Consider the following 57671-nt stretch of genomic DNA (forward strand, 5'->3'; position numbering starts at 1 on the left):
GCGTCGGCGATGGCGTCGCACCCGTCCAGCGCGGCCTGCCTGCGCGCCGCCCAGCCCGCGGAGTCGCCCTGCAGCAGCGCGATCGCCGCCTGCCAGGCGACGGCGCGGGCGCGGGCATCAGCGCCACCACCAGCATCACCAGCGCCACCGACACCAGCACCATCAGCGCCACCGACACCAGCGCGACCAGCACCACCGACACCAGCGCGACCAGCACCAGCAGCACCACTGGCGTCGGCAGCATCGGCAGCGTCGGCGGCCAGTGCCGCGGTCAGCGACCGGCGGGCCTCGCCCAGCCTGCCGCGCAGGAACCAGTACCAGGTCAGCGCGTTCACCAGGCGCAGCGCGCGGTCCGCCGCGCCGCCGGAGAGCGCGCGGGCGAGGGTGGCGTGCAGGTTGGCGGACTCGGCGTCCAGCCGCCGCAGCCACTGCTGCTGGGCGTCGCCGCGCAGGAGCGGCTCGGCGCGGGCGGCGAGGTCGGTGTAGTGCTCGCCGTGCCGGGCGAGCACGTCCTCAAGTTCACCGGTCTCGCGCAGGCGGTCGTGGCAGTAGGCCGCGACGGATTCCAGCAGCCGGAAGCGCGGGCCGTCCGCGTGGTCGGCCATCACCACCAGCGACCGGTCGACCAGGCGGGCGAGCAGGTCCACCAGGTCGTCGGCGGGGACGTCAGCGCCCGCGCAGGTGGCCTCGGCGGCCTCCAGGGAGCACCCGCCGCTGTGCACGGCCAGCCTGCGCAGCACGGCCTGCTCGGGCCCGCCGAGCAGCTGCCAGCTCCAGTCGATCACCGCGGCCAGCGTCTGCTGCCGGGCGGGCGCGCCCCGGTGGCCCGCGGTCAGCAGCCGGAACCGGTCGTCGAGCCGGTTCACCAGTCCGTGCACGCCGAGCGCCCGCACGCGGGTGGCGGCGAGTTCCAGTGCCAGGGGTATCCCGTCGAGCCGGGCGCACAGCTGGACCACGGCGTCGCGGTTGCCGGGGTTGAGGGTGAAGTGGCGGGCCGCCGCGGTGGCCCTGGCGACGAACAGCTGGACCGCGCCGTAGCGCAGCGGGTCGGTGCTGTCCGTGGGGTCGGGCACGTCCAGCGGGGCCACGTGCCACACCACCTCGCCCGGGATGTCCAGCGGCTCGCGGCTGGTGGCCAGGACCCGCAGGCCCGGCGCGGCGCGCAGCAGCTTCTCGGCCAGCGCCGCGACCGGCTCGACCAGGTGCTCGCAGTTGTCCAGCACCAGCACGGCCTGCCGGGTGGACAGCACGGCCGCCAGCTTGTCGGGCGCGGGGGCCGGGTCGCCGCCGCGGACCTCCAGCACGGCCAGCACCTCGTCGGCGACGTCGTGCCCCGCGTCCCGGCCGATCGCGGCGAGCTCGACCAGCCACACGCCGTCGGGCGCCTCGGGCACCAGCCGCGCCGCGGTCTCCAGGGCCAGGCGGGTCTTCCCCACCCCGCCGGGGCCGGTGAGCGTCACCAGGCGGGCGGTGTTCATCAGCGACCGCAGCTCGGCCACCGCCCCATCGCGGCCGATCAGCTCGCTGAGCGCGGCGGGCAGGTTGGTGCGCGGCCGCTCGGCGACGGCCGCGGTTCGCCGCCCGGGGTCCAAGGCGGCGCCCTGTTCGAGGATGGCCTGCTGCAGGGCCACCAGCTCGGGGCCGGGTTCCAGGCCCATCTCCTCGGCCAGCCGGGCGCGCAGGTCGGCGTAGCTGTCCAGCGCCTCGCTCTGCCTGCCCGCCCGGTACAGCGTCCGGATGTGGATGGCCCGCAGCCGCTCGCGCAGCGGGTACTGAGCGACCAGGTCGCCGAGCTCACCCGCGAGCAGGCTGTGCTCGCCGAGGTCCAGCCGGGCCTCGGCGTGCAGTTCGTGGACGGCCAGGCGCTGTTCGTCCAGCCTGGTGATCGCGGTCCTGGCGAACTCGTCGTCGGCGAAGTCGGCGAGGGCGGGCCCGCGCCACAGCGCCAGCGCGTCGGCCAGCAGTCCGGTCCTGGCGCGCGGGTCGGCGGCCTGCTCGGCGCGGGCGGCGAGCGCGGCGAAGCGCCAGGCGTCGACCGCCTCGGCGTCGACCCGCAGCAGGTAGCCCGCGGGGGAGGACACCACCAGGTCGCGGCCGCCCGGCTCGGCGTCCTCCAGCGCCTTGCGCAGTTGCGACACCCGCACCTGGAGCGCGCCCGCGGGGTTGGCCGGGAGGTCGGCGCCCCAGAGGTCCTCGACCAGGCGGTCGGTGGAGACCGGGCGGCCCTCGTGCACGACGAGGTCGGCCAGCAGGGCCCTGACCTTCAGACCAGGCACCGTGACGGTCTTGCCCGCACTGGTCCGGACCGTCAGCGGTCCCAGCACGCCGAATCGCATGTGGACCAACGTAGTCGACCGCGGCCTCCCCGGGTCGGCGTGATCTCCGTTCCGACATTCGAGTGATCATCTCGCCGAGAGGGTTATCCAGTGCCAGGAGTGGCAGCTCTTACGCATGGACCGAACACGGAAACTGTCAGCGTCCTTGTTCGCTATGAGCCTGCTCGCCGTCCCGTTCATCGGGTTGGGCACCGCTTCGGCGGAACCCGGGGAGACCGAGCTGGTCTTGGCCGTCTACCAGGGCGGAACCGTGGAGACGGCCCGGTTGGGCTGCTCACCGGCCGAGGGCGAGCACGACCGCGCGAACCAGGCGTGCGCCCAGATCGCCGCCGCCGATGGCGACTTCGCCCGGCTGTCCGGCGAGTCCGACCAGCAGGTGTGCACCTTCATCTACGACCCGGTCACCGTGGCCGCTTTCGGCACGTGGCGAGGCGAACCGGTGCGGTACACCCAGGAATTCCCCAACCGCTGCGTGATGGAGAGCGAAACGGGAGCCGTCTTCGAATTCTGACCTGTCCGCCCTGAAGTCCGATATGTGAAACCCCATCCCTGAACCCAATCCACCGAGTCCCGACGGTGAACGTCCCGTCGGGACTCGGTGCACCATCAGGGTTTCAGACGGTTCGCGGCGGCTTGGCGCGCATCCACTCAAGGCCGTCGGCACTTTTCAGCGCAGGGACTTTCAGCGCGGGGACTTTCAGCGCGGGGACTTTCAACGCAGGGACGGTGAGGGTGCGCGCCAGAGGGTGCCCTCACCGGGCCCGCTGAGCAGGTACACATCCCCGCCCGCGCTCGTGATCGCGGTGGGCGCTCCCTCGGGCCCGGTCACCTCGCGCGCCGTCCACGCGCCCTCGCGCCACAGCAGCAGCCGGACGCGGCCTTCCTCGGCGACGGCGACGGCGACGGCCAGGCCGCCGTCGACGCGCAGCGGCGCGGCCACCCGCTGCCGGTCGTCGACCGGGACGGGCGGCACCCCGCCGACGGGGGTCCACTGCCCGCCCGCGAGCTGCCAGACGGCGAGCGTGCCGTCCACCTGGCCGGTGACCGCGCAGGTGGAATCCCAGCAGCTCACCCCGTCGGCGGTGGCGTCCGTCCCGCTGTGGGGGAGGACCGTCTTGGTCCAGTCGGCCGCACCCGCCGCCGACCGCCAGACGACCGGGGCCTGGCCGCTGGGCCCGTCCCCGGACTGCACCTGCCACCCAGCGATGAGCACGCCCCCGCCGAACGCCGCCGCCGTCATCGGGAAGCCGATCTGCTCCCGGCTGCTCTCCAGCGCCGTCCCCGCCGAGGACCGCCGGGTCGCCAGGTTGGCGGCGTCCATCGTCCACACCGCCACGTCCAGCGCGGCGCGGGCGCTCTCCCAGGCGCCGACCACGACCGGGCCCGCCGGGGTCAGCACCCCGCCGATCAGGTCGCCCGCGCCGTAGCCGCCGAAGACGCTGAACCCCTGCCGGTGCTCGGACACGCCCGTCCCGGAGCCGGTCCACACGCTCCACCGGACGTTGCCGTGCGCGCCACCGCGTTCCCCGCCCACGGCGAGGACGCGCTCGCCGTCCCCGGCCACCGAGGTCCACCTGGCGATCCGCCCGTACGGGGTGGCGGGCGTCAGCGGGATCTCCGCGAGCCCGCCGTCCGCGGCGAGCCGGATCAGCCCGGGGAGCACGGCCCGGTCCGCCCAGCGCACCCCGACCAGCAGCCCGCCGCCGTCGCCGCCCACCGCGGTCGGTGTCGCGCCCGGTGGCAGGTCGACCCTGGTGAACGCCAGCGCGTCGTCCCGCGCGCTCCCACATGCCGAGGCGAGCACCATCAGTGCCGCCGCTGCCAGTGCCCGACCCCGCCGCATGGCGCCCAGTATCCACCAGCCCGCCGGGTCGATCACGGGTATTACCTGGTCAGTCCTGGTGCGAGCGAATGGGGGGTGGTGCTGGGACGACTGGTGGAGTACAAAACACCCACTCACGTTTGTCACCCGTTGGCAGAAAGCAGGTCGATGAAGATCGCACCCCAACACGCCCGCCGTGAGAGCGGTTACACGCGTCGGAGAAGGATTTACGGACTCGGTCTCGCGGTCGTGGCCGCCGCCGCGGTGGCCACGCCGGTCGCGGCTGACCAGGACGCGCCCGGCGAGGTGGACCTCGGAGCGAACGTCACGGTCTTCGACCCGGGCATGCCGGTCGCCGAGATCCAGGCGACCCTCGACGCGGCCCACGCCGCCCGGGTCGACGACGAGATGGGCACCGCGCGCCACTCCTACCTGTTCAAGCCGGGGCGCTACGGCACCGCCGAGGAGCCGCTGCAGATCAAGGTCGGCTACTACACCGAGATCGCGGGCCTGGGTGCCTCGCCCACCGACGTCGTCATCAACGGCAAGGTCGAGGTCTACAACCGCTGCCTGACCGAGGGCGGCACCGCCAACTGCCTGGCCCTGGTGAACTTCTGGCGCACCCTGGCCAACCTGACGATCAACATCGACGCCAAGGGCCAGGACGGCTGCCGGGGCGCGGCGAACTTCTGGGCCGTGTCCCAGGCCGTCTCGATGCGGCGCCTCAACGTCACCGGCGGCACCGTGTCGCTGATGGACTACTGCACCGCCGGTCCGCAGTACGCCAGCGGCGGGTTCATCGCCGACTCCCGCCTGCCCTCGGTGACCAACGGGTCGCAGCAGCAGTGGCTCACCCGCGACAGCGAAGTGTCGAGCTGGTCCAACGCGGTGTGGAACCAGGTCTTCTCCGGCGTGGTCGGCGCCCCGGACGACGCGACCTTCCCGGACCCGCCCTACACCACCCTGGCGCGCACCCCGCTGAGCCGGGAGAAGCCGTACCTGTTCCTCGACGGCGACCGCTACGCCGTGCGCGTGCCGTCCGCGGCGCGCAACACCAGCGGCGTCACCTGGGCCGACGGCATGACCCCCGGCCGCACCGTCGCGCTGTCGGACTTCTTCGTCGCCACCCCGGCCAGCTCGGTGCGCGAGATCAACACCCAGCTCGCCAGGGGCCGGAACCTGCTGCTCACCCCCGGCGTGTACGACATCGCGCGCAGCATCGAGGTCAAGCGCGCGGGAACCGTGGTCCTGGGCCTCGGGCACGCCACCCTGACCGCGGTCGACGGCGCCGTCCCGCTCGACGTCGCCGACGTGCCCGGCGTGGTCATCGCGGGCGTCAGCATCGACGCCGGTCTCGAGCTGTCGCCGGTCCTGCTGCGGGTCGGCAAGCCCAACGGCAAGCGCCCCAGCGACCCGCGCGACCCGACCACGCTCTCGGACGTCTACTTCCGCGTCGGCGGGCCGCACGTCGGCAAGGCCGACACCGCGCTGGAAGTCAACAGCGACAACGTGCTCATCGACCACACCTGGGTGTGGCGCGGCGACCACGGCGTCGAGGGCTTCACCGACACCGAGCGCTGGAACACCAACACCGGGCGCAACGGCGTCGTCGTCAACGGCGACAACGTGACCGCGACCGGCCTGTTCGTCGAGCACTTCCAGGAGTACAACACCATCTGGAACGGCGAGAACGGCACCACGGTCCTCTACCAGAACGAGCTGCCCTACGACCCGCCGACGCAGGCCGACTGGATGAACGGCGACGTCGAGGGCTGGGCGGGCTACAAGGTCGGCGACCACGTGCGGACCCACACCCTGCACGGCGGCGGCGTCTACGTGTTCAACCAGAACAACCCGGACATCCACACCGAGAACGGGTTCGAGGTGCCCGAGCGCCCGGGGATCAGGCTGCGCCACATCATGACCGTCAACCTCAGCGCCGGGACGATCGACCACGTCGTCAACGGCGTCGGCGGCGCGTCCGACTCCACCAACGTCGGCGCCCCGGTCTACATCACCGAATACCCGGTTCCCCAATAGAACCAGCCCAGTAAGACCAGCCCAGTAGAACCAGTCCAGCGCACCACCAGCGGTGCCCGTGCTCGTCCGGATGGTGCCCGACGCCCGTCGGGCACCATCCCGCTTTTCCCAGCGTTCCCACCTTCCAGCCGCTCGGCCCTTGGCCGCACCCCTGGGGCGTCGTAGGGTTCGGGGCCGGTGTGGCGGCGGAACGGGCGAGGTGAGGGCGGCGGGCCGGTGGATTGTCGGGCGCGCGGAGCTGGCCGCGGCCGTGCGGACGCACTTGGCCGAGGGCGGCGGTGTGGTGCTGACCGGTCCCGGCGGGATCGGCAAGACCACCGTGCTGGACCTGCTCGCCGCCAGGCACCCGGGGCCGCTGCTGCGGGCCGCGGGCGCCGAGGCCGACCGGTGGATCGAGGGCGGCGTGCTCGCCGACCTGTTCGACCAGGTGCCGCCGGAGGTGCTGGCCTGCCTGCCGGACGCGCAGCGCGCGACCGTCGCCCGCCGCGGCGGTGACCCCGCCGACCTCAGGGCGGCGTGGCGGGCGGTGCTGATCGCGATGGAGCCGCTGGTGCTCCTGGACGACGTCCAGTGGATCGACGCGCTGTCGGCGGAGGCGCACGCCCACGCGGTGCGGGCCCTCGGCGCCACGGTCGCGGTGGTGGTCGCGGGCCGCCTCGACGAGCCGGGCAAGGCCGCGCTGCTGGTGCCGCACCCGCCGCTGCGGCTGTCGGTGCCCCCGCTGCGGGCCGCCGACGTCGCCGAACTGCTCGCGGGCCACGGGTTCTCCGCCCGGGACGCGCAGGCGCTGCACGCCGACGCGGCGGGCAACCCCGCGCTGGTGCTCACCCTCGCCGTCGAGGGTCCCAGCGCGACCGCAGTGCCCGCCCACGTGCACGAGGGCCTGGCCACCCTCTCGGCGCGGGCCAGGGAAACCCTGCTGCTGTGCGCGCTCGCCAGCGGGCCCACGACGCGGCTGCTGCTGCGCGCCGGACGCGGCGACGCCGCCAGGGACCTGGCCGAGGCGGTCTCGGCCGGGCTGGTGGTCATCGACGCCGAGACCGTCCGGTTCACCCCGCCCGCCGCCGCCACCGTCGTCGCCGACCTCGCCGACGCCGACCACCGGGCGCTGGCCCACCGCGTGCTCGCCGACGCCGTGGACTTCCCCGACCAGCGCGAGCGGCACCTCGCCCTGGCCTCGGCCAACCCGCACGCGCGCGTCGCGCGCACCCTCGTCACCGCCGCGGAGGGCGCCTCGCGCCGCGGTGCCAAGGACCTGGCCGCCGAGCTGTTCCTGCTCGCCGCCGAGCGCACCCCGGCCGCCCACGCCGCGAGCAGGCAGCGGTGGCTGGTCTCGGCCGCCGAGGCGGGCGCGGGCGCGGGGCTGGCCGAGCTGACCCGCCGCGCCGCGGCGGGCGTGCTGGTCGCCGACTCCCGCCCGCTGGACCGGGTGCGGGTGCGGATGGCGCTGGCGCACCTGGAGGGCCAGCGGCTCAGCGACATCCCCGAGACCTTCGCCGCCGCCGCCGTGGACGCCGGTGACGACGCCGCGGCGCTGGCCGTGCTGCACCTCTGGCGCGCGTGGGCGGCGATGATCTCCGCGCACCCGAAGACCGCGGCCGAGGAGGCCGAGCGCGCCGTCGAGCACGCGCTGGGCGTGGACGACGCCGCGACCGCCGCCCTCGGCTACGCGGTCATCGCGCTGATGTACCGGCTCACCGGCCGCGCCGACCACACCGAGCCGCTCAAGGCCGCGCTCGCCCTGCCCCCGGCGCACCTCGACGGCAGGCTGCACCTGTCCCCGCGGTTCGTCCTCGCCCGCTTCGCGGTGCTCGACGACCGGCTGGCGCAGGCGCACGCCGAACTGCTCGGCCTGCTCGCGCTCGTCGAGCGCGGCACGGCGGAGGAACACCTGAGCGTGCTGCGCTCGCTGGTCGAGGTGACCGTCCGCATGGGCCGCTGCCGCGACGCACTGGACTACGCCGCCCGCGCGGCGCGGGTGACCGGGCACGCCCGGCTGAGCCCGGGGCCGGGCTGGTACGCGTGCGCCCTGGCCGAACTCGCGGGCGGCAGCGTCGAGCGGGCCCGGGAGTACGCCGAGCGCGGGGTGGCCGCCTCGGAACAGGAACAGGACAACGTGTTCCTGCGCAGGCACCTGCACGCCCTCGGCCAGGCGCAGCTGCGCGCGGGCAACCCCGCCGACGCCGTCGCCACGCTGCGCCGCATCCCCGAACTGGAGGGCCCGCGCGACATCGACGACCCGTCGAACCTGCGCTGGCACGCCGACCTCGGCCTCGCGCTCGTCGCCGCCGACGCCCGCGACGACGCCCGCGCCCTGATCGACGACACCCGGTCGAGGCTGGCGAACCGCCCGCACGGCCCCGGTGTCACCGCCCAGCTCGACCGCGCGGAGGCCGCGTGGCACTCCGTCCGCGGCGACCACACGGCCGCGCTGGAGATGCTGGACCAGGCGACCGCGGTGTTCACCGGGCTGGACCAGCCGATCGAGACCGGGACGACGCACCTGATCCGCGCCCTCGCCGAGCGGCGCGCCCGCAAGCTCGCCGCCGCGCGGCAGTCCGTCGACGAGGCCGCCCGGCTGTTCACCGCGGCGGGCGCCCGGCCGTGGCTCGGCCACGCCGACCACCTGCGCGCCCGCGTCGACGGCCACGAGCGTGCCGCGCCCACCGCCCTGACCGCCACCGAGCAGCGCATCGCCCGCCTGGCCGCCGACGGCGCGACCAACCGCGAGATCGCCGACGGGCTCTACCTCAGCGTCAAGACCGTGGAGGCCACGCTCACCCGGGTGTACCGCAAGCTCGGCGTCCGCTCGCGCACCCAGCTCGCCAGGACGCTGCGGTCTCGGTAGCGCCTCGCCCCAGAGCCTTTGCCATGTCTCGACATGCCCACGACGCGCCTGGCTTCGTTGCCGGAACGCCCACGTATGCCCGATACGAGGACGTCCCGGCGCCTTGCCGGCCACGCCGATACACGGCAAAGGCTGAGTCGAGGCACTGGCGCAAGGGTTTCCCCCGATGCGGGCGGCGGGCGCCTGCCGCTAGCGTTCGGTCATCGTCGGCTGTCCCCAGCAATGGCGGGCAGCCCGGTGATCGCGTCGGACACCCCGACCGGAACGGGCCGCGTCGCACAGCCCGCCCTTACGCCCGAGGAGGACGCGGTCCGTTCCGCGCGTGCCGGGCCGGACGAGGAAGGCCAGCCATGACCGGCCGAGCGGAACCGTCTGACTCCGTGCGCGCGTACTTCGGCTGGCGTCTTCGGCACTGGCGCCTCACCCGCGGCTTCACCCAGGCCGCGCTCGGCCGCGAGCTGGGCTACGACCACACCTTCCTCAGCAAGATCGAGAGCGGGGACCGCCGCCCGCCGCCCGACCTCGCCGAGCGGGCCGACCGGCTGCTCGGGGCCGATGGCGAACTGGCGGCCCTGTGGCCGCTGCTGGAGCGGGAACGGGAGCGGCGGCAGACCGAGCCGCCCCCCACGGTGGCCGCGAGCCTGCCGTCGCGGCCGCTGACCGCCACCGCCCCGGAGACGATGCACCGCCTTTTCGTGTCCTACCTCCGGGTCGCCACCGAGCTGGGCGGCCGCGATCTCGTCGTCCCGCTGGAACACCACACGCGCACGATCGTGCAGTGGCAGGCGGGCGCCACCGGGGCCGCGGCCACCGAGCTGCTGTCGCTGGCCGCGACCTTCGCCGAACTGGCGGGCTGGGCGCGCTTCGACAGCGCCGACTACGCCACGGCCCTGTTCTGGTACAACTCCGGCCACCACTGGGCCACCCTCGCCCGCGATCCCGCCCTGGCCAGCAGGCTGCTCGCCCGCCAGAGCGCGGTGCACTGGTCGGTCGGCAACGCCGCGGGCGCGATCGGCCTCGCCGACGCCGCCCGGCGCGTCGACGGCGTGGGACCGGGCATGCGGGCGTGGGCGTGCCTCGCCGAGGCCCGCGGCCACGCCCTGGCCGCCGACCGGGGGCTCTGCGAGCAGCGCCTCGCCGAGGCCGAGGACCTGCTGCGCCAGGCGGACGCCGACGACGAGCCGTGGGTGGTCGGGGTGACCGACTCGGTGCTCAGGCTGACGGCGGGCACCTGCTACCGGGACCTGGCGCTGCGCGGCAGGCCGGGGCTGGCGGGGCGCGCGGTGGACCAGGTCTCGCGGTCGCTGGGCGCGGTGCCCGCGGACTCCGCGCACGACCGGGCGCTCGTCACGGCCCGCCTGGCCAGCGCCCTCGCCTGCGCCGCCCAGCCCGACGCCGCCGCGACGCTGCTGGCCGAGCTGCTGGAGATCGCGCACGGCTCCGGCCGCGTCCGCGCCGAGCTGCGCGCCGTCCACGACCACCTCACCGCCCGCTGGCCGAGCGTCCCGGCGGTGCGGGACCTGGGCGACCGGGCGCGCGGCGCGCTCACCGGCTGACGTGGGTGGACGCCCGCCCCTTGTCCGGGTCTGGGGGGCGGGCGTCCACCGGGTTCATTTCCGTCGCACCACGAGTTGGACTACGCGGGGACCCGCGCCGACCGGGCGTCGGACCCGGCCTGCGTGGTGGCGCTGCCGTTGTCGATGAGGGTCCTGATCTCGTTGTAGATCAGGTTCATCCGCGCGCCGCGGTTGCCGGGGCAGCCGCCGAGGTGGTGCAGGGCGATGACCTTGTGGTTCGCCGAGAGCACCGGGGAGCCGGAGTTGCCGCCGGAGGTGTCGCAGCTGTAGCTCATGTTGTAGGTGTCGGCGTTGGCGCTGCGGACCGTGCAGAGCCCTCCGCCCTGGGTGTCCTCGTAGATCGACAGCCGCTTGGGCCTGCCGTCGCCGTGGCCGGGGATGTAGATGCGCTCGCCGGTCACCGGCGCCCGGGTCTCCAGGTACAGCGTGCCGAACTGCTGGATGGCGGTGAAGTTGTTCACCGAGAACAGCGTGTAGTCCAGCGCGCCCGACCCGCCCGTGCTGGTCCGGTACATCGTCGCGCCGCTGACCTTGGTGCCGGGACCGGGGTTGTTGCCGCCGCAGGTGGCGCACTCGTAGCGGAACTGCACCTCGGAGCTCGCGACCGCGGACTGCGTCGCGATGCAGTGGTTGTTGGTCAGCACCCGGTTGGTGTTGCCGACGCGCCACGCCGTGCAGGAGCCGCCGCCGCCGATGAGCAGCTTGGCCACGGCGCCGGAGCGCTGGTACTCCGTGGGGTGGCTGGACTGGTAGCACACCGTGTCCCGGCGGGCGTCCGTTCCGCACACGCTCTGCAGGCTCGGGTTGTGCGCCAGCACCTCGGACTCGCTGAAACCGCGCCAGAACTTGTCGACGCGGTACCCGTGGCCGGAGGCCCTGCCGGTCTTGTGCAGGGTCACGATCGCGGTGTCGCCGTCGATGGACATCGCGGCGAACCCCCGGCCGCCGTGGCGGGTGAAGTCGCTGTCGCCGGGACGGGCGCCGCCCGCGGTCGGGTTGCCGTGGTAGGTGTGCACCTCCCGCCCGGTCGGGTCGGCCACGGTGACGTAGTCGCCGGGCGCGAGCCGCAGCTCGGCGAAGTGCACCTTGATGTATGTGGCGCCGGGATGCCGGAACTCTTGGCGGCGCGCGTCGGTGTACCCGACGGCCGCGCCGCTCGTCAACTCCTCGCCGACCTGGGTCGCGGCGGGTTGCGCGCTGATCGAGCTCTCCGGTCCGGACACCGCCTCCGCAGGGACGAGCATCGCGCTGCCTGCCGCGAGGGCAAGGGTCAGCGCCATGATCGGGAGTCGGGCCACGTTACCTCCTTGTGGTGAGTACGCAGGGTCTTCTCCCCAACCGGTGTACGCGGGTGTCCGGGGGCCGGACAAGGTGCGCGACCTTGACTGTCAACCTGTCAAGACCCGCGTGACCACGGGTCGAGGTCCCGTGGCCGCCCTGGCGGACCTTTGTGGACGCTCGCGCCCGTGGCGCAGCCGCTCGGCGTGTCTGCCGGGACCTGGCCGCGCCCGGTGCGAGACTGCGCGGCGATGCACACGCCCTCGGACTTGGCTGATCTGCTGGAATGCGAGCACCGCAGCGTGCTCGCGCAGGCGCACGCGGCGGGGCTGGCGGGGGCGCCGCGGCCGGGGGCCGGGCCGGACCGCCTGGCGGTCAAGCACGGCCGGGAGCACGAGCAGGCCACCCTCAAGCGGCTGCGGAACGAGCGGCACGCGGTCATCGAGATCGCCACCCACGACCCGGCCCTCGCCGCCGCCGAGACCGCCGAGGCACTGCGGTCCAGCGCGCCGGTGGTCTACCAGGCGGTGTTCCACGACGACGGGTTCACCGGCCGCGCCGACTTCCTCATGCGCGACGCCGAGGGCCGCTACGAGGTCTACGACACCAAGCTCGCCCGCCGCGCGCGGCCGGGCGCGGTGATCCAGCTGGCCGCCTACGCCGACGCGCTGCGCCAGGCGGGCTGGCCCGCCGGGCCGAACATGCACCTCCTCCTCGGCGACGGCAGCCGCACCACCCTGCGCATCGATGACTTCCTGCCGCTGCTGCGGCGGCTGCGCGAGCGCCTCGTCGGCAGGCCCGCCCGCCTGCCCGAGCGGCTGTGGGGCGAGGAGCGCCCGGCCTGCGCGGGGTGCTCCTTCGCCGAGCACTGCGCCGCGGGCCGCGACGCCGACCGGGACCTGGCGCTGGTCGCCGGGATGCGCGCCGACCAGCGCCGCAAGCTCCTCGACGCGGGCCTGGCCACGATCGACGCCCTCGCGGAGGCCACCCCGGCCGAGCGCCCCGCGACCCTGTCGCCCGCCGCGTTCACCACCCTGCGCGCGCAGGCCGCCATCCAGGTGCGCCAGGACGCCACCGGTGAGGTCGCCTACGAGATCGTCGACCCGGACGCGCTGGCCGACCTCCCCGCGCCCAGCCGGGGCGACGTCTTCTTCGACATGGAGGGCGACCCCTACGCCCAGGGCGGCGCGGGCCTGGAGTACCTGTTCGGCGCCGTCGCCGACGGCCGGTTCACCCCGTTCTGGGCGCACAACCGCGCCGAGGAGAAGCGGGCCTTCGAGCGGTTCGTCGACTTCGCCGCCGCCCGGCTGGCGGAACACCCCGGCGCGCACGTCTACCACTACGCGCCCTACGAGCTGAGCGCCATCAAGCGCCTCGCCGCGCTGCACGGCACCCGGGAGGAGGCCGTGGACGACCTGCTGCGCCGCGGCGCCCTCGTCGACCTCTACGCCGTGGTGCGCAAGGCGCTGCGGGTGTCCCAGCGCTCCTACTCCATCAAGGCCCTCGAACCGCTCTACATGCCCAGCGCCCGCGAAGGCGAGGTGAAGACGGCCGCGTCGAGCATCGAGGCCTACGAGGAGTACCTGACCCTCGCGGGCGTCGGCGAGACCGAGCGCGCCGAGGAGGTGCTGCGCGGCATCGCCGACTACAACGAGTACGACTGCGTCTCCACCCGGCACCTGTTCGAGTTCCTGCACCGGGTGCGCGCCGAGGCCGGGATCGAGCCGTCCCCGGTCCCCGAGCAGTCCGAGGTGGACGCCCTGCTGCGCGACACCGAGGAGCAGGAGAAGGCCCAGCGGCGCGCCGAGCGGGCCGAGCGGCTGGCCGCCCTGATCGACCCGCTCATCGCCGACCTGCCGGACGACCCGATGGACTTCACCCCGGACGAGCGCGCCCGCGCGCTGCTGGCCGCCTCCGTCGGCTACTACCGCCGCGAGACCAACCCGGCCTGGTGGGAGTACTTCCGCCAGCTGGCGGCGCCCCTGAGCGACTTGGAGGTCGACACCACCTGCGCGGTGCCGGTGCGCGTCGAGGCGGGGGAGTGGGTCGCGCCGAAGCGGCGCAACGGCCTGGCCAAGCGCCCGCTGACGATGCGCTGCGACCTCGACCGGCCGCACCCGTTCACCGTCGGCGACCAGGTCCGGCTGCGCTACGGGTCGGCGAGCCGCGACGCCCGGGTGACCGAGGCCGCCGCCGACCACCTCGTGGTGGAGGAGAGCAGCAAACCGGAGGACACCACCGGCGAGCACCCGCAGGCGGTCCTGCCCGGCGAGCCGATCCGGCCGTCCCCCAAGGACGACGCCGTGGTCGACCTGGCCCAGCAGGCCGTCGACGCGCTGCCCGCGCTGCCCGCCCTGCCGGGCGTCGACCTGCTGCGCCGCGTCCCGCCCCGGCTGCGCGGCGGCGCGGCACTGCCGGAGCCGGGCCCTGACCTGGTGCGCACGGTGATCGAGACCGTCGACGCCCTCGACGGCTCCGCGCTGGCGGTCCAGGGCCCGCCCGGCGCCGGGAAGACCTACCTGGCGGGCAGGCTGATCGCCCACCTGGTCAAGACCGGCCGCACGGTCGGGGTGACCTCCAACAGCCACAAGGCCGTGGAGAACGTGCTCTCCGCCGCCCTGGCCACCGCCCCTGACCTGCCGTGCGCGAAGCGCCCGCGCAAGGCCCCCGACCCGGACGCGCCCTGGGCCCAGCCCAAGGACAACTCCGCGCTGGCCGCCTGGCGCCGCGAGCACGACACCGGGCACCTCGTCGGCGGCACCGCGTGGACCTTCGCCAACAAGGCCATGCGCGCCGAGCCCTTCGACGTGCTGATCGTCGACGAGGCGGGCCAGTTCGCCCTCGCCGACGCGCTGGCCGTCTCCACCTGCGCCCGCAACCTCGTCCTGCTCGGCGACCCGCAGCAGCTTCCGCAGGTCGTGCAGGGCACCCACCCGGCCGGGGCGGCGGCCTCCGCCCTGGGCCACCTGCTCGGCGACGCCGACATCGTGCCGCGGGAGCTGGGCTTCTTCCTCGACCAGACCCGGCGGATGCACCCCGACGTGTGCGCCCCGGTCTCCCGCCTGTCCTACGCGGGCAGGCTGCACGCCCACCCGAGCACGGCGGCCCGCTCCCTCGACGGCATCCCGGCCGGCCTGCACCTCGCCGAGGTCGACCACACCGGCAACACCACGCGCTCGGCGGAGGAAGCCGCCGCGGTCGCCGCGATCGTCTCCACCCTGCACGGCCGGGCCTGGCGCGACGGCGACGAGACCCGCCCGCTCCGCGACGGGGACATCCTGGTGGTCGCCCCCTACAACCTCCAGGCCCGCGTGGTCACCCGCGCCCTGGAGAACGCGGGCTTCCCCGGCGTCCGGGTGGGCACCGTGGACCGCTTCCAGGGCCAGGAGGCCCCGGTCGTGATCGCGACCATGACCTCGTCCTCGGCGCTGGACCTGCCCCGCGGCCTGGACTTCCTGCTCTCCCGCAACCGCCTCAACGTCGCCCTCTCCCGCGCCCAGGCCGTCGCCGTCCTGGTCTGCTCCCCCCGCCTCGTCGAAGCCGACATCCGCACCGTCGACCAGATGCGCCTGGTGTCGGGCATGATCGGCCTGATGAACGGCGCCACCTCCTGGCAGCCCCGATCACCGGCGTAGCGGGGAAAACGCCGCTTCCGAACAGGCGATGCGCCCAACGGCCCCAGGAGCCTTCAGGCCGCAGGCGGCACACCCGATTACAGTGGGGCGATGGCCACCAGCTGGGTCGCGGACATCTGGTTCGACCCGTCCTGTCCGTACACCTGGATCACCTCCCGTTGGCTGGTGGAGGTGACAACCGTGCGGCCGGTGGAGATCCGGTGGCACGTGATGAGCCTGTCGGTGCTCAACGAGGGCCGTGACGACGATCCGGAGGGTGATCCGGAGGGCTACCTGTGGATTCCCGTGCGGATCTGCGCCGCGGTCGACCAACAGCACGGCAACGACGCGCTCGCCCGGTTCTACGCCGCGCTGTGGTCGGCGGCCCGCAGCCCCGATGACTGGCTGGGCAACTTCGAGACCGCCCTGGCCGAGGCCGGGCTGCCCGGGGAACTGGTTTCCGCGGGCACGGCGACCGACCACGACGACGCGGTCCGCGCCTCCCACGCCGAGGGGGTCGGCCTGGTCAGCGAGGACACCGGGTCGCCGGTGGTCGCCGTGTCCGGGCCCGGCATGGACCGCGTCGCCGTCTTCGGGCCGGTCATCTCCCGCATACCGACGGGAGAGGAAGCCGGGCGGCTCTGGGACGGCCTGCTGCTCATGACCTCGGTCCCGGGCTTCCACTCCATCAAGGGCGCGACGCTGGGCAAGCCGCGGTACGACCGCGCCGACTAGTTCGCCTCGCCGGTCAGCGCGAAGGACCCCAGCCTGCGTATGGCGGTGACCGTGCCCACCACGGCGAAGGCGGACGCCATGATCACCGCCGTGGGCACCGACAGCGTGGACGCGACCAGCGGGGTGTCGCCGATCGCGTCGGCGATGGCGGTGGCGTGCTGGCGGATGCTGAAGACGCGGGCGCCGTCGACGAAGGAGACCAGCAGGTTCTCCCACAGCACGATGTAGATGAGGCCGACCGCGACCGGGCGCTTGGTCATCACGCTCAGGGCGAGGAACAGGGCGCAGTAGGCCAGGGCGGCGAGGGCGGCGCCGACGACCAGGCCGACGGCCAGCGAGCCGGAGCCCGCGATCAGGGCCGCGACGGCCAGCGGCGCCGCGGTGGCGGCGGTGGTGACCAGCCAGGCGACCACCAGCTTGGACAGGATGATCTCCGAGCGCGGCAGCGGCTTGGTGAGCAGGTGGGTGATGGTGCCGTCATCGATCTCCAGGCCGAGGACGCTGCTGCCGACGATGAGCGCGGTCAGCGGCAGGATGACGGCGAGGCCGAGGTTGGAGAAGACCAGCGGGCCCCAGTCCCCCGGGGTGGCGTACTCGTCCTCGCTGGTGACGCTGAGCAGGGTGAGCCCGATCAGGATGATCGGCATGGGGAGCAGCAGCAGGACGCGCCTGCGGCCGAGCAGGGCCCTCGCCGTGAGGCGGATGATCGTCGGGTTCATGTGGTCACCAGGTAGGAGAAGACCTTCTCGAGGGACTCGTCGGAAGGCAGGATCGTGGTCAGCCGGATGCCGCGCTCCTTGGCGAGCTTGGCCAGGGCGCGGGTGAAGGTGCCGTAGTCGCTGGTGTGCACCTGCAGACCGGCCTCGGCGATGCTGACGCCGGAGACCGACGGCTGGCCCATCAGCGCGGTCGCGAGCAGCCGGTCGTCGGAGGAGGCGATGGTGAACACGTGCGGGCGGTTGGTCATCAGCCGCCGGATGTGGCGGTAGTCGCCGGAGGCGGCCAGCCGGCCCGCCACGATCACCTGCACGGTGCCCGAGAGCTGTTCGACCTCCTCCAGGATGTGCGAGCTGAACACGATGGTCCGGCCCTCGCCCGCCATGCGGTCGAGCAGCTCCATCATGTGCATCCGCTGGCGGGGGTCCATGCCGTTGAACGGCTCGTCCAGCAGCAGCACGCCAGGGTCGTGCACCAGGGCGGCGGCGACCCGGCTGCGCTGGCGCATCCCCTTGGAGTAGGTGGAGATCCGCCGGTCCTGCGCGTCGCGCAGCTCGACGACGTCCAGCGCGGCGCGGGCGGCGGCGACCGGGTCGGGCAGCTTGTGCAGCTTCGCGCTCGCCAGGACGAACTCCCACGCGGTGAGGAACCCCGGCACGCTCTCCCGCTCGGTGACCAGGCCGAGCTCGCGGTACATCGCGGGGTTGCGCCACGCGGTTGCGCCACCGATCAGCACCTCACCCTGCGACGGCGCCATCAGCCCCGCCATCAGGTGCAGCACGGTCGTCTTCCCCGCGCCGTTCGGGCCGAGGAGCCCGGTCAGGCCGGGACCGATCGACAGGGTCACGTCGTTGACCGCGACCACGTTGCCGTACCAGCGGGAGACCCCCGCGAGCTCGACGGTGCTCATGACTTCATCCCCCTGTACCGCCACACCGCGGCCGCGGTGCCGAGTGCGATCAACGCGAGCGTGACCAGGCCGTAGACCGGCCCGAAGTAGCCGATCGGGCCGAGGCTGATGTCGGAGTCGAACAGCCACTGGTCGACGCCGTTGAGCAGGCTCGACGGGTCGATCAGCCCGGCCAGCTGGCCGAACGTCCCGGAGTCCAGCACCCGCAGGATGCCCGAGACCGGGGCCGTGAGCAGGAAGACACCGATGATCATGCCGGTGGCGAACACCCGGCGCCCGGACAGCGAGGCGATCGGCAGGCCCAGCGCGGCCAGCAGCGCGGCGTGGACGACCGCGGCGAGCAGGCCCACGAGCAGCCCGCCCAGCTCCTGCAGGATTCCGGGGATGCCGTCGTCGGTGCCGAAGGCCGAGCCGATGAACATGATCAGCATGGGGATCGCGAACAGCAGGAACGTCGCGGTGGCCAGCGCGGCGACCTTGGTCAGCGCGTAGCTCGAGCGGCGTATCGGGCGCGAGAGGTACAGCTGCACCAGGTTCGTGCGCAGGTCGACCGACACCAGCTCGGGCGCCACCACGGCGACGAACACCGTCGCGGCGAAGGTGAACGTGGAGGCGATGCCGACGTAGTCGAGCACCGGCACGGGCAGCTGGCTGTTGATGATCACCAGGATGAGCGAGGCGATGCTCGCCATGCCGAGCAGCCCGATCGGCAGCACCTTCGCCCACGGGCTGCGGCCGATGCCGTACGCGCCGCGGACACTGTGGACGTACAGCGAGCGCGCCGAGTAGCCCGGACCGAGCCGCGGCCCGGTGTAGCGCTGATAGCCGATGTCGTGGATGACGCCGGAGTCAGACATGGGTCACCTCCGCGGTGGGGCGGTCGCGGAACAGGTCGGCGACCTGGTGCCGCTGGCGTTCGAGCCGGTGCAGGCAGAGGTCGAGGTCGGCGACGGCGTCCCGGATGAGGTCGTAGACCGTGCCGTCGTTCTCGCCGAGGCGCACGGTCAGCACGCGGTTGTCCCGGCGCACGTCGAGGCCCGCCGAGGTGAGGGCGGCGCCGAGCCGCTCGGCGCCCTCATCGATCTCGACGACCAGCAGGTCGTTGTGCTCGGTCATCGACGACAGCGTCGCCGAGCGCAGCAGCGTGCCCGCGTCGATGGCGACCAGCGAGGTGCAGATCCGCTCGATCTCGCCGAGCAGGTGCGAGCAGACCACCACCGAGATGCCGAACTCGGTGCCGATGCGGTGCACCAGGTCGAGCATCGCCCGCCTGCCCGCCGGGTCGAGGCCGTTGGTCGGCTCGTCGAGCAGCAGCAGCTCGGGGTCGTGGACCAGCGCCTGCGCGAGCTTGACGCGCTGCTTCATGCCGGTGGAGTAGCCCCCGATCCGGCGGTACCGCTCCTCGTAGAGACCGACGTGCCGCAGCGTCTCCGACGCGCGCTCGCGCGCGGCGGCGGCGGGCAGCCCGCTGACCCGCGCCATGTGGGTGACGAATTCCGCGGCGATCATGTCCGGCGGCAGGCAGTCGTGCTCGGGCATGTACCCGACCTTGGCGCGGACCTGCTCCCCGTCGGCGATCGGGTCGAGGCCGAGCACGCGGATCTGCCCGCTGGTGGGCGTGAGCAGCCCCAGCGCGAGCTTGATCAGCGTGGTCTTCCCCGCGCCGTTGACCCCGACCAGGCCAACGACACCCGCCTCGATGTCCAACGTCAAGTCCGCCAGGGCGGTCACCTTGCCGTCGTAGCGCATTCCCAGCGCGGTGGTCTCGATGAGTGGCACACAGAGAACCTAGGGGCACCGCCCGCCCGCCCACATCCGGCGTGGACCCTGAGTCCGTCGCCAACCGCACCCTTAGGGGCAACGGCCCCGCCTGCGCGCTCAGCGGGGATGATCAATGGGCTGACCGGGGTCCGCTTCCGCTGAGTGGCCGGCAAGACCGCCATCCACCACTGCCGCTGCCCGGGATACGTTTGTAAGGTGGTCGGCATGACTGGGGCGGCGCTGTGGCCGCGGCGGTGTGTCGCGGCCGGGATGGCCGCGCTGCTGTCGCTGCTCGGCGTGCTCGCCGTCCTCGGTGGCGCAGCGAGCGGCTCGGCCGTCGACGAGTTCGTCGACGGCGCGCGGTCGGTCGACGCCGTCGCGCCCAGCCGCGTCGTCCTCGTGCGCCATGTCGTCGCGCCCGCCCAGGACGACCGGGTCCCGGTCCTGCCGTCGGTGCTCGATTCCGGGCCGCCCCGGCGGGCCGACCTGCCGCTCGTCGCCCTGCCCGCCGCGCCCGCGCTGCTCAACGGCGGGATCGTGCTCGCCGCGGGCGTCGACGCGCGCGGGCCGCCCGAGGTTTCCGCTCCGTAGGTCGTTCCTGTGCCCGCGTTCTCGCGCGGGTCGACATCCCTGGAGAGGAAACTCGTGGCGCGCACCCCTGCGCGGCGCGGACTGCTCGGGCGGGCAATCGTCTCGCTCATCGTCCTTGCCGCCGCCGTTTACCTGATCATCACCACCGCCCCCCGGCTCGGTCTCGACCTGCGCGGCGGCACCCAGATCACCCTGGAGACCCGCGACTCCCCGACGACCGTGGCCGACGCCAAGGCCACCGACCGGGCCCTGGAAGTGCTGCGCCGGCGGGTGGACGCCCTCGGCGTCGCCGAGCCGCTGCTGGCGCGCTCCGGGGAGAACCGCATCCTCATCGAGCTGCCCGGACTGCAGGACCCGCGCGAGGCCGTCGAGGTCATCGGCCGCACCGCGCAGCTGATGTTCCACCCGCTCACCCCGGACGGGAAGGCCACCCCCGACGAGCAGGGCGCCACCATCGGCCTCGGGCCCGCCGCGTTCAGCGGCGAGGGCGTCGAGGGCGCCACCTTCAGCAACGACCCGAGTGGCGCAGGCTACCAGGTCAACATCAACTTCAACGCCACCGCGGCGCGGCAGTGGGAGGAGCTGACCGGGCAGGCGGCCTGCTCGCCGCCGGGCGACCCGGGACGGCGGGTCGCGATCGTCCTGGACGACACCGTGATCTCCTCGCCGCAGGTCGACCCGTCCGTGCGCTGCGACGTCGGGATGATCGGCAACGACACCCGCATCACCGGCTCTTTCGGTCTTGAGGAGGCCCGCGAGCTGTCCGTGCTGATCAGCGGCGGTGCGTTGCCGGTGCCGGTGGAGATCATCGAGCAGCGGACCGTCGGCCCGACGCTGGGCGCCGAGGCCATCGACGCCAGCGCGCGGGCCGCGGTGATCGGCCTGGCGCTCACGGCGCTGTTCCTGATCGTCGTCTACCGCGTCGCCGGGTTCCTCGCCGTCATCGCCCTGCTGGGCTACGCCGCCGTGGCCTACGGCGGCCTCATCGCCATCGGGGCGACGCTGACCCTGCCGGGACTGGCCGGGTTCGTCCTCGCCATCGGCATGGCCGTCGACGCCACGGTGCTGGTGTTCGAGCGCGCCAGGGAGGAACGCGGCGCGCCGCCGGGCCGGGCCGTCGAGCGCGGGTACGCGGGCGCGTGGACGGCGATCATCGACTCCAACGTCACCACCCTGATCGCCGCGGGGCTGCTGTTCGGCCTGGCGTCCGGGCCCGTGCGCGGCTTCGGCGTCACCCTCACCATCGGCGTGCTGGCCGCGCTGTTCACCTCGCTGGTGCTGGCCAGGGTCCTGCTGATGGCCGGTCTGCGCGAGCGCCTCGGCGGGCTGACCGGGCTGGCCCACCAGGGCCGGGTGCGGCGCTGGGTCGACCAGCGCGACGCCGGGTTCCTGCGCGGGCCGCTGCGCTGGCTGGGCGCCTCGACCGTGCTCGTCGGGCTGGCGCTGGTCGGCCTGCTCGCCATCGGGCCGTCGCTGGGGATCGAGTTCACCGGCGGGCGGGTCCTGGAATACACCACCTCCGGGCAGGTGGACGTCGACCGGGTGCGGGCCGCGGTGGCCGAGGCCGGGTTCCCGCGCGCGGTCGTGCAGGAGTCCGGCGACGCGGCGGTGTCGGTGCGCACCGAGCCGATCGATCAGGCCGGGGCCGACCGGGTGCGCGACGCCGTCGCCTCGGCATCCGGCGGGGCCGAGCAGGTGCGCGACGAGCAGATCGGGCCCAGCCTCGGCGACGAGCTGCGCACCAAGGCGCTCATCGCGCTCGGCCTGGCCGTGCTCGCCCAGCTGACCTACCTCGCCATCCGGTTCGACTGGCGCCTGGGCCTGGCCACCGTGATCGCGCTGGTCCAGGACGTGCTGGTCGTGGTGGGCGCGTTCGCCTGGCTCGGGAAGCCGTTCGACGGGGTGTTCCTGGCCGCGCTGCTGACCGTGATCGGGTACTCGGTCAACGACTCCGTCGTCGTGTTCGACCGGGTGCGCGAGCTGCGCGGGCAGAACCGCGGGACCCCGTTCGCCGACGTCGTCGGCCGCGCGGTCCTGCAGACCCTGCCGCGCACGGTCAACACCGGCATCGGGGTGCTGTTCGTCCTCGGCGCGCTGCTGTTCCTCGGCGACGGCTCGCTGGCCGACTTCGCCCTGGCCCTGCTGCTGGGCCTGATCGCGGGGACGCTGTCGACGGTGGTGACCGCCGGACCGGCCGCCATCGTGCTCGACCGGCGGTTCCCACGCCGGTCCGCCCCGAGCAAGGGCGAGCGGCCCCGCGCGGGCGACCGCACGGACGGGGCGGTGGTGTAGGCCGCTGATCGCGGTCGGCGCTCTCCCGGTGCCTGGCGTTCACCGGGAGAGCCAAAGTCCGCCATCGCCAACCGTGTAGGGGCCCTATCCGCCCCGGCGCGGGCGCGCGCTCGGTAGATTGCGGGGGATGGCCGAACTCGTTGACAGGATTGGCGCCTACCAGATCGTCGGTCGGCTCGGTGGCGGCGCGATGGGCACGGTGCACCTCGCGCGGTCGCCGGGCGGGCGGCTGGTGGCGGTCAAGGTCGTGCGCCCGGACCTCGCCGAGGACGCCCGCTTCCGCGAGCGGTTCCGCCGCGAGATCGCCATGGCCCGCGCGGTCGGCGGCTTCTGGACCGCGGCGGTCGTCGACGCCGACCCCGACGCGGAGCGACCGTGGCTGGCCACCGAGTACGTGCCCGGCCCCGACCTGCACGAGGCGGTCCGCTCCACCGGCGCGCTGCCGCAGGACGCCGTGCGCGGCCTGGCCGCCGGTCTCGCCGAGGCGCTGGCCGCCATCCACGCCGCCGGCCTGGTGCACCGGGACCTGAAACCGTCCAACGTGCTGCTGGCCGCCGACGGTCCCCGGGTGATCGACTTCGGGATCTCCAAGGCGCTGGAGGGCGACGGGCTGACCGCGACCGGCATGGTGGTCGGCACGCCCGGCTACCTCTCGCCGGAGCAGATCGAGGGCCGCGAGGTCGGGCCCGCGTCGGACGTGTTCGCCTTCGGCGCGGTCGTCGTCTTCGCCGCGTCCGGGCGCAACCCCTTCGGCGAGGGCGACACGGCCGCGCTGCTGTACCGCGCCGTGCACACCCGGCCCGACCTGCGCGACGTGCCCCACGACCTGCGGGACCTGGTGTCCCGGTGCCTGGAGCGCAAGGCCGCCCTGCGGCCGAGCGCGCCGGAGCTGGTGGCCGCGCTGGGCGGGCGCGCGGCGGGGGAGTGGCTGCCGCCCGCGGTGCGCACCCTGATCGACCAGCGGCACACCGAGATCGTCACCGCCCGCCCGCCGACCCGGGTCCTGCCGCAGGACATCCCCTACGCCGGCCCGAGCGACCGGGTCCGCTGGTGGCTGGAGCGCGGCGAGCACCCCGAACCCCGGGGCGGCGGGCAGTCCCGCCGCCGCGGCCGCAAGGCCACGGACGCCGCCGGGCAGGCGGCTCAAGGACAAGCGGTTCAGGAACAGGGGCAGCCCGCCCCCGACACCCAGGCGCCCCCTGCCCCCGGCTTCCCCGCGCCTCTCGCGGACCATCCGCAGGCTCACGCCCCCGCGCCCGGCCACGCCCCACCCGCCGCGCCCCTGCCTGGCCAAGCCGCGTCCGCCGGACCGCTGCCCGGCAAGGACGCGCGCTCCGCCGTCCCGGCCGCGCCCTCGACGTCGGCGTCCGGCCCGATGGCTCCGCCTGTCGGTTCGCCTGCCAGTTCGCCTGGCATTTCATCAGTGGCCGTGCGGGCTGGGCTGTCGCGCTGGTGGGCCAAGGCGCTGGGCTGGGTCCAGCAGGCGCCCGCGGCCGCACCCGCGCCCAAGCCCGCCGAGCAGCTGGCCGAGCGGGTGAACCGGCTGGTCGAGCAGGCCAGGGAGGCCATGAGCGAGGGCGAACGCCCCAAGAACGCTCCCGAGCGCCGGGCCAAGACCACCCCGCGGACCAAGGGCAAGGCCGCTCCGGCCACCAAGGGCAAGGCCAAGGCCGCTCCGAACACCAGGGGCAAGGCCGAGGTCACCCCGAAACCCCAGGGCGGCGGCAACCAGGCCGTGTTCGCCACCGCCCGCGGCCCGTACGTGGTCGCGGCCGGGGTGGGCGCCGGGGGAGCGGTGCTGCTGCTCGCGGCCGCCGCCGAGGCGGGCAAGACCGGCCAGCCCGCCATCGCGCTGATCGTGTTCGTCCTCGCGGTGCTCCTGGCGCTGGTCGCGCTGCGGCGCGCCGGGCAGGCGGTCGTCCGGCGGCGGGCCGCCGAGGTCACCGCGGGCGGGTTGTCCTGGCGGCGCGGGGCGACGGTGACGACGCTGAAGTGGTCACGGGTCGCGCGGGTGCGGGTCGTGGAGGACAAGAGCCGGGCGTGGCTGGTGGTGTGGCCGCGCGACCCCGCCGCGCTCCCGGGCAAGCCCGACCACCACGGCGGCTACAAGGTCTTCCCCATCGGCCACGACCGGCGCGCCGCCACCCGGGACCGGGAGGTCCGCGAGCTGCGCGCCGCCCTGACCTGGTACGGCCGCTCCGCCTACGACCCGAGCCCCTAGCACCAGCCCTCAGGTCAGGTCGGCGAAGCGCTCGACCTGGGCGGTGGTGCCCGCGACGATCAGGACGTCGTCGTGGGCGAGGACGGTGTCGGCGGCGGCGTAGGTGAAGCCCTGGCCGGGGCGTTTGATCGCCACGACGGTGACGCCGTGCTTGGTGCGCAGGTGGCTCTGGCCCAGGGCGACGCCGACGGCCCTGGCGGGGGCGAGGGTCTTGACCATGGCGTAGTCGTCGTCGAACTCGATGAAGTCGAGCATCCGCCCGGTGACGAGGTGGGCGACGCGCTCACCCATGTCGTGCTCGGGCAGCACGACATGGTGGGCGCCGATGCGGCGCAGGATGCGGCCGTGCTGGCGGCTGGTGGCCTTGGCCCAGATCGCCGGGATCTCGAAGTCGGTCAGCAGCGTGGTGGTGAGGATGCTGGCCTCGAGGTCGGAGCCGATGGCGACGACGGCGCGCGGGTAGTCGGGCACGCCGAGCTGGCGCAGGGCGTCCTCGTCGGTCGTGTCGGCGACCGCGCTGTGGCTCAGGACGTCGGCGAAGCGCTGCACGGTGGCCGGGTTCTCGTCGATGCCGAGGACCTCGGTGCCGTGGGCGGCCAGCTCGGTGGCCAGCGAGCCGCCGAAGCGGCCCAGCCCGATGACGATCGCGCGGGAAGTGGTCCTAGCCAACGATGGGTCGCTCCTCAGGTAGTTCGTAGCGGCGGGCGCGCTCACGCAGCGCCAGCGCCGAGGCCAGGGTGATCGGGCCGAGGCGGCCCAGGAACATCAGCGCGACGAGCACCAGCTGCCCGGCGGCGGGCAGCTCGGCGGTGATACCGGTGGACAGCCCGACGGTGCCGAACGCCGAGACCACCTCGAACAGCACCGCGTCCAGGGGGAACCCGGTGAGCAGCAGCAGGGTGAGGGTGGCGGTCATGACCGCGCCGACGCTCAGCAGCGCCACGGTCAGCGCCTGGCGCTGGACCTGGGCGGAGAGCCGCCTGCCCAGCACGTGCACGGTGGGCTCGCCGCGGATCTCGGCGACGATGACGAAGGCCAGCAGCGCGAAGGTGGTGACCTTGATGCCGCCCGCGGTGCCCGCGCTGCCGCCGCCGATGAACATCAGCACGTCGGTCAGCAGCAGCGCGGCGGGCGACATCTCGCCGACGTCGAGGGAGTTGAACCCCGCGGTGCGCGGGGTGATCCCGTGGAACCCGCCGACGAGCAGCTTGCCCGCCACGCCCAGCCCGCCGAGGGTGGCCGGGTTGCCCCACTCGACGGCGATGACCCCGACGACGCCGACAGCGGTGAGCGCGCCGTAGGCGAGCAGGGTGATCTTGGCGTGCAGCGACCAGCGGCGCTGCCGCCCGCGCACCCGCCGGGCCAGCTCGAAGACCACCGGGAACCCCAGCCCGCCGATGACCAGCGCGGCGGTCACCGGGGCGATGACCCAGGCGTCGGTGGCGAACGGGGTGAGGCTGTCGGCGTAGAGGGCGAAGCCCGCGTTGTTGAACGCCGAGACCGCGTGGAAGACGCCCTCGTACAGCGCCCGCCCCCACCCCATGCCGTACCCGGTGGCGAACCGGACGGCCAGCACCGCGGCGGTCACCGACTCGACCGCCAGGCTGACCAGGATGATGCCCCGCACGACCGCGCGGACCTCGCCGAGCCCGAGGGACTTGGTCTCCGCCTGCGCGCTGAGCTGCAGGCGCAGCCCCAGCCTGCGCGCGACGAGCAGCCCGAGCAGCGAGGCCAGGGTCATGATCCCGAGCCCGCCGACCTGGATGAGCCCCAGGATGACCAGCTCCCCGAACAGCGACCAGTGCGCGGCGGTGTCCACCACGGCGAGCCCGGTCACGCACACCGCCGACGTCGCGGTGAACAGCGCCTCGATGAAGCCGGTGCCCGCCCCGAGCTCGTGCGCCGCGGGCAGCGCCAGCAGCCCGGTGCCGACAACGGTGGCCGCGCCGAACCCGGCGACCACCAGGCGTGCCGGGTGGCGCAGAGACCGCGCCAGCCAGCCGCGCACGGTCATGACGTGCCCATCGAGTGAGTTCCTGTTCCCTTGCCCGCGTCTGCCCTGCGAGGTCTATCCGACGGGCCGCCGCGGCGACATCCCTCTTGACGCGATGCTGACGGTGTCGAAAATTACCAGCGCTCCGGGGATCTGGCGCCCGGACGTCGCTGTGGGCAGTATGAGGATTACCGACGGCGATCAGGGGGAGATGCCAGTGGCCGCGTACCGCCTTCGGGTCAACGGGGAGGACAGCGACGTCGATGTCCCGGGGGACACGCCGCTGCTGTGGGCCCTGCGCGACGATCTGGGCTTCACCGGGACCAAGTACGGCTGCGGCGTGGGGGCGTGCGGCGCCTGCGTATCCATTGTGGATGGTGAAGCGGCGCGGCCCTGCGTGCGGACGGTCGCGGAGTCGGTGGGCGCGGAGATCACGACCATCGAGGGGCTGTCGGCCGACGGCAGCCACCCGGTGCAGCGGGCCTGGGTCGACCTCGACGTCGCCCAGTGCGGCTACTGCCAGCCGGGGCAGATCATGTCCGCGGTGGCCCTGCTGGCCGCCGACCCCGATCCCGACGACGCGGCGATCGATGCCGCCCTGCGCGACAACGTGTGCCGCTGCGGCACTTACACCCGCGTCCGCGCCGCCGTGCGCCGCGCGGCCCGGCTGGCCAGGGACGGTGGCGCGTGATCGGACGGCGCGGGTTCCTCGTCAGCGCCGGGCTCGGCGCGCTCGTCGTCGGCGTGCCGCTGCCGGTCTCCGCCGAGACGCCCGAGACTCCCGAGACGGGGGAGTGGGAGCCGAATGTCCTGCTGCGACTGGATTCCGGCGGCGGCATCACCCTGACCATCCCGCGCCCGGACACCGGCCAGGGCGTGCGGACGGTGACCGCGATGCTCGTGGCCGAGGAACTCGCGGTCAAGGTGGACGACCTGCGGTTCGCCCAGGCGCCCGGCGACACCCCGCGCTACGGCTCGCAGATGGTGGCCGGGTCGCGGTCGGTCCGGGACATGACCGAACCCGTGCGGACCGCCGCGGCCACCGCGCGCTGCCTGCTCGTGGCGGCCGCCGCGCGGCGGTGGGGTGTGCCCGCCGGTGACTGCCGGGCCCGCGACGGCGCCGTGCACCACCCGCGCCACGGCAGGCTGCGCTACGCCGACCTGGTCGACGCCGCCGCCGCGCTCGACCCCGGGACCGTGCCCGTCACCCTGGTCCCGCAGCGGGACTGGCGCGTCCTGGGGCGCTCCGGCGGACGCGTCGACGCCCGCGACATCGTCACCGGCCGCGCCCGCTACGGCATCGACGTCCGCGTCCCCGACCGCCACGTCGCCGCGGTGCTGCGCCCGCCGTGGATCGGGGCGCGACTGGGCACAGTGGACGAGAGCGCGGCCCGCGCGGTGGCGGGCGTGGTCGCCGTGGTTCGGCTCGACCCGGCGACTGGCGTGCAGGGCGGGGTCGCCGTCGTCGCGCGCGGCACCGCGGCCGCCCTGCGCGGCCGGGCCGCGCTCCGGGCCACCTGGACCGGCGGCACCCCGGACGCCGACAGCCGGGTCTGGCTGGACGACCTCGCCGCCGCCGTGCCCGGCCCGGTCGCGCACACCGCGACCTACCGGCTGCCGATGCTCGCGCACGCGCCGATGGAGCCGATGAACGCCACCGCGCACGTGCGCCCCGACGGCGCCACCCTCTGGCTGCCCACCCAGGACCCCGGCGGCCACCGCGACCAGGTCGCCGCCGCGCTGGGCCTGGACCCCGGCGCCGTGCGGGTCGAGCCGACCCTGGCAGGCGGCGCGTTCGGCAGGCGTTTCGAGAGCGACTTCGTCCTGGAGGCGGTGGCATGTTCGCGCGCCGTCGGCGTGCCGGTGCAGGTGGTGTGGACCCGCGACGACGACATCCGCCACGACTCCTACCGCCCGCTGTCGGTCCACCGGCTCTCCGCCGTGGTCGACGGCCACGGCCTGCCGACGTGGCGCGCGCACGACCTGGCGACCTGGCCGCTGAACGTCCTGCCGTTCTTCCCGCCGAACCTGGTCAAGCTCATCGGCGACCACTACCCGTACGACGTCGCCGGGGACGTGCGCGTCGGGCTGCTGCCCGCGCCGCTGCGCAGCGGCTTCTGGCGGTCGGTGTACGCCGGGCAGTTCGGGTACGCCGAGGAGTGCTTCCTCGGCGCCCTGGCCGCGCGGGCGGGCGCCGACCAGGTCGACTACCGCCTGCGCCTGCTGCCCGCGGAGTCCAGGCTGCGACCCGTGCTGGCGGCGGCGTCGGCCCGCCTGCGGCCACGCCGTGGCCGGTCCCGCGCCGCGGCGTGCGCCCTGGACTACGGCTCCGCGTGCGCGATCGTGGTCGAGGCGGACCGCTCGGGCACGCCCACCCGCGTGGTGGCCGCCGTCGACGTGGGGACCACGCTGCACCCCTCCGGGCTGCGCGCCCAGGTGGAGGGCTGCGTCCTCGACGCCGTCTCGACGGTGTTCGGCGCGCAGATCACCGTCCGCTCGGGCGCGGTGGTCGAGTCGTCGTTCCGGGACTACGCGTGGCCCCGCATCGACCAGGCGCCGGACATCGAGGTCATCGCGGTGGACTCCGGCGCCCGGATCGGCGGGCTGGGCGAGTTGGCGTACCCGCCCGCCGCGGCGGCGATGGCCACCGCCTGGTCCATGGCCCGCGGTGAGCCGGTCACCGGAATGCCGGTGGGCACGACCGTCGGTTAGCGCATAACCCCTGTTCCGGCCGGGCGCCACCACGCCCGGCGTCCTCACGGCTGTCCCTTAAACCAACTTCAAGGGCTGCAATATTCACTTTCCACTATCAAGATAACGGAGGTTGCGTAAGCAAGGTGGGTGGCAGCTGCGTACGACGTACGGCAGCAATCCGGTCCACCGGTCATCCGTCACAATCCACCCCTCCAACAGTTTCAAGATCAAAAACGCCAGGAAGGGAGAGGTCCTCGGTTGTATCCGACGGTCAGTCACCAGGTCGTCGCGGACCGTGCTCGCCGGGTGGCCGTGCTTGCCCGAAAATGCTGCCACGAAGCCAGATCCGCCCCTGCCTGCGTCCTTCTGGGACAGTGGTGGGCATCCGGACCGGCGTCCGGTACCGGCCAGGTGACGGGTCCACCCCCGTGCCCCTCGCCGGGCAGGTCGCCTAGGCTGACCGCGAGGCGTTATCGGACCCACCGCGTCGGGCACACCCCGCACCTGCGCGCGAGCACGAGTGGGCGGGGCTCGGCCGGGGGGTCGCACACACATGAAGACGACATTGCGCAGAACCACCACTGAGGTCCGCGGCATGGGCGCGCGGATCAAGTCCAGGCTGATGCGCTGGTACCTCACCCGTGCCGCCCGCAAGGGCCTGGACCTGTCCCGGCTGCTGCCCGAGAGCGCCCTCGTCCCGCTGCGCCGCGACGGCCTCGAACCCGCCGCGGAGGCCGAGGCGCTGCGCGCGCAGGCCCCGGTCACGAAGCTGGAGATCCCGTTCCCGGTGAACGTGTGGCTGGTCACCGGCTATGAGAACGCCAAGCAGGTCCTCTCGGACACGGGCGCCTTCAGCAACGACTTCACCCATCTCGCGGGCCACCTCGGCGACGTCGACCTCACCAACCCCGGCGGCCTGGGCTTCGCCGACCCGCCGGGGCACACCCGGCTGCGCAAGCTGCTGACCCCCGAGTTCACGATGCGCAGGCTCGCCCGGCTGACCCCGCGCATCGACGAGATCGTCACCGAGTGCCTGGACAACATGTCCCGGGTCGACGGCCCGGTGGACCTGGTCACCGAGTTCGCCCTGCCCATCCCGTCGCTGACCATCTGCGAGCTGCTCGGCGTCCCCTACGCCGACCGGGCCGACTTCCAGCACCTCAGCGTGGCGCGCTTCGACCTGTTCAGCGGCGCCACCGCCTCCCTCGGCGCGATCTCGGAGTCCCTGGAGTACCTGACCGATGTCGTCCGCAAGCAGCGCCGCGATCCCGGCGACGGCCTGCTGGGCGCCCTCATCCGCGAGCACGGCGACGACGTCTCCGACACGGAGCTGGCGGGGCTGGCCGACGGCGTGCTCACCGGTGGTTTCGAGACCACGGCCAGCATGCTCGCCCTGGGCGCGATCGTCCTGCTGCGCGACCCGGAGTCCTTCGCCATGGTCCGCGACGACGACGCCGCGGTCTCCCCGTTCGTCGATGAGCTGCTGCGCTACCTGACCGTCGTGCAGGTCGCCTTCCCGCGCTTCGCCCGGCAGGACGTCGAGGTCGCCGACGTCGCCATCAGCGCTGGTGACGTCGTCGTGGTGAGCCTCAACGCCGCCGACCGCGACCCCGTCCTCGTGCCCGGCGGCCCCGGTTTCGACCGCACCCGCAAGCCCACGTCGCACGTGGCCTTCGGCCACGGCGCCCACCGCTGCATCGGCGCCGAGCTGGCCCGCATGGAGCTGCGCGCCGCCTATCCCGCCCTGGTCCGCCGGTTCCCGCGGCTGCGCATGGCGAGCGACATCTCCACCCTGCCGTTCCGCCAGCAGTCCATCGTCTACGGAGTGGAGTCCCTGCCGGTGCTGACCCGCTGACCGGAGCAGTGCGCACGGGCGTTCGGCAGCAAACGGCCAACCCGCGCATACCGGCTCTGGCCTGGCGGTATGGTTCGGCCTTGATCGAGCGCACCCCGGGAGAACACATGGCCATTGACGACATGCTGCGACGGTTCACCTCCGTCGCGGCCTACAACACGGCCTACCCGGCGTGCCCTTTGCCCGTGGACGTGCCGCTGCGCAATTCCCAGCGCGCTTACCACGCGGCCATGGTGGGGGTGACCGACGACGTCACCGGCACGAACGCGTCGCTGACCATCGAGTTCCTGCCCGGCGGGGCGCCCGCGCCGGGGGAGTCCGACCGGGTCGGCACGGTCGTGGCCACGCACTGGGGCCGGGGGCCGCTGATGGTGCTGGCCGAGGACGTCTCGTTACGGGCGGCGTGGAAAGCGGTGACCGCGCAGTTCCCGACCCAGTTGTCCCAGGTCTGTTCCCTGGTGATGCCGCTGCCCCGCTCGGTTCCCGCCGACTGATCCGGTAACATCCACCCGATCGTGAGCGCTTTCCGGCGCTGCGTGACGCCCCGGTGCGGGGGAGTGGTCGTGTCCAAGTGGGACAGGCTGTGGCCAGGAGCGGCTCGGACAGGCCCCGGCCACCCGGAGAGATTGGGTAGCCCGGTGGGGGTATCGACAGCGGTGCGGTCCGGTGTTGGGGCCGTGCGGAAGTGGTGGGCGACGGCGTCCATGGTCGTGCGGGGTGTGGTGCTGGCGGTGCTGGCGCTGGCCTCCGGCGGGGTGCTGTGGTCGGTCCTGAGCGGCTACCACCTCATTGACCTGCAGGTCTACCGCTTCGGTGTTGAGGCGTGGATGTCCGGTGCCGACCCGTACGGGCCGATGCCGCAGACCTCGCTGGGTGTCGGGCTGCCGTATCTGTACCCGCCGCCGTCGCTGCTGGTGTTCGTGCCGCTGACGGCGGTGCCGCTGTTCGTGTCGAAGGTGATCACCACGGCGCTGTCGGTGCTGGCGATCGCGGTCACCGCCTTCGTCGTGATCGGGCGCTGCTGGCCGCGGGCGACCACGGCGGAGCGGGTGCTGGTCACCGCGTTGATCCTGCCGGTGACGCTGCTGCTGGAGCCGGTGAGCGAGACGCTGACGTTCGGCCAGATCAACCTGTGGCTGATGGCGCTGGTGACCGTGGACTGCCTGGCCCGCAAGCCGCGCTGGCCGCGGGGGATGCTGGTGGGTCTGGCGTTCGCGCTGAAGCTCACGCCGGTGGTGTTCATCCTGTTCTTCCTCCTGCGCCGGGATTTCCGGGCCGCGCTGGTGACGGTGCTCAGCGCGGCGGGGTGGGTGGTGGTGGGGTTCCTGGTCGCCTGGAAGCCGTCGATGGACTACTGGCTTTCCGGCGCCGGTCCCACCTCGGGGGTGAGTGGGACGCCGTTCGGCACGAACCAGACGATCCTGGCCGCCCTGCGGCGGATCGATGAGATCCCGGAGTCGGTGCAGACGGGGCTGTGGGTGGGCCTGGTCGGGGTGGCGGTCGCGGTGGCGGTGCTGTTGATCGTCCGGGTGGACGCGCCGACGGCGTTGGTGGTCAACGGCGCGTTGGCTGTGCTGATCGCGCCGACGGCGTGGTCGCACCACTGGGTGTTCATCGTGCCCGCGCTGATCGTGATTGCCGTGCACGCGGTGCGCCACCGGCTGTGGGTGGCGCTGGGTGTGGTGGTCTTGACGGTGTTCCTCATCGGCCCGCACCTGCACCTGACGCGGGGCAGCAACACCGAGTACACCTGGACTTGGTACCAGCACGTGATCGGTGATTCGTACGTGCTGCTGGCCTTGCTCGCGCTGGGGATCACGCTGTGGCAGGGCCGGGCGCGCACGCCCAGTCGGGACAGCGGGAAGGTCACCTCGGTCGAGGTGACCTGACGGGCGCGCGGCTGCTCATCCGCAGCAGCCGCACGTACGGCGACCAGCGGGCAGGCGTGTGTGCCACGCCCAGTGCCGCGCAGGCGCGGTCGAGCGCGTCCTCGACGAGCGCGTCGTGCAGGGGGCGGAACAGCAGGGGCCACGTGAGCCGGGCTGTGCCGGTGGTGCGCATGACGAGGCTGTGCCGCAGTTCGGGGCCGTGCGCGGTGAACTCGTGGTAGCCGTGGAAGCCGCGTGGCGCGGTGAACCGGAAGCGGACGCGGGTGCTGGGCTCGTATTCCTCGATGACGTAGCCGACCGGGCCGTGTCCGCCGCGCGCGCCGACGGCCAGGGGGCGGTCGAAGCGCATCCTCGGCCAGGTCGTGTGGGGCCAGAGCTGGTCGTCGGGGCCTGCCAGGGTGTCGATCAGTGCTCCCGCGCCGTCGGCCACGGTCCTGTGGTGCTCGTTGGTGATCACGGCACATCCTTCTGGAGAATGTTCTCTAGTTGAGTGGAGAGTACTCTCTACTTCGTGCCGAACCCGGTCAAGCACACCCGCGACGCCATGCTCGACGCCGCCCGCGCGCTCGTCCTCGACGGCGGGCCCGCCGCCGCCTCCGCCAGGGCCGTCGCCCAGGCCCTCGGCGCGCCGAGCGGGTCGATCTACCACCGCTTCCCCCGCCGCGACGACCTGCTCGCCGCGGCCTGGCTGCGGGCCCAGGACCGGTTCCTGGAGGCGTACCTCGCCGCCGGGGACGCGACGGCCGCGGCCGTGCGGGTGCTGACCTGGAGCGGTGAGCACCCCGCCGACGGCGCGCTGCTGCTGCGCCACGCGTTGTCGGACCTGCTGCGCGGGGAGGTGTCCGCGGAGCTGGCCGAGCGGGCCGCGGCGAACAACGCCCGCGCCGAGGCCGCCGTCGCCGCCTTCGCAGGCGACCTCGGGCTGCCGGTGGCCGACGTCGTCGTGGCCGTGGTCGACCTGCCGTACGGCATGACCCGGCGGATCCTGCGCGCCGATCGCGCGCCGACGGGCTCTGAGGTGGAGATACTGCGTCGGGCGGTCACGCGGCTGCTCGGCTGAGCGGAGCAGCGGGAGCGACCCGGTTGGCCGATTTGCCCGGCCTCGGTGCTGGATACGCTCGGTGAGCGGCGGCGCGGACGCGGAGGCTGGGGTGACCGGAGGGGGCAGGCTCGGTGTCCTGGGCCCGGTCGAGGCGATTGGCCCCGGCGGTCCGGCGGAGCTGCACGGGCCGCGCCAGCGCGCGCTGGTCGGGGTGCTGGCCCTGCACGCCGGGACCGTGCTGCCCGCGTCGCGGCTGGTGGACGTCCTGTGGGGGGAGTCGCCGCCGCGCACGGCGGTGAAGACGCTGCACAGCCACATCGCCCGTATTCGCACGGCGCTGGCCGCCTGCGGGTTCGGGCCCATCGTGCGGACCCGCGACCCGGGGTACCTGCTGGAGGTCGATCTCGACGCCGTCGACGCGCACCGCTTCGCCGCGGCCGTGCGGACGGCGCGCGCCCACCTGGCGGGTGGGGCCCCCGAGCGCGCGGCGCCGCTGCTGCGGGCCGCGGTCGGGCTCTGGCGTGGTGAGCCCTTCGCGGACACGGCCCTGGGCGGCTGGGGTGAGCGTGAGGTCGCCGACCTGGGTGAGCAGCGGCTGGGCGCGCTGGAGGACCTGTGGGACGCCGAGCTGCGGCTCGGCGCGCACGAGGACGCGGTGCGCGAGCTGCCCCGGCTGCTGGCCGCGCAGCCGCTGCGGGAGCGGCTGGCCGGGCTGTACATGCTGGCCCTGCACCGCTGTGGCAGGCACACCGACGCGCTCTCGGCGTTCGCGGCGCTGCGGCGCGGGCTGGCCGAGGAGTTCGGGGTGGACCCCGGTCCGGAGCTGCTGGACCTGCACACCGCGATCCTGCGCCGTGACGAGGCGCTGGGGCTGCCCGAGGAGGTGGTCGGCCCGGTCCAGATCCCCGCCGTGGTCGGGCATTTCACCGGCCGCGACGATGAGCTGTCCGATTTGGACGCGGTGTTGTCCGAGGCGGACCTCCCGGTGGTGGTCGTGGCGGGCGCGGCGGGGATGGGCAAGACCGCGCTGGCGGTGCAGTGGGCGCACCGGGTGGGTGGGCGCTTCCCCGACGGGCAGCTGTTCGTGGACCTCGGCGGGGCGGACCGGGGTCGGGCGCTGACGGGTGTGGACGCGTTGGCGCACCTGTTGCGGGCGCTGTCGGTGCCCGATGAGCGCATCCCGGCCGACGCCGGTGAGCGGGCGGGGCTGTACCGGTCGCTGCTGCGCACGCGTCGCTGCCTGATCGTGGTCGACAACGCCGCGAACGTCGACGACGTGCTGCCGCTGGTGCCGGGTGCGGGGGCGAGCCTGCTCGTGGTGACCAGCAGGCACACCTTGGCCGCGCTCGGCACGCGGCACGCGGTGCGCCTGGTCGAGCTGGACGCGTTGGAGCACAACGAGTCCGTGGCGCTGCTGTCCAAAGTGCTGGGTGAGCGGCGGGTCGCTCGTGAGGCGGGGGCGGCGGCGCGGCTGGCCCGGTTGTGCGGGGGGATGCCGCTGGCGCTGCGGATCGCGGCCGCGCGCCTGCAGGCCCGGCCCGGCGGCGGGCTGGCCGAGTCGGCGGCGGAGTTGCAGCGCGCGGGCAGGCTGGACGGGCTGGCCGTGGAGGGGGACGCGCGGACGGTCCGGGCGGTGCTCGCCAGCGCGTACCAGCCGCTGAGCCCGACCGGCCAGCGGTTCCTGCGCCTGCTCGGCCTGGCGCCGGGGGCGACGATGGCCACCGGGCTGGGCGCGGCGCTGTGCGCGAGCACGCCCGACGCGGCCGCCGCGGCGATGGCCGACCTGGCGGGCGCGCACCTGCTGGTGGGGGCGGGCCGGGACCGCTACCGGATGCACGACCTGATCCGCGAGTTCGCCGCGGCGCGGGCGGCGGAGGACCGCGACCTGCCCGCGGCGGTGGACCGGATGCTGACCTGGTACCTGGGCGTGGCCGCCGCCGCGAACCGGCTGATCGACCCCAACCGGGACGTGGTCTCCCCGGTGGTCGACGTCGTGGCGCCGTTCCCGCCGGAGCGCCACGCGGCGCTGGCGTTCCTCGACGCCGAGCGCGACAACCTGCTGCCCGTGGTGCGCATGGCCCGCGACCGCGGCCGCCCGGACATCGCCTGGCAGTTGACGTACCTGGTCACCAGCTACCACGACGCGACCGGGCACTGGCAGCAGCGCGTCGAGCTCTGCCGCCAGGGCGCCGCCGCGGCGGAGACCTCCGCCGACCCCCGCGCCCGCGGGGAGATGCTGCGCGCGCTGGGCGTCGCGTACTTCATGACCCGGCGCTTCACCGAGGCGCTGGAGACCAACCAGCGGGCTTTGGCCGCCGCCCGCGCCGCGGGTGACCTGGCGGGGGAGGGGCACGTCTGCAACAACATCGCCAACGCCTACGCCGAACTGCGCCGCTTCGACGAGGCGGTCGCCGCCCACCGCACCGCCGTCGCGTGCTGCGCCGCCGCGGGCCACCGCCTGGGCGAGGCGCTGTCCCAGCGCAACCTCGGCCACACCTTCGTCCGCATGGGCCGCGCCGACCTCGGCCTGCCCCCGCTGACCGCCGCCCTGGCCACCTTCACCGACCTGGGCCACGACCGCTTCGCCGCGGCCACCCTGGACACCCTCGGCGAGGCCCGCCGCCACCTGGGCGAGCACACCAAGGCCCTGGCCGACATCGACCGCGCCGTGGAGATCAGCCGCACCCTGGGCGACCGCTGGCTGGAGTCGGAGTGCCTCCTGGACGCGGGCCGAGTCCACCTCGACCTCGGCGACCCCCGCACCGCCGCCGCCCACTTCGACGCCGCCCTCACCGCCAGCCGCGCCGTCGGCGACCGCCACGGCGAAGCCGCCACCCTCGGCGAACTCAGCCGAGCCCACCTGGCCGTCGGCGACCACACCGCCGCCCGCATCCACCTGGAATCCGCCCTGGCCGTCCGAGCCGAAGTCCCCGACGACGTCGAACTCGCGGCCCTGCACCACACCCTCGCCGCCCTGAGCGGGAGGCGCTAAGCCACGTTCGTCGGGTGGGGCTGCGGCGATGCTGTACCCCACGGATGAAAGTTGGCATGGTGGCGCCTGTCACGGGAAGCGGCTGACGTGCTGGTCATCAATTCCAGTGGTACGCCATTCCAACGGACATGGAGACGGGACAGAGCGGTGATCCTTGACAGCGGATTCCTTCGGATCGATACGCTGCCATCGGGGACCGACCTGGTTGCCGAGCTGCGTGCGGTGCAAGCCGAGGGTTCCGAGGTGCCCTGCCTGTGGAGCCTGGCATCCGGCCCGACCGACGACCTCCGCCATCCCGCGCCGACGCTGGACGTCGGATTCGACCCCGGGACCGGACGCGGCGCGCTGGTCTGGAGCGAGCCCGGCGTCGTCAAGGTCCCCGTGGACGGACTCAATGCCGAGTGGAAGACCTACCACCTGGGCGGCACGCATGACACCAGACTGCCCGCAGGCGCCGAAGTCGGCCTGGAGACGATGTACGCCGCCCTGGCCGAGTTCCTCAACACGCGCACCCAACCGGCGACCGTGCGGTGGGTGGAATCGCCCATGTTCGAGGACACCCGTCCCGGACCTGGCTGACCGCGTCGACGCTCAGGACCAGTTCTAGTCGCGGGCGGTGCAGGAGGCGGTGGCGGTGGGGGGTTGGCCGGTGCCGAGGTAGCCGAAGGTGGTTGTCGCGCCGGGTTTTACCGTGCCGTTGTAGGGCTGGTTGGTGGCGGTGACCGTTCGGCCTTCGGTGGTGACCTTGGCGCTCCAGGTCTGGGTGACGCGGCTGCCTTCCGGCAGTGTCCAGCGCGTCGACCAGCTGCGGGTGGGGGCGGTCAGGGGGTTGGTCACGGTGACCTCGACGTGGAAGCCGGTGCCCCAGCGGGCGACCACGCGTTGGGTGACCCCGCAGGTGGCGGGGGTGCGCTTGAAGTCGCCGAGTTCGTCCAGGGTCAGGACGTGGGGGTCGGTGTAGACGCGGCGCAGGAAGTCCAGGGGGTTGGTGATGCCGTCCTGGATGAACGAGCCCGACCAGGTGACGAACCAGCTCCAGTCGGCGCGGTAGGCGCGGGTCAGCTCCGGGTCGGGGATGCCGCCGACCTCGCCGAGGACGACGAGTTTGCGGTCCCCGCCCAGCTCGACCAGCCGGGTGTAGGCGTTGCTGAGGGGCCCGTGGTCGCCGATCGGCGGGTAGGAGTCGACGCTGACCACGTCGACGACGTCGTCGCCGGGGTACCACTCGGGCGCGACGGAGTTCCACACCCAGACCAGGTTGTGCAGGTCGTGGTGGGTGCTCAGGCGCTCGTGCAGCAGCCGGTAGAGCTGCTTGGCCGGGCCGGGACCCTTGGCGCCCCACCAGAACCAGCCACCCTCCGCCTCGTGCAAGGGCCGCCACAGCACCGGCACGCCCGCGTCGGACAGGCGGCGCAGCTGCACGGCGATGGCGTCGATGTCGCGCAGCAGCAAGGCGTGGTCGGCGGAGGCGGGGTCGAGCGCGGCGGCGAGGTCGAAGGTGGTGGCGTCGGTGTAGAAGCCGCGCCACCACTCCTTGCCCGGCTGGTCGATCAGGCCGCTGGGGGCGTTCCAGTGCCAGGCCATCGTCACGACGCCGCCGCGGGCGTCCCAGGCGATGGCGTTCTCCACCTCGCGGGAGGTGGTGCCGCGCTCGACGCGGCTGGGGGAGTAGTCCATCAGGTCGAGGCCCGCGATCGCCGGGGAGGCGCCGACGTTCTCCTCCACCCAGGCGATGCTTGCCATGTCCTGCTGGCCGGAGAGGATGTTGCGGCCGTACTGCGAGGCCAGGTAGCGCATGAGGCCCTTGGCCTCGGGGGTGGCGGCGGGGTCGGTCAGCTCGCCGGTCACCTGGTGCGGGGGCGGTGGTGGGGATGGGGCGACGGAGATGGCGTCGATGAGGTACCAGCCCCAGTTGTTGACCAGGGTGACGGTGTTGTCGCCGGGGCGCAGCAGCACCTGGCCCGCGGCGGCGGTGGTGAACGCCGCGGTCTCGGGCAGGTGCAGCTCGCCCATGCCGGAGCCGTTGAGGCGCAGCGTGGTGTTCTTGGACCCGTACGGGGCCGCGTAGCGCACCGCCAGGTCGTGCAGGCCGCCGGGGCTGTCCGGGATGGTGATGGTCACCTGGTCGGTGCCGGTGTCGAAGCCCGCGACGTAGCCGGTGCCGGAGAACCCCGGGACCGACGACTCGACCACCACCCCGTCCAGCGCGCCGTCCTCGGCCTCGAAGGTGCCGGTGCTCTGCGCCGACGCGGGGACTGCCAGCAGTGGCAGCACCAAAACCGCGGCCAACCCGATCCGTGTGCGCACGCGCCTGCCCTTCTCGACATTTTGGGAGCGCTCTCAAGAACCACGATGGGGCTGTGGGTTTCCTTTGTCAAGGAGGGGCGGACCCAGCGGGCCCGCCCCTCCCCGGCCTACCTGGCGGGCCGGATGACCACCTCGGCGCGGGCGACGCCGAGGGTTCCCGCGGTCGGCGCGAAGATCTCCACCACCAGCCGCTCGTCGCTCTGGCGGCGGTCACCGAGCACGGTGAGCAGGATGTTGCCGCCGCTCTGACCGGGCTGGATGGTGAGCACACCGTCGCGGACCGGGACGTAGCCGAGCGGGTCCGACCCGATGCGGTGGGTGCGGTAGCGCACGGAGACCGGCGCCTTGGCGACGGTGCTCAAGCGCACCGGGATCGGGCAGGTGGTGGTGTTCACCGGCTCGCGCCAGCAGATCTTGCCCCCGTCGAGCGACACGGTCAGCGGCGGGCGCTCGTCGTCGAGGATCGTGGCCTCCCCGGTACCGTCCCCGATGGCCACCCCCTCCGGTGCGGAGAGGACCACCGAGAACGACTCGGCGTACTCGGCGACCGCGTCGGCCACGACCCCCACCACGACGCTCTGCGTCTGCGCCGACCCCTCCCAGTCGAGCACCCCCGAGACCGCCCCGAAGTCCCCCGGCCCCGCCTCCCCCGGCACCGAGGCGAAGGACACCTGCCCGGTGGGCTTCGGGCACCCGGGCGCGACGGACACCGTCACCGGGAACACGAACTGCGTCTGCCCGACGAAGGTCCCCTCGTAGGTGGGCAGCACATCCCCGATGCTCACGGTGGCGGGAGCACACGCCTCGCCCGCCGCCTGCTGGCCCACCACCGCCGTGCCCACGACCAAGCCCGCGATCACGACCATTGCCACCTTGCGCACCACGTCGCCTCCTCCTCGCTGTTACCGGCCCAGACCTACCGCGCGCGGGTTGCGATTCGGTTGTGGTCACCTGCTTGGCCCACCGGGACCGTGGTGGCGAGCCGGGGCGGCACCACCTACGGTCGCAGGCTGGCCAGCACCATGTCGGCGAAGTAGGTGCCGACCTGCTCGGCGGTCATCGGCCCGTCGGCGTGGTACCACATGCCCAGGCGGTGGATCGCGCCGAAGTGGTAGTGGACCACCAGGTCGGCGGGGACGTCGGCGCGGAACACCCCGTCGGCCTGGCCCTGCAGCACCAGTTCGCGCACGCGTTCGTGGTAGCGCCGCCGCTCCGCGCGCACCTGGGCCTGGCGGTCGGCGGCGAGCAGGTGCACGGACTGGAAGAACACCACCGCCTCGTCCAGGTTGGCGATCGTGGTCTCCACGACGTCGGCGACGATGGCGTGCAGGCGCTCGGGCAGGGGGGAGTCGTCGTCGGCGATGGTGTTCATGCGGGAGGTCTGCATGCGCAGCATCCGGGTGTGGACTTCGTAGAGCAGGTCGTCCTTGGACTCGAAGTAGTGGTACACCCCGCCCTTGGTCACGCCCGCGGCGTCGGCGATCTCGCGCACCGAGGTGGCGCCGAAGCCCTTGGTGGCGAACAGCGCGATCGCCGCCCGCATCACGCGCTCGCGCACGGGGGAGTCCGTCCGCACTGCCATTGGCTTGCCCTTTCCGCGCCGGGGTCGCCGGTCGGCTGTCAATCTAACCTGCGACCCCGGGCGCGCTCGGTCAGCCGACCAGGGCGATCTCGCCCGGCGTCTTGCGTGCGGTCGGCGCGGGCTCGATGGGTCCGTCGCCGCGGTCGGTCACCACAGGGGCCTGCGCCATCGTGGTGCTGCCGTCGGGGTTGACGGTGAACACGTACGCCCCGGTGTAGCCGGAGTGCGAGTCCCCGGAGAAGGCGAACGGGGTCAGGCCCGGCCCGCCGAGGACGCCGGACTCCATCACCTCGACGACCTTCGCGCGGGTCAGGTCGCGCCCGGCCTCCTTCAGCGCCTGGCCGAAGGTGTACGCCTGCGCCATGCCGTAGACCACGGTGTTGGTCAGCGGCACGTCCGGGATGTACTTCTGGTGGATCTCCTTGAACAGCACGGTCCACGGGTCGCTGCTCAGGCCCACGTCGGGCAGGTAGCCCGCGCCGACCAGGCCGGTGAGCAGCTGCGAGGCGGAGACCTCGGCGCCGGCGCGCTTGCCGAACTCCGAGAGCAGCCCGGTCAGGGTGCGCGGGTCGGCGCCGATGCTGGAGACCACGAACTGCGGCTTGTACCCGATGCGCGCCGAGGTCAGGATCGCCAGGGCGGTGAACGCCGGGACGCACTCGCACACCACGACCTTGGCGCCGGACTCCTTGAGCGCGGTGATCTGTGGCAGCACGTCGGTGTTGGCCGGGTCGTAGCCCTGGCGGGAGACGATGGCGTCGCCGACGTACTTGTCCAGCCCGGCCATGCCGTCGCGGCCCACGTCGTCGTTCTGGTGGAACACGCCGACCTTGTCGCCGGGGTAGGTCTTCTTGATGTAGTCGCCGAGGATCTTGCCCTCGCGGGTGTAGTCGACCTGGAAGCCGAAGGTCATCGGGCTCTTCTTGTCGTCCCACATCAGCGCGCCGGAGGCGACGAGCAGGTCGGGCACGCCCTCGGTGTTGAGGAAGTCGACCACCTTGGAGTGCGTCGGGGTGCCGAGGCCGCCGACGATGGCGAACACCTGGTCCTGCAGGACCAGCTTCTTGACGACCTCGACGGTGCGGGTCGGGTTGTAGCCGTCGTCCTCGACCCGGTACTCGATCTTGCGGCCGTGGATGCCGCCGTTGTCGTTGATGTAGGAGTACATGGCCTTGGCGCCCGCGGAGATCGTGCTGTAGCCGGGGGCGGCCGGGCCGGTCAGCGGCTGGTGGGTGCCGATGACGACGCTGGTGTCGGTGACGCCGGGAGCGGGCTCCGCCGACCCGCCGCCGCCCGGCGCGGGCGCCTCACCCGCGCCGCCGCACGCGCTCAGCGCGAGCACGGCGGTCAGTGCCGCGCCCAGTGTCCGGTGTGCTGATCTCATGCCGCTCCTTTGCGTTTGACCGGCCGCATCCGCCGCACCAGTCCATGAATTCCTTGGGGGAAGGCCATGACGACGGCGATGAGCACCACGCCGTAGACCGCCAGGGGCAGGTTGTTGGCCACGTCGGTGCCCAGCTCCAGCGCGTGCGCCAGCTCCTCGGCGCCCGCCTGCAGCGCGACGAGGGCCAGCGCCCCCCACAGCGCGCCCCAGAGGCTGCCGACGCCGCCGAGCACCATCGCCGCGAGCAGGCCCAGCGACAGCGCCGGGGTGAACGAGCCGGGGGCGGCGGTGCCGAGCAGGAACGCCTGCAGGCCACCGGCCAGCCCGCCGCACACGGCGCTGACCAGGAACGCGGTGATCTTCGTGCGCCCGACGTGGATGCCCGCCAGCCCGGCGGCGACCTCGTCGTCGCGCACCGCGCGCAGCCTGCGCCCGACCCGCCCGCGGGTCAGGTTGGCCAGCAGCACAAGCGCGGCGAGCACGGTCAGCCACACCACCCACGCCTGCCACTGGGTGGACGGGATCACCCCGGCCAGCCCGGCGGGCATGCTGTTGACGGTGAACCCCAGCCCGTTGCTGCCGCCGAGGAAGTCGGGGAAGCGCTGGGTCACCGCGGGCAGGCCCACGGCGAGCGCCAGGGTCGCGCCCGCCAGGTAGGGGCCGTGCAGGCGGGCCGCGGCGGCGCCGGTGAGCGCGCCCGCCAGTCCCGCCGCCGCGGCGGCGGCGATGAGGTCGACCCAGAACGGCAGGGCCGGGACGTAGACGACGAGCAGGGCGACGGTGTAGGCGCCGATGAACATGAACGCGCCGTGGCCCAACGAGATCTGGCCGGTGAGTCCGGTGAGGACGGTCAGCCCGGCGACGGCGAGCAGCATGTAGCCGACGGTGGCGACGCGCACGTTGGTGAACGGGTCGACCATGAAGGTCAGCAGCACGATCCCGCCGAACGCGGCCAGCGCCAGCAGCGCGTGGCGAGCCAGCGGCGGCAGCGGGGTCTTCCCGGTGACGGCGGGCGTCTTCTTCTCCAGTGTCGCGGTCATCAGACCCTCCTCGCCACGCGCTGGCCGAACAGGCCGTCCGGACGCACCGACAGCACCACGACGAGGATCGCCAGCGCGGCCAGGGTGACCAGCTCCGGGCCGAGGTAGCCCGACACCAGCGACAGCACGACGCCGAGCAGGAACCCGCCGATCACCGTGCCGATCGGGTTGTCGAGCCCGCCGATCACCGCGGCGGTGAGGGCGTAGACGAAGACGGCGTCCATCACCGTCGGGTGGATGAACGGCGGCGCGGCCAGCAGCCCGGCCAGCGCGCCGACGGCGGCGGCCAGCGTCCAGCCGATGGTGAGCATCCGCCCGACCCGCACTCCGAGCAGGGCGGCGACCTCGGGGCGGAACGCGGCGGCCCGCATCCGCAAACCCAGCGGGGTCAGCTTGAACAGCAGCAGCACCCCGGTCGCGGTGCCCAGCACGATCAGCACGGCGAACATCGACGATGCGGAGAACGCGCCGCGGAAGTCGAAGGCGTAGGGGAAGGACCGCGGCTCGGCGGTCCAGATCATCCCGGCGACGGCCTGGAGCACCAGCAGCAGCCCGAGGGTGACGATGACCGGGGCCAGCGGGCCGCGGTCGCGCAGCGGCCGGATGAGCAGCCGCTCGGTCAGCCCGCCGAGGATCGCGCCCGAGGCGATGGCCACGACGAAGCCCAGCCAGTAGCCGTCGGTGGCGCGGTTGACGGTGAAGGCGAGGTAGGCGCAGACGAGGGCGAGGGCGGGCTGGGCGAAGTTCACCATCTGGGTCGCCCGGAAGATGATCACCAGGGAGAGTCCGAGCGCGGCGTAGATGGCCCCGAGGGCCAGGCCGCTGAGCAGCAGTGTGGTCATGTCACATCCCCAGGTAGGCGTGGCGCAGGCGCTCGTCGGCCAGCAGGTCGCCCGCTTCCTCGACGGCCACCACCGTGCCCAGCGACAGCACGTAGCCGCGGTCCGCGATGGACAGTGCGCTGCGGGCGTTCTGCTCCACCAGCAACACCGTGAGCTCGTCCCAGTCGCGCAGTTCCTCCAGCACCCGCATGATCTGCAGCGTGATCGCCGGGGCCAGGCCCAGCGACGGCTCGTCCAGCAGCAGCATCCGCGGCTTGCTCATCAGCGCGCGCCCGATCGCCAGCATCTGCCGCTCCCCGCCGGAGAGCGTGCTGGCCTGGGACTTCAGCCGCGGCGCCAGCGGCGGGAACAGGTCCAGTACCTGGCCCATGCTCGTGGCGACGGCCGCGCGGTCGCGGCGCCAGAGCCCGCCAAGGCGCAGGTTCTCGGCCACGGTCAGCTCGGTGATCACCCCGCCGTTCTCCGGCACGTGCGCCAGTCCCATGCGGACGATGCGGTCCGGCTGCCAGCCGGTGATGTCGGTGTCGTCGAAGCGGATGCGGCCCGATGTCGGCCGCGCCAGGCCGCTGACCGTGCGCAGCAGCGTGGTCTTGCCCGCGCCGTTGGGACCCAGGACGGCGGTGATGCTCGCGTCCTGGGTCCACAGGCTCAGCCCGTCCAGGGCCCGGACCGGCCCGTAGGCGGTGACCAGGTCGTCGATGTCCAGCAACGAACGCTCCTCAGCTCGCGGCGCCGAGGTAGGCCTCGGCGACGTCGGGGTCGGCCTGCACGGCCGCCGGTGACCCGGTCGCGATGACCCGGCCGAAGTTCAGCACGGTGATCACGTCGCACACCCGCATCACCAGGTCCATGTGGTGCTCGACGAGCACCACCGCCATCGACTCACGCAGGACGCCGATCAGCTCGACCAGCTCGCCACGCTCCGATTCGGACAGTCCGGCGGCCGGTTCGTCGAGCATCAGCACCTCCGGCTCGGCGACCAGCGCGCGGGCCAGCGCGACCCGCTTGCGCAGGCCGTAGGGCAGCGCGCCGGGCAGCGCCTCGGCCCACTTCTGCACGCCGAGCCGCGTCAGGGCCTGGAAAGCCCGCTCCCGCAGGGCTTTCTCGTCGCGGGCGCTGCGGGGCAGGCCGAGCAGCCCGGCCGCGCCGCCCGCGCGGGCGTGCCGGTCGGCGCCGATGAGGACGTTGTCGAGCACCGTGGAGTGCGCGAACAGCCCCAGGCCCTGCAGCGTGCGGGCCACGCCGAGGCGGGCGAGGTGGTGCGGGCGGTGATCGCGCAGGCGGGTGCCGCGCACCAGCAGCTCGCCCTCGGTCGGCTTGGTGAACCCGCAGATGACGTTGAACAGCGTGGTCTTGCCCGCGCCGTTGGGCCCGATGATCCCGTGCACGGTCTGGGGTTCGACGGCGGCCGACACCTCCGAGAGCGCGGTCAGGCCGCCGAAGCGCACCGTGACGCCGCGGACTTCCAGCAAGGGCATGGGGAGCTCGATTCTCAAAATATGAGACAAGGGATACCGGCTGGCCGGTATGCCGGGCAATGATGCGGGGACCCGCAACGGCTGTCAAGGATCGCGTTCGGCGGAATCGGTTATGCGACAGCGCTTAGGCTCACCGCCGTGAACGCATCCCCCACCGAGGTCGTGCGCGTCGCCGCCCGGCTGGTGAACCAAGGCGCCCGGCTGGACATGAGCGCGCTGGCCGCCGAGCTCGGCATCTCCCGCACGACGCTGTTCCGCCGCGTCGGCAACCGGGAGGACCTGCTCGGCGAGGCGCTGTGGCTGCTGTCCGACCGCACCATGCGCGCGGCGGACAAGCACTGGCGCACCACGCACGGCGATGCGGTGCGCGACCCGGACGGCGGGCTGCGCTGCCTGTGGATCATGGCCCAGCACCGGGACGCGATCGCCGCGCACGCGGGCATGCGGATGCTGCTCGACGAGGAGCCCGTCGCCGCCATCCGGGTGCTGACCGACCCGTCCGGCCGGGTGCAGCCCCGGGTCATCGCCGCCCACGCGGAGTTGCTGGATCGTGATGTGGCCGCGGGCGGGTTCACCCCGGCGGTGGATGTGGAAACCCTGTCCTACGCGATAGTCCGGCTCGGGGAGACGTTCCTGTACTCCGACGCGGTGGCCTCGCGGGTGCCCGACCTGCCCGCTCTGGGCACTTTGGTCGGCAGGCTGGTCGACAGGGACTTGTGAAACACTTCGCATTAGTGTTTCATCGGATGTGGCCGGGGCGCCCCGCGCCGTTCCACTGTCCACAGGGGAGGCTCAATGTCGAGCACCAGTGCCTGGCCGCCGGGACTTCCCCGGTCGCTGGACTACCCCGAGGTCGGCGTCGGCGCGATCGCGCTCGGCGCGGCCAACCGCTGGGGTGACCGGGCGGCGTTCGTCCGCGCCGGGGAGACCCTGACCTTCGCCGAGCTGGCGAGCCGCGCGGCGCGCTTCGCCAGGGGACTGGCCGCGGGCGGGGTCCGCCCCGGGGACCGGGTCGCGCTGCGCATGGCCAACTGCCTGGAGTTCCCGGTCGCCTACTACGGCACCCTGCTCGCCGGGGCCACGTTCGTGCCGGTCAACCCGCTGCTGCCCGAGGCCGCGGCCGCCGCGCAGATCGCCGACGCCAACGCCGTGCGCACCATCCACGCCGCCGACGTCGCCCGCCTGTGCGAGGGCCGCGACGACTCCCCGTTCGAGGCGCCCGCCGAGGGGCTGGCCCACCTGGCCTACACCGGCGGTACCACCGGGGAGTCCAAGGGCGTGTGCCTGCCGCACCGCAACGTCGTCATCAACTCCCTGCAATACGCCTGCTGGGTCTCCGGGTCGCTGCCCGACGTCGACACCTCCGGCGGGCTCACCCTCGACCAGATCGGCTCGCGCGAGGAGTGGGTGGTCCCGCTCGGCGAGGCCGTGGTGATCAACCTGACCCCGTGGTTCCACGCCATGGGCACCGTCGCCGGGCTCAACGTCCTGATGCTGACCGGCACCACCGCGGTGCTGCACGACCGCCTCGACCCCGCCGCCTACCTCGCCGAGGCCGAGCGCCTGCCCATCACCTCGATGGGCGGCGCGCCCGCGCTGTTCGCCGCGCTGCTGGCCTGCCCGGACATCGCCCGCCGCGACCTGTCGTCGGTGCGGCTGATCTCCTCCGGCGCCGCGCCGATGCCGCTGGAGATGATCGAGCGCCTGCGCGAGCTGTGCCCCGACGCGGTGATCGCCGAGGGCTACGGCCTGACCGAGGTCACGATGGGCGCCACCATGGGCCCCTCGCACCGCTCCGGCACCCACAAGCCCGGCTCGGTGGGCCTTCCGTTGTTCGACACCGAGGTCCGGACCATGGCCGTCGACGGGACGGGCCCGACGCCCGTCGGCGAGCGCGGCGAGGTGTGGATTCGCGGCCCGCAGGTGATGACCGGCTACCACGGCCGCGCCGAGGCCACCGCCGACGTGCTCTCCGAGGGCTGGCTGCGCACCGGCGACATCGGCGTCATCGACTCCGACGGTTATCTGTCCATCGTGGACCGTCTGAAGGACATGCTGCTGTACAAGGGATACAACGTCTATCCCCGCGAGCTGGAGGAGCTGCTGGCCGCCCACCCCGACGTCGCCGCGGGCGCGGTGGTCGGGCGGCCCGACCCGGCGGTGGGCGAGCTGCCGGTGGCCTTCGTGGTCCCGGCGCGGGCCGGGGTCGCCGAGTCGGACGTCCTCGACGACGTCAACCGCCAGGTGGTCGCCTACAAGCGGCTGCGCGAGGTGCGGTTCGTGGAGACCATCCCGGTCTCGGCGGCGGGCAAGATCCTCAAGCGGGAGCTGCGGGCGCGGCTCGTGGCGGGGGAGTGAGCGTGGCCGGGCTGGACGTGCGCGGCGCCGTCGCCGTGGTCACCGGCGGCGGATCGGGGATCGGCGCGGCCCTGTGCGGGCGGCTGGCTGCGGCGGGCGCGCGGGTCGTGGTCAACGACCTGTCCGCGTCGGCGGCCGACGCGGTGGCCGCCGACGTGGGGGGAGTGTCGCACCCCGGGGACGCCGCCGACCCCGGTTTCGCCGAGGAACTGGTGGCCGTGGGGGAGCGCCTGGGCGGCGTCGACCTGTTCTGCGCCAACGCGGGGGTCGCCGCGGCGGACTGGGACCTCGCTTGGCGGGTCAACGTCCTGGCCCACGTCCACGCCGCGCGGGCGCTGCTGCCGCACTGGCTGGAGCGGGGCCGGGGCCGGTTCGTGGCCACGGTGTCCGCCGCGGGACTGCTGACACTGCTGGGGAACGCGCCGTACTCGGTGACCAAGCACGCCGCCCTGGCGCACGCGGAGTGGCTGCGGGCCACCTACGCCCACCGCGGGGTGACCGTGCAGGCGGTGTGCCCGCAGGGCGTGCGCACCCCGATGCTCACCGGCGGCCCGCTGACCGAGTCGGCGATCAGCGCCGAGGAGGTGGCCGACGCGGTGCTGGCCGCGCTGGCCGGGGACGGATTCCTCGTGCTGCCGCACCCGGAGGTCGCCGAGTACTACCGCAGGCGCGCCACCGACCCGGACCGCTGGCTCGCGGCGATGAACCGCGCGCAGCGGGCGGGTGAATCCGAATAGGCCGGTCGTCGCAACTTCGCCGCCGACACCGGAAAGAACCACGGCGTTCACCTGATAGTGGATGACAGCGTGGTGCTCCAGCCCCGAAAGTACACGAAGGGTCACTTTGTGTCGTCGGGGAGAGGACCAGTCATGCACCAGCGTCGGTGGGCGCTCTTAGCCAGCGTCCTGACAGTGTTCGTGCTCTTGCAGGTCCACCCCGCGGGCGCGGCGTCGCCGCTGACGGTCGCCCAGGCGATCGCCCAGCAGAACGGCGCGGCGGCGACCGTGCGCGGGTACGTCGTCGGCCAGCCCACCGCGACGACCACCGTGGTGCGCTCGGCCTTCCCGTCCGACTACGCCATCGCGCTGGCCGACACGGCGGGCGAGACCGCCACCACGCGCATGGTCTACGTCCAGGTCACCTCGGCGTTCCGCGCGTCCTACGGCCTGCGGAGCAACCCCGGCCGGATGGGCCAGCTGCTCGACGTCACCGGCCACCTCGGCGCGTACTTCTCCCACCCGGGCCTGACCTCCACCACCGCCTTCGCCACGGCCGGGACCACCCCGCCGGGAACGACGACCGCGCCCCCGCCCTCGGGCGACTACTACAGCGGCGCCGCGGGCAAGACCGGCCCCGCGCTCAAAAGCGCCCTGCACTCCATCATCCGGGTGCAGAACCGCCTGAGCTACGACCAGGTGTGGACCGCGCTGAAGGCCACCGACCAGGACCCGAACAACCCCAACAACGTCATCCTCCTCTACACCGGCCGCTCCCAGAGCAAGTCCGCCAACGGCGGCAACCCCGACGACTGGAACCGCGAGCACGTCTGGGCCAAGTCCCACGGCGACTTCGGCACCGCCACCGGCCCCGGCACCGACATCCACCACCTGCGCCCCACTGACGTCTCGGTCAACGCCACCCGCGGCAACAAGGACTTCGACATGGGCGGCGCCGTCGTCGCCGAGGCCCCCGGCTGCCGCACCGACGCCGACTCCTGGGAACCGCGCGACGCCGTCAAGGGCGACGTCGCCCGGATGATCTTCTACATGGCCGTGCGCTACGAGGGCGGCGACGGCTTCCCCAACCTGGAGCCGAACAACACCGTCAACAACGGCACCGCCCCGTACCACGGCAAGCTCTCGGTCCTGCTGTCCTGGCACACCCAGGACCCGCCCGACGCCTTCGAGAAGCGGCGCAACCAGGTCATCTACGACAGCTACCAGCGCAACCGCAACCCCTTCATCGACCACCCGGAGTGGGCCGCCGCCATCTGGGGATAGTCGGTCACGGGCGGTAGGTGCCCGGCAGGCCGAAGGTGGGGAACAGGTTCGGCTCGAACATGCCGATCCGGGTGACTCCCTCCAGCGTGCGGGCCAGGACTTGGAGCCCGCCGTGGCCGCGCGAGTAGAGGGCCACGGCGGGCAGGCTGTTGGCGTGTGCCGGGGCAGCCGGAAGGCGTTGGGGTCGCCCGGTCCGTTGGTGTACCGTCCGGACGGTACAGTAGCGGTATGACTGACGCGCGTGATCAGATCCTCGACGCGGCCGAGCGGCTGGTGATCGCGGGCCGGATACCGCCACCGCTGCAGGCCGTGGCGGACGAGGCCGGGGTGAGCAAGGGCGGGGTCCTCTACCACTTCACCACCCGAACGCTCCTGCACGGGCTCGTGCAGCGGGCGGTGCGGATGGCCGACGCCCAGCTCTGCGCCGCCGCGGAGGCAGGCGTGATGGCCTCGACCTGGCTTCGGATGTCCGCGCCCGAGGAGCGTGAGCGGCGGCTGTTCCAGGCGATGCTGTCCATGCTGCGGGTCACCTCGGTGGGAATCCTCGACCTCCCCGCCGAGGTGCGCGAAGCCGAGGTGCGCTGGGACTCCATGCTGGAGGCGGAGCTGGGGGACCCCACCCGGGCTCGGGTGGTCCGCCTGGTCGGCGACGGGCTCTTCTTCGCCGCGCTCACCGGGCAGGCGCCGACGAGCGGCGACGTCGACCGGCTCGTGCGCCACCTTGACCTGCCCATAGCCGGATGAGCACCGCCCTGCTCGCGGGCATCGCCGGATTGGCCCTGCTGGACGCGCTCAACCCGGCGACCATCGCCGGTGTGGCGCTGTTGCTGCTCTCACCGCTGCGCAGGCCCTTGGCGGCCGCCGCCCTGTTCGCGGTCGGGGCCTTCACCGCGGTGTTCGCCCTGGGGGTCGTGCTCTTCCTGGGCGCGGGGTACGCGGCCGACGCGGTCACCGACGCGATGACGTGGCTGCGGCGCGGGGCGCTGTTGCTCGGCGCCTGCACGCTGGTGGTGGCGGGCGTGCGTCGCCTGCGGCCCCGCACCCGTCCCGCCGTCGCCTTGCCGCGGTGGATCTCCCCATGGACCGCGGCGCCGCTGGGAGTGGTGATGACCGGTGCGGACCTGCCCAACGCCTTCCCCTACTTCATCGCCGTCGAGCGGCTGGTCACCGCCGACATCACCGTGGGACAGGCGTTGCTCGTGCTCTCGGGCTACGCACTTCTCTACTGCCTGCCGTGCCTGGTGCTGATCGCGGCCGGAGCAGCCGCGGGGAACAGGGTGCGCCGCCGCCTCGACGGCGTCTACAGCAGGCTGGGCGCGGAGAAGGCCCTGCCCGCCAACCCCCTCGTGGCCTTGCTGTGGCTCGGGCTCGCGTCCTCCCTCGCAGTGCTCGCCTTCCTCTGGTGACCGCCGCGACCAGCTGACACCGCCTCCACCAGCCGCTGGTTCTCGGGGTGGTCTCGTGGCGGACTGCGACGGTCATGGTGGGTCCTCCCGATCAGCGTCTACCTGATGCGGAGGCGTCACGGACCCGGAACTCACCGCCCGCGGGTGACCAGGGTGGCCAGTTCGGTTCGCGAGCGGATGCCCAGGCGGGTGTAGATGTTGCGCAGGTGGTGGTCCACCGTGCGGGGGCTCAGCACCAGGCGCTGGGCGATCTCGCGGTTGGTCTCGCCGTCGGCGACCAGGCGGGCGATCTGCGTCTGCTGCGGGGTCAGCCCGCCGACCGCCGGGGACGGGGTCGCGGCGCGCAGCTCCACCCGCACCCGCTCCTCCCAGTAGCGCGCGCCGTGGGTGTGGAACAGGTGCTGGGCCTCGCGCAGGTGGGTCCGGGCGGCGTTGGGCTGGCGTTCGCGGCGCAGGTGGTGGGCGTAGATCAGGTGGGTGCGGGCCAGTTCCAGGGTCGCGCCCGCGCGGCGGTGCAGGGCGATGGCCCGGTCGTAGTGCTCGGCCGCCGTCGCCGCGTCGGTGGAGATCAGCGCGTGGCAGCGGTGCGACAGCGCGCGCCAGGACGGGCCGCGCAGGCTCTCCGCCCACGCGTCGAAGCGGGCCAGGGCGCCCGCGGCCACCTCCGGGGCGCCGCAGCGCACGGCCGCCTCCACCAGCTGCGGGACGGCCAGGGCGCGGATGCCGGGGTGGGCGCGGCCGACGCCGGTGGCCATCGTGCGCAGGCGGCTCAGCGCGTCCTCGGGCCGGTCGTCGAGCAGGTCAACGCAGGCACGGGTCCAGGCGGCGTAGGCGGCGGGTCGGCCGAGGCCGCGCTCGGCGATGCGCGGCGCGGCCTCGGCGAGGCGGGCCAGCGCGGTGTCCCGCTCACCCAGGGAGACCGCCGCCAGGGCCAGCAGCACCGAGTGCTCGACGGCCACGTTGCGCTGCCCGGCGGAGGCGGCCCGGCCCTCGGTCGCGGCGGTGATCGCCGCCGCCACCCGGTCGGCGGCCAGCGCCACCACGGCCAGGTGCGCGAGCGCGGTGGGCAGCAGGGCGGGCGCGTCGAACCGGGCGAGCCCGACGGCGGCGGTGGCGTACTCGTAGGCCTGGTCGACCTGGCCCAGGGTCAGCGCGACCTCCCCAGCCCACACCAGCCTGCGCGGGTCGCGCAGGTGCGGGCCGAGCCCGGCGGCGTGCCGCAGCGGGGCGAGGGCGGCGGTGTGCCTGCCCGCGAACGTGGCCGCGAGCCCGGCACCGTGCGCGGCGGCCAGCGGCTCGGCGCTGCCGAGCGCGGCCAGGTCGCGGGCCGCGGCGGCGTGCCCGGTGGTGTCGCCCGCCATCCGGCGCGCCTCGCCCGCGAGCATCAGCGCGACGGCGCGGCGGCGGGCGTCGTCGAGCAGGCCCGCCGCGCCTGCCAGCTCGTGCGCGGCGATGGCCGGGTCGCCGTCGCGCAGCTCGATCTCCCCGCGCAGCAGCGCGATCTCCCCGGCCAGGTCGGCCGGGTCGGTCCACGCCGCGGCCAGGTCGGCGCGGGCGCGGGCGGGCTTGCCCGCCGCCCAGGCCGCCGCGGCGGCGTCGATCAGCCTGCGGGCGCGCACGCGCGGGTCGGCGGTGAGCGCGGCGGCCCGGCGCAGGGCCCGCGCCGCGGTCACCGGCTCGGCGGTGCGCGCGGCGGCGGCCAGGGCGGTCCCGGTGACGCTGCCGGGCGCGGCGGCGGCCCGGTGGCACAGGGCCCGCGCCGGGTCCGGGTCGCTCTCGGCCAGTGCCGCCCACGCGGCGCGGCAGGCGTCCGGGCCCGCCTCGGCGCGCACGGTCGCGGCCACGGCGGGGGAGGGCGCGCCGCCGTCGGCGGCGACCAGACCCGCGCGGAGGGCCTCGGCCACCACCTCGACCCGGCCGCCGCACGCGGCGCGCAGGGCGGCGAGCCGCGCGTCGGGGCAGAGCCGGGAGTACGCCCGCGCCAGCGCGGTCCTGGCCGCGCCGCCCGGGGGCAGCACGGCGGGCAGCGGCCGGTCGGCCTGGTGGTGCGGGTCGAGGCAGTGGGCCAGGTCCAGCAGATGCCCCGGCACCCCGCGGGCGATCTCCACGAGACCGGCGCGCACCTCGGCGGGCAGCGCGGTGGCCTCGGCCAGCAGCCGGTCGGCGGCGAAGTCGTCGAGGGCGGGCAGCACGACGGTGTCGATGCCCGGCAGCGGCGCGCGCCCGGCGAGGACGACCGCGCCTCCCCGGCCCGCGCAGCGGCGGGCGTGGTGGGCGAGCACCGCGACGCTGGGGGCGTCCAGCAGGTCCGCGTCGTCCACCAGGCACACCGCGGCCTCGGCCAGGTCCCGCTGCCCGAGCCGGTCGAGGCCGCCGCCGTCGATGTCCTGCTCGGGCTCCACGCCCGCGACCCGCAGCACGGGGACCCGCGCGAGGCGGGCCACCGCGTCCAGCAGGGCGGTGCGGCCGATGCCCGGCGGGCCGGTGAGCATCAGCGCGCCGCCGGGGCCCTCGACCAGGGCGGCCAGCCGATCCAGCACGTCGGCGCGGCCGTGCAGCGTTGGCATCATCTGATGAAACATCATCGCAATGTGTTTCACAACCGGTGATTTCGCCGATGCGGTCGGCGAGGGGCGCTTGTCAGAGTCATAGGCGTTGTTCCCCCCTCACTGACGAAGGAGTACGACGACGTGCGCCGAGTCATCCCTGCCCTCGCCGGGCTAGCCCTGGCCGCGAGCCTGGTCACGGGCACCCAGGTCGCCACGGCGGCCGAGAACCCCTACCAGCGCGGTCCCAACCCGACCGAGTCCAGCATCGAAGCCACCCGCGGCCCGTTCGCCACCTCCGAGGTCAGCGTGTCGAGCTGGTCGGTGACCGGCTTCGGCGGCGGCACGATCTACTACCCGACCTCCACCGCCGAGGGCACCTTCGGCGCGGTGGCGATCTCCCCCGGCTACACCGCCAGCCAGTCGAGCATCGCCTGGATGGGCCCGCGGTTCGCCTCGCACGGGTTCGTGGTCATCACCATCGACACGAACTCCCGCTACGACCAGCCGTCCTCCCGCGGCCAGCAGCTGCTGGCCGCGCTGGACTACCTGACCCAGCGCAGCTCCGTGCGCACCCGCATCGACCCCACCCGCCTCGGCGTGGCGGGGCACTCGATGGGCGGCGGCGGCTCCCTGGAGGCGGCGTCCAGCCGGACCAGCCTCAAGGCCGCGGTGCCGTTCGCGCCGTGGAACACCGACAAGACCTGGAGCGAGGTCCGCACGCCCACGTTCATCATCGGCGGCGAGAACGACTCGGTGGCCCCCGTGTCCTCGCACTCCGAGCCGTTCTACCAGTCGCTGACCGGCGCCCGGGACCGCGCGTACATGGAGCTCGACGGCGCGAGCCACTTCTTCCCGCAGTCGCCGGACACCCTGGTGGCGAAGTACACCGTCTCGTGGTTGAAGCGGTTCATCGACGACGACACCCGCTACGACCAGTTCCTCTGCCCCGCCCCCGACGACCGGGGAATCCAGGAGTACCGGAACAGCTGCCCGCACGCCTGATCCTCCTCGACCCCAGTGGCCGGACCGTGTTCCACGGTCCGGCCACTCGGCCTTTCGCGACTGATTTCGGCCAAGTATGTTGCATGATCAACCATCGTTGACGCCTAGTGGGCTCTCTCGTAACTTGCAAGGGGCAGCGCGCATTCTTTCCCATTTTTTTACCAGGGGTGATCCGTGTCCACGGCTCTGCACGCCCGTGACGACTATGGGCCGTGGCGCAGCATCCCCGCGGCCGCCGCGCGGGCGCTGCGGCCCCGGATCGACACCATCACCGCGGAGATGGTGGAGACCATCCGGCTGGAAGTGGGCGGCTACCGCGCCGCGTCGGACACCGATGTCGGCCGGGACGTGGTCGCCGCGGTGCGCCGCGCCGTGCAGCAGTTCATCGGCCTCATCGAGAACCCCGTCGGCCCCACGCCCGAGGACATCGAGTTCTTCCGCCGCCTCGGGCGCACCGAGTTCCGCAACGGCCGCGCGCTCGACGACCTGCAGGCCGCCTACCGCATCGGCGCCCGGGTCGCCTGCCGCCGCTATGCCCAGATCGCCCTGGCCGCCGCGCTGCCGATGACCACCGTCCTGGCGATGAGCGACGCGGTGCTGGTGCACATCGACAACCTGGCCAACGAGTCGGCCAAGGGCTACGCCGAGGCCAAGGCGCGCGGGGCCGACGACCCGGCCCACCGCCGCAGGGCGCTGGCCGAGCGCCTGCTGCGCCGCGACCCGCCCGACACCGGCGCCACCACCGAGGAGCTGGCCGCCCGCGCCCACTGGGCCCTGCCGCGGCGGGTGGCCTGCCTGGTGATCGACGACCCCGGCGGCGGGCGCCACCACTTCGCCCCCGACGTCCTGCTGCTGGAGCGCACCGGCGAGCTGACCGCCATCGTCCCCGAGCCCGGCGTCGCCGCCGCCACGGCCGCGGCCGGCGGCGCCCGCGCGGCCGTGGGCCCGTCGCTGCCGATGGAGCAGACCTGGCTCTCGCGCTACTGCGCCCGCCTGGCCCTGCGCACCCTGCCCCGCTCCCCGCGCGTCCTGGTCGCCGAGGAGCACCTGCTCGAGCTGTTCCTGCTGGCGGGCGAGCCCTTGGGCGCCCTGCTCGCCGAGCGCGGCGTCGACCGGCTCGCCGAACTCGGGCCGGGCAAAGCGGCCCGCCTCGAGGAGACCTTCCACGCCCTGCTCACCTCGTGGGGCCGCTCCGCCCCGGAGATCGCGACCGCCCTGGGCATCCACCCGCAGACCGCGCGCTACCGGCTGCGCCAGCTCGACGACGTCTTCGGCGACCTGCTGGGCGACCCGAGGTTCCGGTTCGAGGCGGAGCTGGTGCTGCGCCTGCGGTCCCTGCGCGGGCCCCAGTAGCGTTCGGCTACCCTCCGGCGGCGGCGGACGACGGGGGTAGGGGTGGACGAGGTGGCGAGGCCCGGCCAGGCGAGGGTGCGCTTCGGGCACGCCGAACTCCTGGCCGACTTGGACCACCCCAGCGGTTGGCTGCTCAGCGTCGACGGGGTGGCGCAGTCCTACGTGGATGTCCGCGACCCCCTGCACCTGGAGTTCGACTACGTGCGGCGCCTGGCCGACGTGGTCGACCTGGCCGCCCCGCCGGGCTCGCCGCTGGCCGCGGTGCACATCGGCGGGGGCGCGTGCACGCTGGCGCGCTACGTGGCGGCCACCCGGCCGGGATCGGCGCAGCGGGTGGTCGACGCCGACGGGGAGCTGGTCGAGTTCGTCCGCGCCCACCTGGGCCTGGACATCCCGGGAGTGCGGGTCAGCGTGGGGGAGGGCCGCGGCTACGTGGCCGGGCTCGCCGACGCCATCGCCGACCTGCTGGTCCTGGACGCCTTCGAGCGCGCGGTGGTCCCCGGCGGGCTGGCCACCGTCGAGTTCACCCACGAGGTCGCCCGCGTCCTGAACCCGAACGGCGTCTACCTGGTGAACGTCTCCGACGGCCCCGGCCTGCGCTTCGGCCGCCGCGTCGCGGCCACCCTGGCCGAGGTGTTCCCCAAGGTGATGCTCCTGGCCGAACCGGGCGTGCTCCGCGGGCGCCGCTACGGGAACCTGGCCTTCGCCGCCTCGGCGTCCCCGCTCCCGGCCGCGGGCGTGGCCGCCCGCGCCGCCGCGGCCCCGTTCCCGGCCCGCTGCCTGACCGACGAGCACGTCCGCGAATTCACCGGCGACGCCCGCCCGCTGACCGACACCGACACGATGCCCTCACCGACACCGCCATGGGGCTTCCTGCGCGACCAGGTCTGAATTCCGATTGCCTGCCTGCCCGGCGTGGACATAATCGGATTCCTTATGACCACACAGCCACCGCAGCGCAAAGCGATCCCGGCCGACGTGCCCGCCATCGCCGCCCTGATGCGCCGCTCCGTCCTGGAGCTGTTCCCGCACTTCCACGACCCCCGCGAGACCGCCAGCGCCGCGGTCCACCTGACCCAGCCGGACACCGTCCTCATCGACGACGGCACCTATTTCGTCCACGAGGCCGACGGCGAGATCGTCGCCTGCGGGGGCTGGAGCAA

47 protein-coding genes (2 of these 47 cut by a window edge) are annotated in these 57671 nt (G+C 73.8%); 27 read left to right on the top strand and 20 right to left on the bottom strand.

Annotated elements, in window-relative coordinates; all coding sequences use genetic code 11:
- Positions 1–2336 carry the 5' portion of a BTAD domain-containing putative transcriptional regulator gene (locus tag ACTG9Q_RS23745; protein ID WP_455575085.1) on the bottom strand. 1006 nt of this gene lie to the left of the window's left edge, so 2336 of the gene's 3342 nt are visible here — the first part of the coding sequence; the start codon lies at positions 2334–2336; the stop codon falls past the left edge of the window.
- 154 nt (positions 2337–2490) lie between these two features.
- On the opposite strand from ACTG9Q_RS23745, the gene ACTG9Q_RS23750 reads away from it, so the two are divergent.
- Positions 2491–2847 (top strand): SSI family serine proteinase inhibitor, encoded by a 357-nt coding sequence (locus ACTG9Q_RS23750; RefSeq protein ID WP_455575086.1) that lies wholly within the window; start codon positions 2491–2493, stop codon positions 2845–2847.
- Positions 2848–3048: 201 nt separating this feature from the next.
- Here the strand turns inward: ACTG9Q_RS23750 and ACTG9Q_RS23755 are convergent, their stop codons facing one another.
- A complete protein-coding gene (locus tag ACTG9Q_RS23755) occupies positions 3049–4215 on the bottom strand; it encodes a hypothetical protein (RefSeq protein WP_455575087.1) in 1167 nt (388 codons plus the stop codon).
- 192 nt (positions 4216–4407) lie between these two features.
- Here ACTG9Q_RS23755 and ACTG9Q_RS23760 point away from each other — a divergent pair, with 192 nt between their 5' ends.
- The 3 genes from ACTG9Q_RS23760 to ACTG9Q_RS23770 all read left to right on the top strand — a co-directional run bounded on the left by ACTG9Q_RS23760 (position 4408) and on the right by ACTG9Q_RS23770 (position 10602).
- On the top strand, positions 4408–6198 hold the full coding sequence (locus tag ACTG9Q_RS23760; protein ID WP_455575088.1) for a hypothetical protein: 1791 nt from the start codon (positions 4408–4410) through the stop codon (positions 6196–6198).
- A gap of 199 nt (positions 6199–6397) precedes the next feature.
- Entirely contained in the window at positions 6398–9046 is a 2649-nt protein-coding gene (locus ACTG9Q_RS23765; RefSeq protein ID WP_455575089.1) for a LuxR C-terminal-related transcriptional regulator, read from the top strand.
- A gap of 350 nt (positions 9047–9396) precedes the next feature.
- Positions 9397–10602 (top strand): helix-turn-helix domain-containing protein, encoded by a 1206-nt coding sequence (locus ACTG9Q_RS23770; RefSeq protein WP_455575090.1) that lies wholly within the window; start codon positions 9397–9399, stop codon positions 10600–10602.
- An 80-nt stretch (positions 10603–10682) separates the two neighbouring features.
- On the opposite strand, the gene ACTG9Q_RS23775 is transcribed toward ACTG9Q_RS23770, so the two are convergent.
- Positions 10683–11921 carry a trypsin-like serine peptidase gene (locus tag ACTG9Q_RS23775; RefSeq protein ID WP_455575091.1) on the bottom strand — a complete coding sequence of 413 codons (1239 nt, stop codon included), beginning with the start codon at positions 11919–11921 and terminating at the stop codon, positions 10683–10685.
- A gap of 231 nt (positions 11922–12152) precedes the next feature.
- Between ACTG9Q_RS23775 and ACTG9Q_RS23780 the strand changes: the two genes are divergently transcribed.
- Positions 12153–15536 carry a TM0106 family RecB-like putative nuclease gene (locus ACTG9Q_RS23780; RefSeq protein ID WP_455575092.1) on the top strand — a complete coding sequence of 1128 codons (3384 nt, stop codon included), beginning with the start codon at positions 12153–12155 and terminating at the stop codon, positions 15534–15536.
- A gap of 90 nt (positions 15537–15626) precedes the next feature.
- Positions 15627–16250 (top strand): mycothiol-dependent nitroreductase Rv2466c family protein, encoded by a 624-nt coding sequence (locus ACTG9Q_RS23785; protein ID WP_455575093.1) that lies wholly within the window; start codon positions 15627–15629, stop codon positions 16248–16250.
- Here ACTG9Q_RS23785 and ACTG9Q_RS23790 read toward each other — a convergent pair.
- Genes ACTG9Q_RS23790 through ACTG9Q_RS23805 form a run of 4 tightly spaced genes read right to left on the bottom strand, consistent with a single transcriptional unit; the run spans position 16247 to position 19656 of the window.
- A complete protein-coding gene (locus ACTG9Q_RS23790) occupies positions 16247–16969 on the bottom strand; it encodes an ABC transporter permease subunit (RefSeq protein WP_455575094.1) in 723 nt (240 codons plus the stop codon). The genes ACTG9Q_RS23785 and ACTG9Q_RS23790 overlap by 4 nt on opposite strands.
- Positions 16966–17877, bottom strand: a complete 912-nt coding sequence (locus tag ACTG9Q_RS23795; RefSeq protein ID WP_455575095.1) for an ABC transporter ATP-binding protein — start codon at positions 17875–17877, stop codon at positions 16966–16968. Before ACTG9Q_RS23795 ends, ACTG9Q_RS23790 begins: the two co-directional genes overlap by 4 nt.
- Complete coding sequence (locus tag ACTG9Q_RS23800) at positions 17874–18734, bottom strand: hypothetical protein (protein ID WP_455575096.1); 861 nt, start codon at positions 18732–18734, stop codon at positions 17874–17876. Before ACTG9Q_RS23800 ends, ACTG9Q_RS23795 begins: the two co-directional genes overlap by 4 nt.
- Positions 18727–19656, bottom strand: a complete 930-nt coding sequence (locus ACTG9Q_RS23805; protein ID WP_455575097.1) for an ABC transporter ATP-binding protein — start codon at positions 19654–19656, stop codon at positions 18727–18729. The genes ACTG9Q_RS23800 and ACTG9Q_RS23805 overlap by 8 nt, the downstream gene beginning before the upstream one ends.
- Before the next feature lie 207 nt (positions 19657–19863).
- Here ACTG9Q_RS23805 and ACTG9Q_RS23810 point away from each other — a divergent pair, with 207 nt between their 5' ends.
- The 3 genes from ACTG9Q_RS23810 to ACTG9Q_RS23820 all read left to right on the top strand — a co-directional run bounded on the left by ACTG9Q_RS23810 (position 19864) and on the right by ACTG9Q_RS23820 (position 24742).
- On the top strand, positions 19864–20229 hold the full coding sequence (locus ACTG9Q_RS23810; protein WP_455575098.1) for a hypothetical protein: 366 nt from the start codon (positions 19864–19866) through the stop codon (positions 20227–20229).
- Between the two features lie 54 nt (positions 20230–20283).
- The gene (secD, locus tag ACTG9Q_RS23815; protein WP_455575099.1) at positions 20284–22521 is read left to right on the top strand and encodes a protein translocase subunit SecD; all 2238 of its coding nucleotides are present in this window, start codon (positions 20284–20286) and stop codon (positions 22519–22521) included.
- Between the two features lie 127 nt (positions 22522–22648).
- The gene (locus tag ACTG9Q_RS23820) at positions 22649–24742 is read left to right on the top strand and encodes a serine/threonine-protein kinase (protein ID WP_455575100.1); all 2094 of its coding nucleotides are present in this window, start codon (positions 22649–22651) and stop codon (positions 24740–24742) included.
- Positions 24743–24751: 9 nt separating this feature from the next.
- Here the strand turns inward: ACTG9Q_RS23820 and ACTG9Q_RS23825 are convergent, their stop codons facing one another.
- Both ACTG9Q_RS23825 and ACTG9Q_RS23830 read right to left on the bottom strand, forming a co-directional pair.
- On the bottom strand, positions 24752–25411 hold the full coding sequence (locus ACTG9Q_RS23825; RefSeq protein ID WP_455575101.1) for a potassium channel family protein: 660 nt from the start codon (positions 25409–25411) through the stop codon (positions 24752–24754).
- Entirely contained in the window at positions 25404–26756 is a 1353-nt protein-coding gene (locus tag ACTG9Q_RS23830; protein WP_455575102.1) for a TrkH family potassium uptake protein, read from the bottom strand. The genes ACTG9Q_RS23825 and ACTG9Q_RS23830 overlap by 8 nt, the downstream gene beginning before the upstream one ends.
- Positions 26757–26952: 196 nt before the next feature.
- On the opposite strand from ACTG9Q_RS23830, the gene ACTG9Q_RS23835 reads away from it, so the two are divergent.
- The 5 genes from ACTG9Q_RS23835 (at position 26953) to ACTG9Q_RS23855 (ending at position 33173) form a co-directional block, all read left to right on the top strand.
- Positions 26953–27426, top strand: a complete 474-nt coding sequence (locus tag ACTG9Q_RS23835) for a (2Fe-2S)-binding protein (RefSeq protein ID WP_455575103.1) — start codon at positions 26953–26955, stop codon at positions 27424–27426.
- Positions 27423–29447 (top strand): molybdopterin cofactor-binding domain-containing protein, encoded by a 2025-nt coding sequence (locus ACTG9Q_RS23840; RefSeq protein ID WP_455575104.1) that lies wholly within the window; start codon positions 27423–27425, stop codon positions 29445–29447. The genes ACTG9Q_RS23835 and ACTG9Q_RS23840 overlap by 4 nt, the downstream gene beginning before the upstream one ends.
- Positions 29448–30024: 577 nt before the next feature.
- Entirely contained in the window at positions 30025–31284 is a 1260-nt protein-coding gene (locus ACTG9Q_RS23845; protein ID WP_455575284.1) for a cytochrome P450, read from the top strand.
- 107 nt (positions 31285–31391) lie between these two features.
- Positions 31392–31778, top strand: a complete 387-nt coding sequence (locus ACTG9Q_RS23850; RefSeq protein ID WP_455575105.1) for a hypothetical protein — start codon at positions 31392–31394, stop codon at positions 31776–31778.
- Between the two features lie 183 nt (positions 31779–31961).
- Positions 31962–33173 (top strand): glycosyltransferase family 87 protein, encoded by a 1212-nt coding sequence (locus tag ACTG9Q_RS23855; RefSeq protein WP_455575106.1) that lies wholly within the window; start codon positions 31962–31964, stop codon positions 33171–33173.
- Here the strand turns inward: ACTG9Q_RS23855 and ACTG9Q_RS23860 are convergent.
- A complete protein-coding gene (locus tag ACTG9Q_RS23860; RefSeq protein WP_455575107.1) occupies positions 33151–33630 on the bottom strand; it encodes an SRPBCC family protein in 480 nt (159 codons plus the stop codon). The genes ACTG9Q_RS23855 and ACTG9Q_RS23860 overlap by 23 nt on opposite strands.
- Before the next feature lie 33 nt (positions 33631–33663).
- On the opposite strand from ACTG9Q_RS23860, the gene ACTG9Q_RS23865 reads away from it, so the two are divergent.
- The 3 genes from ACTG9Q_RS23865 to ACTG9Q_RS23875 all read left to right on the top strand — a co-directional run bounded on the left by ACTG9Q_RS23865 (position 33664) and on the right by ACTG9Q_RS23875 (position 37786).
- Positions 33664–34233 carry a TetR family transcriptional regulator gene (locus tag ACTG9Q_RS23865; protein ID WP_455575108.1) on the top strand — a complete coding sequence of 190 codons (570 nt, stop codon included), beginning with the start codon at positions 33664–33666 and terminating at the stop codon, positions 34231–34233.
- 61 nt (positions 34234–34294) lie between these two features.
- Positions 34295–37207: a BTAD domain-containing putative transcriptional regulator gene (locus ACTG9Q_RS23870; RefSeq protein WP_455575109.1), complete on the top strand. Its 2913-nt coding sequence runs from the start codon at positions 34295–34297 to the stop codon at positions 37205–37207.
- Positions 37208–37354: 147 nt separating this feature from the next.
- Entirely contained in the window at positions 37355–37786 is a 432-nt protein-coding gene (locus tag ACTG9Q_RS23875; RefSeq protein ID WP_455575110.1) for an Imm1 family immunity protein, read from the top strand.
- Positions 37787–37810: 24 nt separating this feature from the next.
- Here ACTG9Q_RS23875 and ACTG9Q_RS23880 read toward each other — a convergent pair whose 3' ends face one another.
- From ACTG9Q_RS23880 to ACTG9Q_RS23915, 8 genes are all read right to left on the bottom strand, one after another.
- Entirely contained in the window at positions 37811–39514 is a 1704-nt protein-coding gene (locus ACTG9Q_RS23880) for a glycosyl hydrolase (protein ID WP_455575111.1), read from the bottom strand.
- 107 nt (positions 39515–39621) lie between these two features.
- The gene (locus tag ACTG9Q_RS23885) at positions 39622–40395 is read right to left on the bottom strand and encodes a Calx-beta domain-containing protein (protein ID WP_455575112.1); all 774 of its coding nucleotides are present in this window, start codon (positions 40393–40395) and stop codon (positions 39622–39624) included.
- 116 nt (positions 40396–40511) lie between these two features.
- Positions 40512–41096: a TetR/AcrR family transcriptional regulator gene (locus ACTG9Q_RS23890; RefSeq protein ID WP_455575113.1), complete on the bottom strand. Its 585-nt coding sequence runs from the start codon at positions 41094–41096 to the stop codon at positions 40512–40514.
- Positions 41097–41166: 70 nt separating this feature from the next.
- Entirely contained in the window at positions 41167–42480 is a 1314-nt protein-coding gene (locus ACTG9Q_RS23895) for an ABC transporter substrate-binding protein (protein WP_455575114.1), read from the bottom strand.
- Positions 42477–43520, bottom strand: a complete 1044-nt coding sequence (locus ACTG9Q_RS23900; RefSeq protein ID WP_455575115.1) for a branched-chain amino acid ABC transporter permease — start codon at positions 43518–43520, stop codon at positions 42477–42479. Before ACTG9Q_RS23900 ends, ACTG9Q_RS23895 begins: the two co-directional genes overlap by 4 nt.
- Positions 43520–44362, bottom strand: a complete 843-nt coding sequence (locus ACTG9Q_RS23905) for a branched-chain amino acid ABC transporter permease (RefSeq protein WP_455575116.1) — start codon at positions 44360–44362, stop codon at positions 43520–43522. Before ACTG9Q_RS23905 ends, ACTG9Q_RS23900 begins: the two co-directional genes overlap by 1 nt.
- A 1-nt stretch (position 44363) precedes the next feature.
- Complete coding sequence (locus tag ACTG9Q_RS23910; RefSeq protein ID WP_455575117.1) at positions 44364–45071, bottom strand: ABC transporter ATP-binding protein; 708 nt, start codon at positions 45069–45071, stop codon at positions 44364–44366.
- 10 nt (positions 45072–45081) lie between these two features.
- Positions 45082–45840, bottom strand: coding sequence for an ABC transporter ATP-binding protein (locus ACTG9Q_RS23915; protein WP_455575118.1), 759 nt, complete (start codon positions 45838–45840; stop codon positions 45082–45084).
- Between the two features lie 138 nt (positions 45841–45978).
- Here ACTG9Q_RS23915 and ACTG9Q_RS23920 point away from each other — a divergent pair, with 138 nt between their 5' ends.
- From ACTG9Q_RS23920 to ACTG9Q_RS23935, 4 genes are all read left to right on the top strand, one after another.
- Positions 45979–46560, top strand: a complete 582-nt coding sequence (locus tag ACTG9Q_RS23920; RefSeq protein WP_455575119.1) for a QsdR family transcriptional regulator — start codon at positions 45979–45981, stop codon at positions 46558–46560.
- A gap of 75 nt (positions 46561–46635) precedes the next feature.
- Entirely contained in the window at positions 46636–48198 is a 1563-nt protein-coding gene (locus ACTG9Q_RS23925; protein ID WP_455575120.1) for a class I adenylate-forming enzyme family protein, read from the top strand.
- The gene (locus ACTG9Q_RS23930; protein ID WP_455575121.1) at positions 48195–48935 is read left to right on the top strand and encodes an SDR family NAD(P)-dependent oxidoreductase; all 741 of its coding nucleotides are present in this window, start codon (positions 48195–48197) and stop codon (positions 48933–48935) included. The genes ACTG9Q_RS23925 and ACTG9Q_RS23930 overlap by 4 nt, the downstream gene beginning before the upstream one ends.
- Positions 48936–49067: 132 nt before the next feature.
- Positions 49068–50198: an endonuclease gene (locus tag ACTG9Q_RS23935; RefSeq protein ID WP_455575122.1), complete on the top strand. Its 1131-nt coding sequence runs from the start codon at positions 49068–49070 to the stop codon at positions 50196–50198.
- Positions 50199–50202: 4 nt separating this feature from the next.
- On the opposite strand, the gene ACTG9Q_RS23940 is transcribed toward ACTG9Q_RS23935, so the two are convergent.
- Positions 50203–50334 carry a hypothetical protein gene (locus tag ACTG9Q_RS23940; protein WP_455575123.1) on the bottom strand — a complete coding sequence of 44 codons (132 nt, stop codon included), beginning with the start codon at positions 50332–50334 and terminating at the stop codon, positions 50203–50205.
- 92 nt (positions 50335–50426) lie between these two features.
- Here ACTG9Q_RS23940 and ACTG9Q_RS23945 point away from each other — a divergent pair, with 92 nt between their 5' ends.
- Both ACTG9Q_RS23945 and ACTG9Q_RS23950 read left to right on the top strand, forming a co-directional pair.
- Positions 50427–50942, top strand: coding sequence for a TetR/AcrR family transcriptional regulator (locus tag ACTG9Q_RS23945; RefSeq protein ID WP_455575124.1), 516 nt, complete (start codon positions 50427–50429; stop codon positions 50940–50942).
- The gene (locus ACTG9Q_RS23950) at positions 50939–51604 is read left to right on the top strand and encodes a GAP family protein (protein WP_455575125.1); all 666 of its coding nucleotides are present in this window, start codon (positions 50939–50941) and stop codon (positions 51602–51604) included. Before ACTG9Q_RS23945 ends, ACTG9Q_RS23950 begins: the two co-directional genes overlap by 4 nt.
- A 131-nt stretch (positions 51605–51735) precedes the next feature.
- Here ACTG9Q_RS23950 and ACTG9Q_RS23955 read toward each other — a convergent pair whose 3' ends face one another.
- Entirely contained in the window at positions 51736–54171 is a 2436-nt protein-coding gene (locus tag ACTG9Q_RS23955; protein WP_455575126.1) for a LuxR C-terminal-related transcriptional regulator, read from the bottom strand.
- Between the two features lie 123 nt (positions 54172–54294).
- Between ACTG9Q_RS23955 and ACTG9Q_RS23960 the strand changes: the two genes are divergently transcribed.
- From ACTG9Q_RS23960 to ACTG9Q_RS23975, 4 genes are all read left to right on the top strand, one after another.
- Positions 54295–55155 (top strand): alpha/beta hydrolase family protein, encoded by an 861-nt coding sequence (locus ACTG9Q_RS23960; RefSeq protein WP_455575127.1) that lies wholly within the window; start codon positions 54295–54297, stop codon positions 55153–55155.
- A 174-nt stretch (positions 55156–55329) separates the two neighbouring features.
- On the top strand, positions 55330–56508 hold the full coding sequence (locus ACTG9Q_RS23965; RefSeq protein WP_455575128.1) for a PucR family transcriptional regulator: 1179 nt from the start codon (positions 55330–55332) through the stop codon (positions 56506–56508).
- Positions 56509–56550: 42 nt separating this feature from the next.
- A complete protein-coding gene (locus ACTG9Q_RS23970; protein ID WP_455575129.1) occupies positions 56551–57399 on the top strand; it encodes a spermidine synthase in 849 nt (282 codons plus the stop codon).
- A 45-nt stretch (positions 57400–57444) separates the two neighbouring features.
- Positions 57445–57671, top strand: partial view of a GNAT family N-acetyltransferase gene (locus tag ACTG9Q_RS23975; RefSeq protein WP_455575130.1) — the 5' portion only. It continues 328 nt past the right edge of the window; the window shows 227 of its 555 coding nt (coding positions 1–227); the start codon lies at positions 57445–57447; its stop codon lies beyond the right edge, outside the window.

It is taken from the genome of Actinokineospora lacus (assembly GCF_053813445.1).

Coding starts and splice junctions, on each gene's coding strand:
- ACTG9Q_RS23750 (WP_455575086.1), top strand. CDS start 2,491: ATGAGCCTGCTCGCCGTCCCGTTCATCGGGTTGGGCACCGCTTCGGCG.
- ACTG9Q_RS23770 (WP_455575090.1), top strand. CDS start 9,397: ATGACCGGCCGAGCGGAACCGTCTGACTCCGTGCGCGCGTACTTCGGC.
- ACTG9Q_RS23780 (WP_455575092.1), top strand. CDS start 12,153: ATGCACACGCCCTCGGACTTGGCTGATCTGCTGGAATGCGAGCACCGC.
- ACTG9Q_RS23785 (WP_455575093.1), top strand. CDS start 15,627: ATGGCCACCAGCTGGGTCGCGGACATCTGGTTCGACCCGTCCTGTCCG.
- ACTG9Q_RS23790 (WP_455575094.1), bottom strand. CDS start 16,969: ATGAACCCGACGATCATCCGCCTCACGGCGAGGGCCCTGCTCGGCCGC.
- ACTG9Q_RS23795 (WP_455575095.1), bottom strand. CDS start 17,877: ATGAGCACCGTCGAGCTCGCGGGGGTCTCCCGCTGGTACGGCAACGTG.
- ACTG9Q_RS23800 (WP_455575096.1), bottom strand. CDS start 18,734: ATGTCTGACTCCGGCGTCATCCACGACATCGGCTATCAGCGCTACACC.
- ACTG9Q_RS23810 (WP_455575098.1), top strand. CDS start 19,864: ATGACTGGGGCGGCGCTGTGGCCGCGGCGGTGTGTCGCGGCCGGGATG.
- ACTG9Q_RS23820 (WP_455575100.1), top strand. CDS start 22,649: ATGGCCGAACTCGTTGACAGGATTGGCGCCTACCAGATCGTCGGTCGG.
- ACTG9Q_RS23830 (WP_455575102.1), bottom strand. CDS start 26,756: ATGACCGTGCGCGGCTGGCTGGCGCGGTCTCTGCGCCACCCGGCACGC.
- ACTG9Q_RS23845 (WP_455575284.1), top strand. CDS start 30,025: ATGGGCGCGCGGATCAAGTCCAGGCTGATGCGCTGGTACCTCACCCGT.
- ACTG9Q_RS23850 (WP_455575105.1), top strand. CDS start 31,392: ATGGCCATTGACGACATGCTGCGACGGTTCACCTCCGTCGCGGCCTAC.
- ACTG9Q_RS23890 (WP_455575113.1), bottom strand. CDS start 41,096: ATGGCAGTGCGGACGGACTCCCCCGTGCGCGAGCGCGTGATGCGGGCG.
- ACTG9Q_RS23895 (WP_455575114.1), bottom strand. CDS start 42,480: ATGAGATCAGCACACCGGACACTGGGCGCGGCACTGACCGCCGTGCTC.
- ACTG9Q_RS23900 (WP_455575115.1), bottom strand. CDS start 43,520: ATGACCGCGACACTGGAGAAGAAGACGCCCGCCGTCACCGGGAAGACC.
- ACTG9Q_RS23905 (WP_455575116.1), bottom strand. CDS start 44,362: ATGACCACACTGCTGCTCAGCGGCCTGGCCCTCGGGGCCATCTACGCC.
- ACTG9Q_RS23915 (WP_455575118.1), bottom strand. CDS start 45,840: ATGCCCTTGCTGGAAGTCCGCGGCGTCACGGTGCGCTTCGGCGGCCTG.
- ACTG9Q_RS23925 (WP_455575120.1), top strand. CDS start 46,636: ATGTCGAGCACCAGTGCCTGGCCGCCGGGACTTCCCCGGTCGCTGGAC.
- ACTG9Q_RS23935 (WP_455575122.1), top strand. CDS start 49,068: ATGCACCAGCGTCGGTGGGCGCTCTTAGCCAGCGTCCTGACAGTGTTC.
- ACTG9Q_RS23945 (WP_455575124.1), top strand. CDS start 50,427: ATGACTGACGCGCGTGATCAGATCCTCGACGCGGCCGAGCGGCTGGTG.
- ACTG9Q_RS23950 (WP_455575125.1), top strand. CDS start 50,939: ATGAGCACCGCCCTGCTCGCGGGCATCGCCGGATTGGCCCTGCTGGAC.
- ACTG9Q_RS23955 (WP_455575126.1), bottom strand. CDS start 54,171: ATGCCAACGCTGCACGGCCGCGCCGACGTGCTGGATCGGCTGGCCGCC.